This window comes from Paraburkholderia fungorum, assembly GCF_003610895.1.
Taxonomy (GTDB): domain Bacteria; phylum Pseudomonadota; class Gammaproteobacteria; order Burkholderiales; family Burkholderiaceae; genus Paraburkholderia; species Paraburkholderia fungorum_B.
In genome coordinates, this window is record NZ_MCAS01000021.1 from 57672 (window position 1) to 115342 (window position 57671).

48 protein-coding genes and 2 tRNA genes (2 of these 50 cut by a window edge) are annotated in these 57671 nt (G+C 62.4%); 18 read left to right on the top strand and 32 right to left on the bottom strand.

Going from position 1 to position 57671, the window contains the following annotated elements; genetic code table 11:
* On the bottom strand, positions 1-452 hold the beginning of the coding sequence (locus BCY88_RS20145; protein WP_183081408.1) for an ATP-binding protein. It extends 2032 nt beyond the left edge of the window; the window shows 452 of its 2484 coding nt (coding positions 1-452); the start codon lies at positions 450-452; the stop codon falls past the left edge of the window.
* 397 nt (positions 453-849) lie between these two features.
* Positions 850-1878 carry a helix-turn-helix transcriptional regulator gene (locus BCY88_RS20150; protein ID WP_183081409.1) on the bottom strand — a complete coding sequence of 343 codons (1029 nt, stop codon included), beginning with the start codon at positions 1876-1878 and terminating at the stop codon, positions 850-852.
* 406 nt (positions 1879-2284) lie between these two features.
* Between BCY88_RS20150 and BCY88_RS20155 the strand changes: the two genes are divergently transcribed.
* Positions 2285-4120, top strand: a complete 1836-nt coding sequence (locus tag BCY88_RS20155) for an ATP-binding response regulator (protein WP_120345969.1) — start codon at positions 2285-2287, stop codon at positions 4118-4120.
* A gap of 4 nt (positions 4121-4124) precedes the next feature.
* Here BCY88_RS20155 and BCY88_RS20160 read toward each other — a convergent pair whose 3' ends face one another.
* From BCY88_RS20160 to BCY88_RS20240, 16 genes are all read right to left on the bottom strand, one after another.
* Complete coding sequence (locus BCY88_RS20160; protein ID WP_120345970.1) at positions 4125-4775, bottom strand: response regulator; 651 nt, start codon at positions 4773-4775, stop codon at positions 4125-4127.
* 121 nt (positions 4776-4896) lie between these two features.
* A tRNA-Pro gene (locus BCY88_RS20165) sits at positions 4897-4973 on the bottom strand.
* Between the two features lie 63 nt (positions 4974-5036).
* Positions 5037-5444 carry a MerR family transcriptional regulator gene (locus tag BCY88_RS20170; protein ID WP_120345971.1) on the bottom strand — a complete coding sequence of 136 codons (408 nt, stop codon included), beginning with the start codon at positions 5442-5444 and terminating at the stop codon, positions 5037-5039.
* Positions 5445-5490: 46 nt separating this feature from the next.
* The gene (locus BCY88_RS20175; RefSeq protein WP_028200202.1) at positions 5491-5901 is read right to left on the bottom strand and encodes an integration host factor subunit alpha; all 411 of its coding nucleotides are present in this window, start codon (positions 5899-5901) and stop codon (positions 5491-5493) included.
* Between the two features lie 69 nt (positions 5902-5970).
* A complete protein-coding gene (gene pheT, locus BCY88_RS20180; protein ID WP_120345972.1) occupies positions 5971-8406 on the bottom strand; it encodes a phenylalanine--tRNA ligase subunit beta in 2436 nt (811 codons plus the stop codon).
* A 142-nt stretch (positions 8407-8548) separates the two neighbouring features.
* On the bottom strand, positions 8549-9562 hold the full coding sequence (gene pheS, locus BCY88_RS20185; RefSeq protein ID WP_028200200.1) for a phenylalanine--tRNA ligase subunit alpha: 1014 nt from the start codon (positions 9560-9562) through the stop codon (positions 8549-8551).
* Positions 9563-9719: 157 nt separating this feature from the next.
* Positions 9720-10079, bottom strand: coding sequence for a 50S ribosomal protein L20 (gene rplT, locus BCY88_RS20190; protein WP_006052502.1), 360 nt, complete (start codon positions 10077-10079; stop codon positions 9720-9722).
* Between the two features lie 29 nt (positions 10080-10108).
* A complete protein-coding gene (rpmI, locus tag BCY88_RS20195) occupies positions 10109-10306 on the bottom strand; it encodes a 50S ribosomal protein L35 (RefSeq protein ID WP_028200199.1) in 198 nt (65 codons plus the stop codon).
* A gap of 247 nt (positions 10307-10553) precedes the next feature.
* Positions 10554-11078, bottom strand: coding sequence for a translation initiation factor IF-3 (gene infC, locus BCY88_RS20200; RefSeq protein ID WP_084585254.1), 525 nt, complete (start codon positions 11076-11078; stop codon positions 10554-10556).
* A gap of 49 nt (positions 11079-11127) precedes the next feature.
* The gene (gene thrS / locus BCY88_RS20205; RefSeq protein ID WP_120345973.1) at positions 11128-13035 is read right to left on the bottom strand and encodes a threonine--tRNA ligase; all 1908 of its coding nucleotides are present in this window, start codon (positions 13033-13035) and stop codon (positions 11128-11130) included.
* Between the two features lie 252 nt (positions 13036-13287).
* Positions 13288-13364: transfer RNA gene (locus tag BCY88_RS20215), tRNA-Val, on the bottom strand.
* Between the two features lie 130 nt (positions 13365-13494).
* Positions 13495-15738, bottom strand: a complete 2244-nt coding sequence (locus tag BCY88_RS20220; RefSeq protein ID WP_120345974.1) for a RelA/SpoT family protein — start codon at positions 15736-15738, stop codon at positions 13495-13497.
* A gap of 73 nt (positions 15739-15811) precedes the next feature.
* Complete coding sequence (locus tag BCY88_RS20225; RefSeq protein WP_120345975.1) at positions 15812-16165, bottom strand: RidA family protein; 354 nt, start codon at positions 16163-16165, stop codon at positions 15812-15814.
* 91 nt (positions 16166-16256) lie between these two features.
* Positions 16257-17168 carry an alpha/beta fold hydrolase gene (locus BCY88_RS20230; protein WP_120345976.1) on the bottom strand — a complete coding sequence of 304 codons (912 nt, stop codon included), beginning with the start codon at positions 17166-17168 and terminating at the stop codon, positions 16257-16259.
* Between the two features lie 278 nt (positions 17169-17446).
* Positions 17447-18088, bottom strand: a complete 642-nt coding sequence (locus BCY88_RS20235) for a CoA transferase subunit B (RefSeq protein ID WP_120345977.1) — start codon at positions 18086-18088, stop codon at positions 17447-17449.
* Between the two features lie 2 nt (positions 18089-18090).
* Positions 18091-18795, bottom strand: a complete 705-nt coding sequence (locus tag BCY88_RS20240; protein ID WP_120345978.1) for a CoA transferase subunit A — start codon at positions 18793-18795, stop codon at positions 18091-18093.
* Between the two features lie 249 nt (positions 18796-19044).
* On the opposite strand from BCY88_RS20240, the gene BCY88_RS20245 reads away from it, so the two are divergent.
* Positions 19045-19590 carry a LuxR C-terminal-related transcriptional regulator gene (locus BCY88_RS20245; RefSeq protein ID WP_120345979.1) on the top strand — a complete coding sequence of 182 codons (546 nt, stop codon included), beginning with the start codon at positions 19045-19047 and terminating at the stop codon, positions 19588-19590.
* A 21-nt stretch (positions 19591-19611) separates the two neighbouring features.
* Here the strand turns inward: BCY88_RS20245 and BCY88_RS20250 are convergent, their stop codons facing one another.
* Positions 19612-20043 (bottom strand): acyl-CoA thioesterase, encoded by a 432-nt coding sequence (locus BCY88_RS20250; protein WP_120345980.1) that lies wholly within the window; start codon positions 20041-20043, stop codon positions 19612-19614.
* 105 nt (positions 20044-20148) lie between these two features.
* Entirely contained in the window at positions 20149-20925 is a 777-nt protein-coding gene (locus BCY88_RS20255; RefSeq protein ID WP_030101420.1) for an SDR family oxidoreductase, read from the bottom strand.
* Between the two features lie 191 nt (positions 20926-21116).
* Between BCY88_RS20255 and BCY88_RS20260 the strand changes: the two genes are divergently transcribed.
* A complete protein-coding gene (locus tag BCY88_RS20260) occupies positions 21117-22790 on the top strand; it encodes an electron transfer flavoprotein-ubiquinone oxidoreductase (protein WP_120345981.1) in 1674 nt (557 codons plus the stop codon).
* A gap of 134 nt (positions 22791-22924) precedes the next feature.
* On the opposite strand, the gene BCY88_RS20265 is transcribed toward BCY88_RS20260, so the two are convergent.
* From BCY88_RS20265 to BCY88_RS20280, 4 genes are all read right to left on the bottom strand, one after another.
* Positions 22925-24400 carry a glycosyltransferase family 9 protein gene (locus BCY88_RS20265; RefSeq protein ID WP_120345982.1) on the bottom strand — a complete coding sequence of 492 codons (1476 nt, stop codon included), beginning with the start codon at positions 24398-24400 and terminating at the stop codon, positions 22925-22927.
* A 47-nt stretch (positions 24401-24447) separates the two neighbouring features.
* Positions 24448-25548 (bottom strand): chorismate synthase, encoded by a 1101-nt coding sequence (aroC, locus tag BCY88_RS20270; protein ID WP_120345983.1) that lies wholly within the window; start codon positions 25546-25548, stop codon positions 24448-24450.
* 83 nt (positions 25549-25631) lie between these two features.
* The gene (locus BCY88_RS20275) at positions 25632-27569 is read right to left on the bottom strand and encodes an MFS transporter (protein WP_120345984.1); all 1938 of its coding nucleotides are present in this window, start codon (positions 27567-27569) and stop codon (positions 25632-25634) included.
* A 175-nt stretch (positions 27570-27744) separates the two neighbouring features.
* The gene (locus BCY88_RS20280; RefSeq protein ID WP_120345985.1) at positions 27745-28206 is read right to left on the bottom strand and encodes a CBS domain-containing protein; all 462 of its coding nucleotides are present in this window, start codon (positions 28204-28206) and stop codon (positions 27745-27747) included.
* A 239-nt stretch (positions 28207-28445) separates the two neighbouring features.
* On the opposite strand from BCY88_RS20280, the gene BCY88_RS20285 reads away from it, so the two are divergent.
* The 3 genes from BCY88_RS20285 to BCY88_RS20295 all read left to right on the top strand — a co-directional run bounded on the left by BCY88_RS20285 (position 28446) and on the right by BCY88_RS20295 (position 31231).
* Positions 28446-29873 (top strand): O-acetylhomoserine aminocarboxypropyltransferase, encoded by a 1428-nt coding sequence (locus BCY88_RS20285; protein WP_120345986.1) that lies wholly within the window; start codon positions 28446-28448, stop codon positions 29871-29873.
* The gene (locus BCY88_RS20290; protein ID WP_120345987.1) at positions 29870-30712 is read left to right on the top strand and encodes an alpha/beta fold hydrolase; all 843 of its coding nucleotides are present in this window, start codon (positions 29870-29872) and stop codon (positions 30710-30712) included. Before BCY88_RS20285 ends, BCY88_RS20290 begins: the two co-directional genes overlap by 4 nt.
* Positions 30713-30910: 198 nt before the next feature.
* Positions 30911-31231 carry an Mpo1-like protein gene (locus BCY88_RS20295; RefSeq protein WP_028200181.1) on the top strand — a complete coding sequence of 107 codons (321 nt, stop codon included), beginning with the start codon at positions 30911-30913 and terminating at the stop codon, positions 31229-31231.
* 64 nt (positions 31232-31295) lie between these two features.
* Here the strand turns inward: BCY88_RS20295 and BCY88_RS20300 are convergent, their stop codons facing one another.
* Positions 31296-32609 carry a YihY family inner membrane protein gene (locus BCY88_RS20300; RefSeq protein WP_183081410.1) on the bottom strand — a complete coding sequence of 438 codons (1314 nt, stop codon included), beginning with the start codon at positions 32607-32609 and terminating at the stop codon, positions 31296-31298.
* 128 nt (positions 32610-32737) lie between these two features.
* Between BCY88_RS20300 and wrbA the strand changes: the two genes are divergently transcribed.
* The 5 genes from wrbA (at position 32738) to BCY88_RS20325 (ending at position 37088) form a co-directional block, all read left to right on the top strand.
* On the top strand, positions 32738-33340 hold the full coding sequence (gene wrbA / locus BCY88_RS20305) for an NAD(P)H:quinone oxidoreductase (RefSeq protein WP_120345988.1): 603 nt from the start codon (positions 32738-32740) through the stop codon (positions 33338-33340).
* 122 nt (positions 33341-33462) lie between these two features.
* Complete coding sequence (locus tag BCY88_RS20310; protein ID WP_259461460.1) at positions 33463-33903, top strand: DUF2069 domain-containing protein; 441 nt, start codon at positions 33463-33465, stop codon at positions 33901-33903.
* A 62-nt stretch (positions 33904-33965) separates the two neighbouring features.
* Positions 33966-35384, top strand: a complete 1419-nt coding sequence (locus BCY88_RS20315; RefSeq protein WP_120345989.1) for an FAD-binding oxidoreductase — start codon at positions 33966-33968, stop codon at positions 35382-35384.
* Between the two features lie 51 nt (positions 35385-35435).
* Positions 35436-36242: a metallophosphoesterase gene (locus BCY88_RS20320; protein ID WP_120345990.1), complete on the top strand. Its 807-nt coding sequence runs from the start codon at positions 35436-35438 to the stop codon at positions 36240-36242.
* Positions 36243-36368: 126 nt separating this feature from the next.
* Positions 36369-37088 carry an SOS response-associated peptidase gene (locus BCY88_RS20325; RefSeq protein ID WP_120345991.1) on the top strand — a complete coding sequence of 240 codons (720 nt, stop codon included), beginning with the start codon at positions 36369-36371 and terminating at the stop codon, positions 37086-37088.
* A gap of 36 nt (positions 37089-37124) precedes the next feature.
* Here the strand turns inward: BCY88_RS20325 and BCY88_RS39885 are convergent, their stop codons facing one another.
* Complete coding sequence (locus tag BCY88_RS39885) at positions 37125-37283, bottom strand: hypothetical protein (protein WP_167346788.1); 159 nt, start codon at positions 37281-37283, stop codon at positions 37125-37127.
* 241 nt (positions 37284-37524) lie between these two features.
* On the bottom strand, positions 37525-38463 hold the full coding sequence (locus BCY88_RS20330; protein ID WP_120345992.1) for a LysR family transcriptional regulator: 939 nt from the start codon (positions 38461-38463) through the stop codon (positions 37525-37527).
* 221 nt (positions 38464-38684) lie between these two features.
* On the opposite strand from BCY88_RS20330, the gene BCY88_RS20335 reads away from it, so the two are divergent.
* Genes BCY88_RS20335 through BCY88_RS20350 form a run of 4 tightly spaced genes read left to right on the top strand, consistent with a single transcriptional unit; the run spans position 38685 to position 43689 of the window.
* Positions 38685-40403, top strand: a complete 1719-nt coding sequence (locus BCY88_RS20335; protein WP_147408534.1) for an efflux transporter outer membrane subunit — start codon at positions 38685-38687, stop codon at positions 40401-40403.
* Positions 40404-40414: 11 nt separating this feature from the next.
* Positions 40415-42625 (top strand): FUSC family protein, encoded by a 2211-nt coding sequence (locus tag BCY88_RS20340; RefSeq protein WP_120345993.1) that lies wholly within the window; start codon positions 40415-40417, stop codon positions 42623-42625.
* Positions 42615-42815: a DUF1656 domain-containing protein gene (locus BCY88_RS20345; RefSeq protein ID WP_120345994.1), complete on the top strand. Its 201-nt coding sequence runs from the start codon at positions 42615-42617 to the stop codon at positions 42813-42815. Before BCY88_RS20340 ends, BCY88_RS20345 begins: the two co-directional genes overlap by 11 nt.
* A gap of 13 nt (positions 42816-42828) precedes the next feature.
* Positions 42829-43689 carry an efflux RND transporter periplasmic adaptor subunit gene (locus BCY88_RS20350; RefSeq protein ID WP_120345995.1) on the top strand — a complete coding sequence of 287 codons (861 nt, stop codon included), beginning with the start codon at positions 42829-42831 and terminating at the stop codon, positions 43687-43689.
* A 539-nt stretch (positions 43690-44228) separates the two neighbouring features.
* On the opposite strand, the gene BCY88_RS20360 is transcribed toward BCY88_RS20350, so the two are convergent.
* On the bottom strand, positions 44229-45908 hold the full coding sequence (locus BCY88_RS20360; protein ID WP_120345996.1) for a methyl-accepting chemotaxis protein: 1680 nt from the start codon (positions 45906-45908) through the stop codon (positions 44229-44231).
* Positions 45909-46432: 524 nt separating this feature from the next.
* Here BCY88_RS20360 and BCY88_RS20365 point away from each other — a divergent pair.
* Positions 46433-47698 carry an MFS transporter gene (locus BCY88_RS20365; protein WP_120345997.1) on the top strand — a complete coding sequence of 422 codons (1266 nt, stop codon included), beginning with the start codon at positions 46433-46435 and terminating at the stop codon, positions 47696-47698.
* A gap of 198 nt (positions 47699-47896) precedes the next feature.
* Positions 47897-49801, top strand: coding sequence for a propionate--CoA ligase (locus BCY88_RS20370; protein WP_120345998.1), 1905 nt, complete (start codon positions 47897-47899; stop codon positions 49799-49801).
* Positions 49802-49915: 114 nt separating this feature from the next.
* Here BCY88_RS20370 and BCY88_RS20375 read toward each other — a convergent pair whose 3' ends face one another.
* Together BCY88_RS20375 and BCY88_RS20380 are read right to left on the bottom strand one after the other, a co-directional pair.
* Entirely contained in the window at positions 49916-50722 is an 807-nt protein-coding gene (locus BCY88_RS20375) for a 5'-methylthioadenosine/adenosylhomocysteine nucleosidase (protein ID WP_120345999.1), read from the bottom strand.
* Positions 50719-53070 (bottom strand): UvrD-helicase domain-containing protein, encoded by a 2352-nt coding sequence (locus BCY88_RS20380; RefSeq protein ID WP_120346000.1) that lies wholly within the window; start codon positions 53068-53070, stop codon positions 50719-50721. The genes BCY88_RS20375 and BCY88_RS20380 overlap by 4 nt, the downstream gene beginning before the upstream one ends.
* A 1259-nt stretch (positions 53071-54329) precedes the next feature.
* Between BCY88_RS20380 and BCY88_RS20385 the strand changes: the two genes are divergently transcribed.
* Positions 54330-54557: a sulfurtransferase TusA family protein gene (locus BCY88_RS20385; RefSeq protein WP_025600552.1), complete on the top strand. Its 228-nt coding sequence runs from the start codon at positions 54330-54332 to the stop codon at positions 54555-54557.
* Between the two features lie 119 nt (positions 54558-54676).
* On the opposite strand, the gene galU is transcribed toward BCY88_RS20385, so the two are convergent.
* Positions 54677-55558 (bottom strand): UTP--glucose-1-phosphate uridylyltransferase GalU, encoded by an 882-nt coding sequence (galU, locus tag BCY88_RS20390; protein ID WP_120346001.1) that lies wholly within the window; start codon positions 55556-55558, stop codon positions 54677-54679.
* 68 nt (positions 55559-55626) lie between these two features.
* Positions 55627-57671, bottom strand: partial view of a valine--tRNA ligase gene (locus tag BCY88_RS20395; RefSeq protein WP_120346002.1) — the 3' portion only. The gene runs 835 nt beyond the window's last position; the window shows 2045 of its 2880 coding nt (coding positions 836-2880); its start codon lies off the right edge, out of view; the stop codon is at positions 55627-55629.

The window sequence follows — 57671 nt, forward strand, 5'->3', positions numbered from 1 at the left end:
GCGCCCGCCGCGGTCTCGACCAGCCGGTCGTCGGGCGGCAACTCGCCAATCGCCACAGACAAGGCGTGGACGTCGACCCACGGAAGCGCGTCCGGCCGCAAGCACAGCAGATCACGATGGATCTCGAAGCACTCTTCGCCGAGCGCGGCTTTCACGTCGAACAGAATGCGTTTGAGCTTGCGCCGCCCGCTCCCGGGCTCTTCGCCGGGCCAAAGCAATTCGGCCAGCCAGTCGCGCGAATGCGCCGCCCCCGGTTGCGACACGAGCCACGCGAGCAGCGCACGCGACTTGTGATACTTCAGTGGGAGTACGGTATCGCCCCGCTCGATACGCATCGGTCCAAGTAACGCGATGCGATTTGCATGTGGCACAGCAAGTTCGTTGCCGTCTGCGCGATAACGCTGAAGCAGCGGCAACACCGCCGCCTGTCCTGCCGGATTTGATTCGATCACGAGCATGTCGTGTCCGCCCCCGCCGTGCGACGCCTCTCAGGTGCATCGCCGGACTGGATGCCTGCTCCAGTTAATTGTGAATGAACTCACCCTGAGTCATCGACCCGGGTTAGTGGTCTTTACTGTCATCAAGTACCGGCGGAGGATCGAATCCCAATTGGGACGGTCCACTTCGTATCCCCGTGGTCACTGAGTTTTCTGGCGCCGCCTGCTGCGACCCTCATGCCTGGTCGCGGCAAGGACTTTTAACAAATAATATTCATCGTACTAATACAAAGCCGGTGCTTGATTTGTATGCCGTGCCGACCTATGAAACCATCGCTACAGCCACCCCGGCCACGCCCAGAAAGGCGGTGCCACATCTCGCGATAAATTCACGCTGGCGGGCCGGCTGCGTTCACCGGCTCATCTCGGTGCGCGTGCCGCCGCTCAGCACGCCCAGATCGCGCGCCGCCTTTGCCGCCTCGCTGATATGACGAATCCGCAGTTTCTCGACGATCTCCGGATAGACCCTTCGGTGTACCTGGTTTGCGGAAAGCTTGAGCGCCTGTGCGATCGGCGCCGCCGCCATGCCGCGGCTCAACATCCGCAGGACTTCGATATCGCGCGCCGAGAGCTTGTATTCGTCGGTAGCGGCACGCGCACGCGCCTCGGCGCGCCACTCCACCAGTTCGGCCGCCAATACCCGCAGCGTGTGACGCCGCCTCAACATCAGATCCTGGCTTCTTGCGTCGCTCATACCCGCGACTAGCAGATACGCGACGAAAGACTCGCCCGCGGTGCGAGCGGGCGAAATCACACCGGTGGAAAAACCTGCCTCGGCAAATGCGTCGAACGTCTGGCGCTGTCCAGCGCTGCGGATCTCGATCTGATCGCCCGGGCACGGCGCGCTGTTCGAACGTGCGTACTCCAGAAACAGGTCATTCATATACCACCGCCGCTGCACGAACTTTTGCAGCAAGGAGAAACAGCCTTCCGACATGAAGTGACACCAGCTGATGCCCTGCTCCCGATTGGAGAGCTGATACGACGCGAAGATGTACTTCGCCGGCGCTTGTCCGCGCGAGGCAAGCACCGTCGATACGCGATGCGCGAGCCTGGGTTCGCTGCGCGTCGCGCGGATCGAGTCGAGGTTGCTCAACCCCATCTGCGAGGTCCTGCCAGTTGTTTCGGTGCGCTCGCGCAGCAACCGTTCGTAACGCTCGAACGCGCGCTGGTAAGCGACTCTCAGCGCGTCGCGATGAGGATCGCTTGCAACGGCCTCCCGCAAGTCATCTGTGCTGCGGATCCGTGTCGAAATGGTGATGCACATGCCATCGGGTTGCACGAGTTGCCGTTCGATCAGTTGTCCATCGGGGCTCGCCATCAACGATAGCCGCAGCCGCTCTTTCGCCGCCCAGGCGGTCTCAACGAACTCCAGGTCCACGGTACAAGATCCCCTTTCGCCGTGCCAGAAGACGCGGGAAGTCCAGCGTTGCCTGAAAATCATGTGCCCGCAGCCGTGGGGAAAATGCGGGGGTGTTGCTTTGCTGCAAGCAGCACATGGACGCGCGACATGCTTGTTGCCACCTTGGGTCACCCGTACGTTCGTTTCTTTCGTCGGTCGTCGAACGATGCGGTCTGCCGTGACCTTAGTGCAAAGCGCGGCGATAGAACATACCTGGAAATGAGTATCCCGACGCCGCTTCAGAAGCCGTTCGATATCCGGCCCGCGAATCTTACGAAGATTGCAAGCAATGCGCATCAGACTAAAGTCCCATGCCGGCGATAAAAATCTGTGGGAGACTCCCGGTGCGAACCGGTCGTGACTTAACGCCAAAGGCACTAGAACAATGAACCCTCAAGCGGCGCCGATAGCCGGGACCTCTTCCCCTTATGCCGATCAGATCTTTGCAGCGCAGATGGCTGCGCTGCGCCGCAACTTCCCCGTCGCGCTCGCGGGCTCGTTGCTCACGGTCGGCCTGATCGTCGTTGTATTGCACGGCAATTTCCCGCTGTACGAACTGCTGAGCTGGCTCGCCGCGAACGCGCTGGTCACGCTCACGCGTGCGGTGCTCGTAGCGCGGTACGCACGCGCGAGCCGGCAGATGGCGTCACTGCGGCGCTGGGAACGCTCGATACGATGGTGCACGGCGCTCGCCGGCGCGCTCTGGGGTCTGCCTTATGCGTACTGGCTGTTTCATGCGCCTTTCGAACATCAGATGTTCCTGATCATCGGCCTGCTCACGCTCGGCACCGGCGCGATTTACGCGTATTGCATTCATCTGCCGCTGCTCTATGCGTTCGAAGTGCCTTATTTCATACCGTCGTTCGCCGCGCTTTCGTTGTTGCCCGGAACGATCGCTCACGCGCTCGGCCTCGCCGGCGTGCTGTACCTGGCGGTCACGTTCGCCTTTGCTCATCGCATGTACCGCACGCAACTCGATTCGCTGCGCATCCGCTTCGAGAACACCGACCTGCTGCAGCGTCTGGCCGTCGAGAAAGAAGCGGCGGAGCGCAGCAATCTGGCCAAGTCGCAATTTCTCGCTTCGGCGAGTCACGACCTGCGTCAGCCAGTTCACGCGCTGAGTCTGTATGTCGGAGTCCTACGCGAACAGCAGTTAAATGCAAAGAGCCGTCAGCTGGTCGATCACATTGGCCGCGCGACCGCGGCGATGGGTAGTCTGTTCGACGGCTTGTTGAACATCTCGCGGCTCGATGCGGGCGTCATCAAGCCGCGGCGCCGCCATTTCCCAATCGACTCGCTGCTCGATCAGATTCAACGCGAGTACGCGCCGCAAGCGGCGGCACGCCGGCTTATCCTGCGTGTGCGTTGCGCCGGCGCGCCTGTCGTCTATTCCGATCCTGTGTTGCTCGACCGCATTCTGCGTAACCTGGTCGACAACGCGATCCGGCACACACGGCAAGGCGGTGTGCTGATCGCGTGCCGTCAGCGCGGCGCGAAGTTGCGCGTGGAAGTGTGGGATACCGGTGTGGGCATTGCGCCCGAGGAACATGGGAGCATCTTTCTCGAGTTCCGCCAACTGAGTAATCCTGAACGGGACCGCAACAAGGGCCTAGGGCTTGGCCTGGCCATCGTGCGTCGCACCGCCGACCTGCTCGGTCATCCGCTTGAATTGCGCTCGCGGCCCGGAAGCGGCAGTGTGTTCGCAATCACGTTGCCGCTCGGCGAAACAGAGTCTGAGGCCGGGTCCGACGGGCCGTTTTCGTCCGCCGCCGATGCGGATCCGGACACAGATGACGACGCCGATAAGCAACGCTCCCAGGGACACCTTATCTTCATTGTCGAAGACGACGCGGACAATCTGCACGGCCTGCAACTGCTGCTGGAAACGTGGGGCTATCGGGTGATGGTCGGCAGCTGCGGCGAAGAGATCTTGCAAGCGGCGCTCGACGCCGCCGAGAAGCCAGCGCTGATCCTATGCGACTTCCGGCTGCGTGATCACGAGACCGGCATCGAAGTCATAGATCGTCTGCACGAGGAGTACGCAGACGACACGATCCCGGCAATGTTGATTAGCGGCGACACCGATCCCTCCCGGCTGATCGAAGCGTCCGCGCACGCGTGGCCGCTGTTGCACAAACCGGTCGACTCGGTTCATCTGCGCCAGGTAATCGCGCAACTGCTCGCGCCCGCTACGCGCGAGCGGGACGGCAACACCGCCTAGCGTGTCAGTTCGGCTTGCCGAATAGCCCGGCACGGCGCGCGATCAGCACCGCTTGCGTGCGATTGATTACGCCGAGTCCGGCGAGGATCGCCGTCATGTGCGCTTTGACGGTTTTCTCGCTCGTACCCAGCCGCGCTGAGATTTCGCTGTTACGCAGGCCGTCGCAGACGAGTCGCAACACTTCGATCTGCCGCGGCGTCAATGCGCCGAGCAAGGCTGCGTCGTCGGATTGAGCGGGGCGGCGCCCGGTTGTATCGATGGCCGCGTAGGCGTGCGGCACGATCTGTTTGCCTGCGATCACGCCGTGGAGCGCTTCCAGCAATGCTTTGCTCGAAGCAGATTTGTGAATGAAGCCGTGGGCGCCGGCGGACAAAGCGGTGTGCACGTCGTCAGGGTCTTCCGAAGCGGACAGCACCAGAATGTGAAGGCCCGGACGCGCTTGCCGAAGACGCCTCAGCAAGGCACTGCCGCCCACGTCCGGCAAGTAGTAGTCCATCATCACAACGCCGATCTCGGTGTGCGCGTCGAGCGCGGCAATGGCCTCGCTGCCGTTGGAAACCGCATGTACGATGAAATCGGGCGCAGCCTGCGTGAGCGCGAGAACGAGCCCTTCGCGAAACATTGCGTGATCGTCGATCAACAGAATTGCTCGCATCGGATCTTCGGTCTCCGTGGATGGACCTGGCAGCGGTCGTGCAGAAAACTGGACAGGGTAAAACAAAAGCAGGAAAACGAAAAAGGCCTTACAAGCAATGCTTGTAAGGCCTTGATTTCTTTGGTCGGGGCGAGAGGATTTGAACCTCCGACCACCTGCACCCCATGCAGGTACGCTACCAGGCTGCGCTACGCCCCGAACAGCTAAAAATTATAACAGACACTTCAGGCGATTAGAACTGCCCCACGCTAACAAAGCCAACTAGTGACTCAACAAATCGATCACGTTCAGCAACTCCTTGCGCAACCGCTCCACGTCGACCGTGCCCGTTGCTGCGGCCGGTGCGGCTACGCCCTCGCCTTCCTCGACCGCCTCTGCCGGTGCACCGTGGGCGCCGCCGCCATGCGAATCCAGCCGATTGCGCGCACCGTTGATCGTGAAGCCCTGCTCGTATAGCAACTCACGAATCCGCCGGATCAGCAGCACCTCATGATGCTGGTAGTACCGGCGATTGCCGCGCCGTTTGACCGGCCTCAACTGCGTGAACTCCTGCTCCCAGTAGCGCAGCACATGCGGTTTCACCCCGCATAGTTCGCTGACCTCACCAATTGTGAAGTAGCGCTTCGCCGGAATCGGAGGCAAGACGACTTTTTCGATCGTCGCTGTCATCGTCAGTTAGCCGTCGTGGTGGGTTGCGCAGGGACGCGCCAATCGATCAGCGCGTGAAGCTCGCTTCAGCGCCGTTCTCGACCAGCGCTTTCAGCTTTTGACTTGCATGGAACGTCACAACGCGGCGCGCGGCGATCGGAATCGCCTCGCCGGTCTTCGGGTTTCTGCCGGGACGCTGGGGTTTGTCGCGCAACTGAAAGTTGCCGAACCCCGACAGCTTCACGCTATCGCCACTCTCCAGCGCGTCGCGGATCACCTCGAAGAACGCTTCGACCATGTCTTTCGCTTCCCGCTTGTTGAGCCCGACATTGTCGAACAGCAACTCGGCAAGTTCAGCCTTGGTAAGCGTCGGCGTTTCGGTGGAAACGGCCGCGGGTGATGTCGGAATATCGCGAATCATGGCGCTACGCTGCGCCGTAAGAAGGGCTTCGAAATCACTCGAGTTCATTTCATTCATATCTATCAAATGGCGCGCCAAGCAGAAACGGAAATTGCGGAAAAATGCCGTGCAAATGTTAACTGCGGGTTATCCACGCAACCGTGCGCCATATACTCGAGCCAGACGTTCCACCAGAGTTTGAATGGCCAGATCGACCGTTTCATCCTGAAGGGTCCCGCCAGTATCTTGCAAGGTCACACGGAACGCAAGGCTTTTCTCATGAGCCGCCAGGCCACCGGAAGTGTTTGATTTTGGACGGAATTCGTCAAATAGCGCAACCTTCTGGACAGCCTTGCAGGCCGCTTCGGACTGAGCCTTCTGGAGCTCGTCCAGCAGCGCCTGCACCTCGATTTTCTGATCGACGACCACTGCAATATCGCGCCGCACCGGCGGGAATTTAGACACGTCCGCCGGAGTCGGCAATACGCGCTGCATTAACGCTTCCGCTTCGATTTCAAACAGAATCGGCGCATGCGGTAAATCATACTTTTGCATCCAGCGCGGATGCAATTCGCCAATCCAGCCCACTGCGCGGCCATTCAGTTCAATACGCGCGCTGCGGCCCGGGTGCAATGCCGGATGCTCCGCTTTCACGAAATGCGCCACGGCCGGCGCGAGCACGGCTTCCAGATCGCCCTTCACGTCGAAATAGTCGACTGCGCGCGTTTGCGCGCCCCATTGCTCTTCGAGCGCGGGACCGTAGGCGAGGCCGCCGATCATCTTGGGCTGCGCGAAACCTTCGATGGTCAACTCGCCTGCCTTGATCGCCGGGTCGTGCAGGAACACGCGGCCGGCTTCGAACACGCGTACGCGATCGGCCGCGCGACGGTTCAGGTTCGTGCGCAGCACATTGATCAGGCTGCCGAACAGCGTCGTGCGCATCACCGACAACTGGCTTGCAATCGGATTGAGCAGACGCACGGGCTTGTCGTTGCCGGCGAAATCCAGCTCCCACTCGGCGTCGACGAAACTGAAGTTGACCGTTTCCGCGTAGTCGCGCGCGGCGAGCGCGTGGCGGATCACGTGGATCGAGCGCTGCGTTTCGTTGGTCGGCAGCATTTCGCTGGTCGCGACCGGCGGACGCGCGGGGATCCTCTCGAAGCCGTAGATACGGGCGACTTCTTCGATCAGGTCTTCTTCGATTTCGATATCGAAGCGGTACGACGGCGGCATCACCGAGAAGGTGTCGCCGTCACGCTCGAACGTGAGGCCGAGGCGCGTGAAGATCTGCGCGATTTCGTCAGCATCGATCTTGATGCCGATGATGCGGTTCGCGCGCGACACACGCATCTTCACCGGTTCACGCTTGGGCACATTGACGATCTGATCGTCCACCGGACCGGCTTCGCCGCCGCAGATATCGAGGATCAGCTGCGTGATGCGTTCGATGTGCTCGACGGTGGTCGCATAGTCGACGCCGCGTTCGAAACGATGACCCGCGTCGGTCGAGAAGTTGTACTTGCGCGAACGGCCGCGAATGCTATCCGGCCACCAGAACGCGGCTTCGAGATAGATGTTGGTGGTGTCGAGCGTAACGGCCGTGCTGTCGCCGCCCATGATGCCGGCGAGGCTTTCGATATGCTGTTCATCGGCGATCACGCCGACGGTTTCATCGAGTTCGACGGTGTTGCCGTTCAGCAGCTTGAGCGTCTCGCCCTTGCGGCCCCAACGCACGTCCATGCCGCCGTGGATCTTGTCCAGATCGAACACGTGCGACGGACGGCCGAGTTCGAGCATCACAAAGTTCGAGATGTCGACGAGTGCGGAAATGCTGCGCTGCCCCGAACGCTCGAGACGCTGCACCATCCATTGCGGCGACTTCGCGCGCGCATTCACGCCACGAATCACGCGGCCCGAAAAACGGCCGCACAGGTCGGGCGCCGAGATTTTGACGGGCAATGTTTCGTTGAGCTTCACTTCGACCGGCTTGATCTCGAGCGGGCGCAGCGGCGCGCCGGTGATGGCCGACGTCTCGCGCGCCACGCCGAACACCGACAGGCAGTCCGCCTTGTTCGGCGTCAGCTTGATTTCGAAAACCGTGTCGTCGAGATTGAGCGTTGCGCGGATGTCCTGGCCGATCGGCGTATCGTCCGGCAGGATCATCAGGCCGCTATGGTCTTCCGAGAGCTTCAGCTCGCGCGCCGAGCACAGCATGCCCTGACTTTCTACGCCACGCAGCTTCGAGAGCTTGATCGCGAAGGGTGTGCCGCCCTCTTCGGCAGGCGGCAGTTGCGCGCCGACCAGCGCCACCGGCACCTTGATGCCCGGCGCGACATTCGGCGCACCGCACACGATGTTCAGCGTCGCGCCCGTGCCGGCGTCGACCTGACATACGTTGAGCTTATCCGCGTCCGGGTGCTTGACGACTTCCAGCACCTGGCCGACGACGATCTTCGAGGTCGGCGGCGCGGCCGGCCGCAGGTCTTCGACTTCGAGACCCGCCATCGTCAACGCGTGCGACAGCTCATCAGTCGTCAGTTGCGGATCGACAAAGGTTCTCAGCCAGGATTCCGGGAATTGCATGGTTCTGTGTACGTTCTGATCAGGTTAGGTCCACGTCCGGCAGGCGGCCCGTTCATTCAATGGGCACTGCCGGGGACGCTGCTGGCGGCACGCACTGCGTGCGGTGCCGCGCTCTATGCTAGTCGCGTTCGGACGCGCCGGTTTACGCGAATTGACGCAGGAAACGCAGGTCGTTTTCGAAGAACAGACGCAGGTCTTGCACGCCATAACGCAACATGGTGAGCCGCTCGAGGCCGCTGCCGAAAGCAAACCCGATGTAGCGCTCAGGGTCGAGGCCCATGTTGCGGATCACCGTGGGGTGAACCTGGCCGGAACCCGAAATTTCGAGCCACTTGCCGGCGTTCTTACCCGTTTCGAACAGCATGTCGATTTCAGCCGACGGTTCGGTAAACGGAAAGTACGACGGACGGAAGCGCACCTGAATATCGTCGCGCTCGAAGAATTTCTTAAGGAAGTCAGAGTAGACGCCCTTCAGGTCCGCGAAGCTGATGTTCTCGTCGATCCACAGGCCTTCAACCTGGTTGAACATCGGCGAGTGAGTGGCATCGCTGTCCACACGATACGTGCGGCCGGGCACGATCACCTTGATCGGCGGCGTGTTGGTACGCGCGTAACGCACCTGCATCGGGCTGGTGTGGGTGCGCAGCAGCAGTTGGCGGCCGTCGGCATCTTTGCCGTCGACGTAGAAGGTGTCCTGCATCGAACGCGCCGGATGGTTTTCAGGGCTGTTCAACGAGGTGAAGTTGTACCAGTCGGTTTCGATTTCGGGGCCGTCGGCCACGTCGAATCCGATCGTACGGAAAATCTGTTCGACGCGCTCCCATGTGCGCATCACCGGGTGCAGGCTGCCCGCACCGGTGCCGCGGCCAGGCAGCGTAACGTCGATGGCTTCAGCGGCGAGGCGCTGATTCAGCAACGCGTCGGCCAGAGCCTGACGGCGGGCCGTCAATGCGGCTTCCACTTGTTGCTTGACGAGGTTGATCCGTGCGCCTTCGGTCTTGCGCGTTTCGGGATCGAGCTTGCCAAGGCCCTTCAATAGCTCGGTCAACGCACCCGATTTGCCGAGAAAGCGCGCTTTCTCGTTTTCGAGGGTGGTGACGTCGGAGGCTTCTGCGAAGGCTTTTTGCGCGTCGGCGACAATCTGGTCCAGATCCATTGATCCCATCATTTCAACGTCAGTGTTCAATCGTTGCAAAACTGGTTCTACCAACAAAAACGGGGCTCGGTGAGGAGCCCCGTTTTTGTTGCAGCGTCACCGAGACTACCGGATGTTCGCTGCAACGAACCACGCAGTTTAATTGCCCAAAGCGCAATCAGGCTGCAACGGCGGCTTTCACCTGCTGAACGATCGCAGCAAAAGCAGCCTTGTCGAACACAGCCATGTCGGCCAGCACCTTGCGGTCGAGTTCGATCGAAGCCTTCTTCAGGCCGTTGATGAACACGCTGTACGTCATGTCGTGCTGACGCACCGCCGCGTTGATACGCGTGATCCACAATGCACGGAACACACGCTTCTTGTTGCGGCGATCGCGGTAGGCGTACTGGCCTGCGCGCATGACCGCCTGCTTGGCGATGCGATAGACGTTATTGCGACGGCCGCGGTAACCCTTGGCCAGCTTGATGATCTTCTTGTGACGGGCCCGTGCGGTAACCCCACGTTTTACTCGAGGCATATCTTGCTCCTATGAGTGTCGGTTAAGGGTTAAGCGAACGGCAACATTGCGCGCACGGAGTTCATATCTGCTTCATGAACTGCCGTCGAGCCGCGCAAATGGCGTTTGTTCTTGGTGGTCTTCTTGGTAAGAATGTGGCGCTTGAAGGCTTGACCGCGCTTGACGGTACCGCCCGGACGCACCACGAAGCGCTTTGCAGCACTCTTCTTGGTCTTCATCTTCGGCATGACAACTCCATTATTAGATGGATATGGGTGTGCGGTCGGCCAGATGGCCATTACCCGCCCTTCGAAACCCATTCCACTTGGTATGCAGACCACCGATACCGCCGGCAGCCGCTTTTCAGGACACAGCGCCCACTTGCGTAGGCACCGATCCGAAACCTGCTGATACCGCGCCGGACACCCGGCACAGCACCGTTCATTCTTTCACAACCGGAGCGCGCGCCACACGGCGCGCCGCCGCTCCAATCGCTTACTTCTTTTTCTTCGGCGCGAGCACCATGATCATCTGGCGCCCTTCCATCTTCGGCATCTGCTCGACCTGACCGACTTCGTCGAGGTCCGTACGCAGACGCTCGAGCATGCGCATACCGATTTCCTGGTGAGCCATTTCGCGGCCACGGAAACGCAACGTGATTTTCGTCTTGTCGCCGTCTTCGAGGAAGCGGATGAGGTTGCGCAGCTTGACGTTGTAATCGCCGTCATCGGTACCCGGGCGGAATTTGACTTCCTTGACCTGGACAACCTTCTGCTTGAGCTTGGCCTCGTGCTGCTTCTTCGCTTCCGAGTACTTGAACTTGCCGTAATCCATCAAACGGCAGACCGGCGGGACCGCTTGCGGAGCGATTTCGACCAGATCCACATCTTGCTGTTCCGACATGCGGAACGCATCAGCGAGTTTCACGATGCCGAGCGGTTCGTTCTCGACTCCGACCAGACGCACCTCGGGTGCTGTAATCTCACCGTTGATGCGGTGCGCAGACTTATCAGTAGCGATGTTACGTTTCCTCTAAAAATTAAAAAAACGAGCCGGGCTGCCAAGTGGCTCAGTTGAACGACTGCACGTCCTGACGCAGACGCTCAATGAAGGTATCGAGAGGCATCACGCCCAGATCGACACCACCACGGGCACGCACGGCTACCGTTTGGGCTTCACGCTCTTTGTCGCCGACCACGAGCAGGTACGGCACCTTTTCTAGCGTGTGCTCGCGTATTTTATAGCTAATCTTCTCGTTGCGCAAATCGGCCTCTACTCTAACCCCTTGTTTTTGCAACGATTGGGCTAGAGACTGCGCATATTCGGCCTGACTTTCCGCGATATTCATCACCACAACCTGCATCGGCGCAAGCCATGACGGCATTGCACCAGCATGGTGCTCGATCAGAATGCCGAGAAAACGTTCCATTGATCCGACGATTGCCCGGTGCAGCATGATCGGGCGGCGGCGGCTATTGTCTTCGGCGACGTATTCAGCGCCGAGGCGCTCCGGCAGCACCATATCGAGCTGCAACGTGCCGCATTGCCACGAGCGGCCAAGCGCGTCCTTGATGTGGTACTCGACCTTCGGGCCGTAGAACGCGCCCTCGCCCGGCAACTCTTCCCACGTCACGCCGCAGGCCGTCAGCGCCTCGCGCAGGCCCTGCTCCGCACGATCCCACGTCTCGTCCGTGCCGGCGCGCGCATCCGGGCGCAGCGACAGCTTGATCTCGACACGGTCGAAGCCGAAGTCCTTGTAGACGCTCATTGCCAGCGTGTTGAACGCGATCGACTCGCTGATGAACTGGTCTTCGGTACAGAAAATGTGGGCGTCGTCCTGCACGAAACCGCGCACGCGCATCAGGCCATGCAGCGCGCCCGACGATTCATTGCGGTGGCATGAGCCGAATTCCGCGTATCGCAGCGGCAGATCGCGATACGAACGCAGACCGTGGTTGAACACCTGCACATGACCCGGGCAATTCATCGGCTTGATCGCGTAGTCGCGCTTTTCCGACTCGGTCGTGAACATGTTTTCACGATAGTTCTGCCAGTGACCCGATGCCTCCCAGAGCGAGCGGTCCATGATCATCGGCGTCTTGATTTCGAGGTAGCCGGCGTCATTCACGCGGCGGCGCATGTACTGCTCGACCTGCTGCCACAGCGTCCAGCCACGCGGATGCCAGAACACCATGCCCGGCGACTCGTCCTGCATATGGAACAGATCGAGTTGCTTGCCGAGCTTGCGGTGATCGCGCTTTTCCGCCTCTTCCAGCATGTGCAGATACGCGTCCTGGTCTTCCTTCTTCGTCCAGGCCGTGCCGTAGATACGCTGCAACTGCTCGTTCTTCGAGTCGCCGCGCCAGTAAGCACCGGCCAGCTTCATCAGCTTGAAGACCTTCAGCTTGCCGGTGGACGGCACGTGCGGGCCCCGGCACAGATCGGTGAAGCCACCGTGCGAGTAGAGCTTGATTTCGTCGGTAGCCGGAATCGATTCGATGATTTCGGCCTTGTACTTTTCGCCAATACTCTTGAAGTAGTCCACCGCTTCGTCGCGCGATACCACGCGACGCGAGACCGGCTCGTCTTTCTTCGCGAGTTCCTGCATGCGCTTTTCGATCTTCTCGAGATCTTCAGGCGTGAACGGGCGGCTGTAGGAAAAGTCGTAGTAAAAGCCGTTGTCGATAACCGGGCCGATCGTGACCTGCGCTTCCGGGAACAGGCTCTTCACTGCGTACGCGAGCAAGTGCGCCGTGGAATGGCGAATGATATCGAGGCCGTCTGCGTCTTTCTCGGTGACGATGGCAAGCGCCACGTCGTGATCGATCAGCGTGGAAGTGTCGACGAGTTCACCGTCAATCTTGCCGCCGAGCGCGGCCTTCGCGAGGCCGGGGCCGATGGACGCGGCCACTTCGGCGACGGTCACCGGATGCTCGTACTGTCGAACAGAACCGTCAGGCAGACGTATCGAAACCATTGTGTTCTCCGTGGTGCCGACCGGCGGCGGCATATACAACCAGGTCAAAAAAGCCAAAAAAAATGCGGCCCCGCTTTCGAGGGGCCGCATTCACATTTTCTGCAAACTACATTGGCGAAAGTGGTCCTCGACTAGCGTCGCTCCGAAGTGGTTTCGGTCAACGTTCGCGGTGCCATAACCGTATTTGCCTTTTGCGCCGAAGCGCCTACTGCAGTTTGCGAAACCCCGGTAAAACCGGAATTTCTCTTTCGTTGGTAGGCTCGATTGGACTCGAACCAACGACCCCCACCATGTCAAGGTGGTGCTCTAACCAGCTGAGCTACGAGCCTGAAGAAACGAGATTATATGGAGCGCCACACTGCTTGGCAAGTACTTTTATGCATCGACTTTAAATTTCTACTCACACGCTCCGGCGCATCCAATGGACGCCTGCCGCCAACCCGCCGGCGCGCCCAAATCTCAATTCTTGCGTGAAGCGCGCATCACGCCGGTCACTTCGCCGAGCAGCGCGCACGCACGTTGAATCTGCGCCGCGCTCGATACCTCGACGGTGAATTGCATGAATGCAGCGTTACGGCGCGATTGTGTTTTCACGCCGATTACGTTCATTTTCTCGCGCGCGAAAACTTCGGAAATATCGCGCAGCAAGCCTTGCCGATCCGTCGCCTCGATGCTGAGGTCGACAGGATAGACCGATTGCCCGCGGCCGCTCATGACATCGGCCGACCATGCGGTTTGCAACACGCGCTCCGGCGCGCGATCGGCCATGCGCAGGAAGGTCGGGCAATCGCTGCGGTGAACCGACATGCCCTTGCCGCGCGTAACGAAGCCGCTGATCTCGTCAGGCGGTGCGGGACGGCAACAGCGTGCGAGCTGCGTGAGCAGCGCGTCGACGCCGACCACCAGCACACCCGTGGACGCCCCACGGGCAACGCTCGCACCGCTACTGCGTTTCTCGAACTGTTCCGGCGCCTCGACGACAGGCTCCGGCGGCGGCGCGTCGTGCAGCGCCTGCTCGACGAGCCGCAGACTGAATTCTTCCTTGCCGACCACCGAGAACAGATCGTCGGTGGTTTTGAAGCCGAGCTTGGCGGCGAGCTGATCGAGATTGACCGAGGTCTTGCCCTCGCGTTGCAGGGTCTTTTCGACCATCGCACGGCCGCTTGCGATGTGCTCCTGCACTTCGACCGCGTTGAACCACGCGCGCACTTTCTGACGCGCCCGATGGCTCTGCAGATATCCGAGTTGCGGGTTGAGCCAGTCACGCGACGGGCCGCCCTCTTTCACCGCGACGATCTCGACCGTCTGACCGTTCTGCAACTGCGTGTTGAGCGGCACCATGGCACCGTCGACACGCGCGCCGCGGCAGCGATGACCCAGTTCGCTATGCAGGTGATACGCGAAGTCCACCGGTGTCGCACCGTGCGGCAACGGAATCACGCGCGCTTGCGGTGTCAGCACGTAGATGTGGTCGTCGTCGAGCGTGGCCTGACGCAGTTGCTCCCATGGCTGCGCGGCGCGCTTCTCGCCGTGTTCGCCTTCTGACACTTCGTCTTTCCACGCGAGCAACTGCCGCAACCAGGCGATCTTCTCGTCGTACTTCTCATTGGCGCTGAACTGGCCGCCATAACCGCGGGCGCCCGCTTCCTTGTAGCGCCAGTGTGCCGCCACACCGTACTCGGCGAACTGATGCATTTCCTGCGTGCGGATCTGCACTTCGAACGCGCGGCCGTCGTCGCCGATCACCACCGTGTGCAGCGATTTATAGCCATTCGGCTTCGGCCGCGAAATGTAGTCGTCGAACTCTTTCGGCACGGGCTGCCACAGGTTGTGCACGATGCCGAGCACCGTGTAGCAATCCTTGATGTCCGGCACAATCACGCGAAACGCGCGCACATCGTACAGTTCGGCAAAGTCCAGCTCCTTGCCGCGCATCTTGCGCCAGATGCTGTAGATATGTTTGGGCCGGCCACTGACTTCGGCCTCTACGTTCGCCGCGGCCAACTCCTGCTGCAGCCGCTCGATCGCCTGCGCAACATAACTCTCGCGCTCGACGCGCTTTTCGTCGAGCAGCCTGGCGATGCGCTTGTAGGTGACCGGTTCTTCGAAACGGAACGCGAGATCCTCGAGTTCCCATTTCAGTTGCCAGATACCCAGACGATTGGCGAGCGGCGCGTAAATATCGAGCGTCTCACGCGCGACGTCAGGCGACGGCGTGAGTTTCGCCGCCGCGTAATAGCGCAGCGATTGCACACGCGACGCAAGCCGTATCAACACGACGCGGATGTCCTGCGCGAACGCGAGCAGCATCTTGCGCAGCGCCTCGACCTGCGTGCGGCGCGCGGCCTGCGCATCGCGCCCGGCTTCCGGCATCGCATTTTGCGCGGCGCGCAAGCTCACCGTACCGAGGCGCAACAACTTGCGCACGTCGCCAACCAGCTGCGCGACTTCTTCCCCGAAGTTATCGGCGATCACGCGCTCCGGGTCCTGCAGATGCGGCGTCAGCGCGAACAGGGCCGCCGCCAGCACAGCAGGCGGATCGACGTTCAGCGTGCGCATGATCGACGCCGTACCTGCCGCGTGATCCGCCAGCAACTCGCCCGAGGAAAGCCGCACCTCGCCCGCATGTTCGCGCACGAACGCCATCGCTTCGTCGAAGGAAGGGATGGGAGTAGGCGTGCTCGTAACGATTTCGGTAGTCATGGTGCGACGGCCCACCGGGCCAGACAGATCAACGGAATTTCAACAACCACTGCGAGCCGGAGCTCGCCCCGGCTCAATCGCGCTGAGCCGCGACCACGACGATTTCGACGAGGCACTTCGGATTCGCGAGCTTCGCTTCCACGGTAGCGCGCGGCGGCGTGGCGCCTTGAGCGACCCACTCGTCCCACACTGCGTTCATGCCGGCGAAATGCACCATGTCCGAGATATAGATCTGCACGGACAACAAGTGCGACTTGTCGCTGTTCACTTCAGCCAGCAGACGGTCGATGTGGCCGAGCACTTCGCGCGTCTGGCCCGTGATGTCCTGATCCGCGTCTTCGGCGATCTGGCCTGCGAGGTACACGGTGCCGTTGTAGACGGCGGTTTCCGAGAGGCGCTTGCCGACGTGATGACGAATGACTGCCATGAAGAATCCTGAGTTTGGTTGAAAGTAGATCGAAGATGCGTTGCGCATTGCGCCCGATCAGAAGCGAAAGGACGCCACACGCAACCCTATATTATGACGCGTCAGGGGCGGGCCCGATGAAGAACTGCCTCGCGAGGTCGATCTGATCGGCCGAGAGAAACGCCGGCGCATGACCGACGCCCGCGATTTCCGCACTCGAGACGGCACGCCCGGTTTCGACCATCTTCGCAACGGTCTCGCGAGAAAGCAGATCCGATTGTTCGCCACGCACCACCAGCACTGGCCCCTGAAATGCCGCCAGCGAATGCCACAGCGCGGCCTCGCCGAGTTTGGTGGCCTCTTCGGTTATCGCCGCAAACGGCTGCGCAATCCGCGGGTCATAGCGCAGCAACCACGCGCCGTCCTGCTCGTGCAACAGCGGCGTATTGATCTCACGCCATTCGTCCGGCGTAAGCGGACCAAAGGACTGCGCGAGCAACGCGGCGTAGTCGATGCCCTGCTGGAGCGACTCGAAACGCGCGGGCTTACCGAGGTAATCGCCGATGCGCTGCACGGCCACCGGTTCCAGATGCGGACCGACGTCGTTCAACAGCATCTTGCGGATTGGCGTTTCCGGCAGGCCGGCCAGCGCAAGCCCGATGAGACCGCCCATCGAGGTCCCGAACCAGTCGACCGTTTCGACGTTCAGGCGCGCAATCAACGTGACCATGTCGGCGACGTACTGCGGCACCGCATAGAAGTTGGGGTTCGCGAGCCAGGAAGACAAGCCCCGTCCCACTACATCCGGACACACCACGCGGTAAGTGCCGGCAAATTCCGCCGCGAGACGGTCGAAATCGCGCCCCGAACGCGTCAAGCCGTGCACGCACAGCAGCACGCGCGGATTGGCCGGGTCACCCCACTCGGTATAGGCAACACGATGCAAGCCACTGGCGCTCGCGCACTGCACATAACGTTGGCGCGGCGTGGGCCGCGCGACGGCGGACGCGGAGATTTCGGTCATCTGGGTTCCTTGCAAAAGCGCTGCGGATTTGGCTTGGGCACAGCAGGGATCAACAAGCGTCCAATCTTCCAAAGATTGTAAACCGCTTTGCCGCACGGCAAGGATCGGCCAAACGTCATAGGACGACCCGGGACTTACACAGGCATGGAGCGCAGACATGGGGCACACACCAGGCACCAAAACAAAGCGGGCGAGACTCACGTCTCGCCCGCTTCGGGTCCTGCCTCGCCGCCACGTGCCGGTCATGGAGACCGAAACCGCCGGCGGTTCACGAAACCTCAGCTCACCGCGCTGACATCCAGCGGCGCGCCCGTCTTCGCCTTGATTTCCTCGATGCTGACGCCCGGCGCCAGTTCGGTCACTTTCAGGCCGTCTTCCGTCACTTCGATCACGCCAAGATCGGTGATGATCTGATCGACCACACCCACGCCCGTCAACGGCAACGTGCATTCTTCGAGGATCTTGTGCTGGTCGCCCTTCGCGACGTGTTCCATCAGCACGACCACGCGCTTGACGCCCGCGACCAGATCCATCGCGCCGCCCATGCCCTTGATCATCTTGCCGGGGATCATCCAGTTGGCCAGATCGCCCTTCTTGCTGATCTGCATCGCACCCAGAATCGCGAGATTAATGTGCCCGCCGCGAATCATCGCGAACGAATCCGCCGACGAGAAAATCGACGAGCCCGGCAGCGTGGTCACCGTCTGCTTGCCTGCATTGATCAGATCGGCATCCACTTCTTCTTCGGTCGGCGACGGGCCGATGCCGAGCAAGCCGTTTTCCGACTGCAGCCACACTTCGACGCCCGCCGGCACATGGTTCGCCACCAGCGTCGGCAAGCCGATGCCGAGGTTCACATAGAAACCGTCCTGCAATTCCTTCGCCGCGCGTGCGGCCATTTCGTCACGAGTCCATGCCATGATCAGCCTCCTTTCGCGCGGACGACGCGTTGTTCAATGCGTTTTTCCGGATGCGCATTGAGCACAATGCGCTGCACGAAAATACCCGGCGTGTGGATCGCGTCCGGATCGAGTTCGCCCACCTCAACGATTTCCTCGACTTCCGCGACGGTGATCTTGCCCGCCATCGCGCACATCGGGTTGAAGTTGCGCGCGGTGCGGCGATAGATCAGGTTGCCCGATTTGTCGGCCTTCCATGCCTTGACCAAGGCGACGTCGGCCGTCAGCGAATGTTCGAGCACGTAGTGGTTTTCGCCGAACTGGCGGGTTTCCTTGCCTTCGGCGATCAGCGTGCCGTAGCCGGTGTTCGTGAAGAAGGCCGGAATGCCCGAGCCGCCCGCGCGCAGCTTCTCGGCGAGCGTGCCTTGCGGCGTGAATTCCAGTTCGAGTTCGCCGGCCAGATACTGGCGCTCGAACTCCTTGTTCTCGCCCACGTACGACGAAATCATCTTCTTGACCTGGCGCGTTTCGAGCAACAGACCGAGGCCGAAACCGTCGACGCCCGCATTGTTGCTGATGCAGGTGATGCCCTGCACCTTCGAATCACGCAGCGCCGCGATCAGCGCTTCGGGAATGCCGCACAGCCCGAAACCGCCGACGGCAAACGTCTGCCCGTCCTTGACGATGTCTTTCAGCGCCTCTTCGGCGCCTGGATAGACCTTGTTCATCAGTATGTCCCTTCCTTTATGGAAACCCGAAACCGGAATTCGGATCGTTGCGACTTCGATATGACGCAGAGCGGGCAAGCGCCCGACACGTCATTCTAGTCATCCGCAGCCGGTCCTGCGCTCAGCTTGCCATACCTCGAGCAATGCCGGCCGCAGGCGCTTCGCCGCGTTGTCGTGTGTCCGAAAGAGTACGCTGGGCGCGCCATACGGCACAATACGCAAAAATACATAAGTACTTGCCGCCCGCCCATGCCCGCACTGGATTACCAAACCGCATTCCACCTTGCCCCGATCGGGCTCGTGCTGTCGCGCGAACGGATCATCGAAGACTGCAATAACGAGCTGGCGTCCATCTTCGGCTATGCGCGCGAGGCGCTGCTCGGTCAGTCGTTCCAGGTGCTGTACCCGTCGACAGACGAATTCGAGCGGATCGGCGCACGGATTACGCCCATCATGACCGCGCAAGGCAGCTATGCGGACGACCGGATCATGAAGCGGGCCAACGGAGAATTGTTCTGGTGCCACGTGACAGGCCGCGCGCAGCAACGCGCGGACGCGCATGCCGCCGGCGTGTGGACATTCGAGGATTTGAGCGCGACGCGGCGCGTGGCGGTCGAATTGACGCCGCGCGAGCGGGAAATCGCCGCGCAACTGGTAACGGGTAAAACCAGCAAGCAGATTGGGCGAGTGCTGGATATCAGTCCACGCACGGTCGATGTCTACCGCGCGCGGCTGATGCGTAAATACGATACGGGCAACGCGACCGAGCTATTGCAGCGTTTGCTCGGTCATTGAGGGGCAATCGGGACGCTTGAATCAGGCAACCTTCACCAGCGCCGCGCGCTCGATGGTTTCGCGCAGCGTATCCGGAACCGGCACCGACTTGCCGGCCGCATAGTCGATCCACACGCAGCGCGCGGCGCCACGTGCATAGACGGTGTCCGGGTCGTCGGCGCGCACGAGTTCGAAACCCGTGTCAAAGCTGCTGCGCCCTGGCGTCGCTACGGACATCCGGCCAATCACGTCGCCGGGATAGTGCAACTGCTTGAGAAACTCCATCGACGCGTTGACGATGACCGGCCCCTGCCCGTCGACGTTGCTGCCAATCAGCCCCTGTTGTTCGAACCAGGAAATCCGCACCTGCTCCATGTAACGGAAATAGACCGTGTTGTTCACATGGCCGAATGCGTCCATGTCACCCCAGCGGATCGGCATCGACATCTCAAAAACTGCGTGAAAATCGCTCATCGTACTTCTTTAACGGTTGAAACGAGGGTGAAACCGGCCAGCGAGCCGGCGAAAACATGACAAACGGGTAGATGCAGGCCGTCGTTTGGCGGACAGCCCCTGGGCTCAGGCGAGCCCGAAGCCATCGTCGGCGGCAATCACCGAGCCGTTGATGAACTGCGATTCGTCGGCGGCCAGCAGCAGCAACAGCCCGTCCAGATCCTCCGGCTTGCCCACGCGATGGCGCGGCAGCATCGACACCAGCTTCTGCCCCTGCTCGGTCGACCAGTGATGATGGTTGATCTCGGTGTCGATATAACCCGGGCAGATCGCGTTGACATTGATGCCGTGCTTGCCCCACTCCAGCGCCATGGCCTTCGTCATATGGACGACGGCGGCCTTGCTCATCGAGTACAGGCCGATCTGCGGCAGCACCCGCAGGCCCGCCATCGAGGCGATATTGATGATCCGGTATGAGGGCTTCTGCGCGCTGTTGCCGCGCATGATCATGCGTTTGGCGACTTCCTGGGCGACGAAGAAAGCGCCGCGCGTGTTCGTATCGAACACATATTCGAAGTCGGCCGGCGTGACTTCCGAAAGCTTCTGCGTAGTCGACACACCTGAGTTGTTCACCAGAATATCGATCGTGCCCGCCTCGGTTTCCGCGTGGGCAACGGCCGACTTGATGCTCTGATAATCTGTGACGTCGAGCGAAACAACATGCGCCGCGCCGCCGGCGGCCTCGATCTCGGCGCGCAATTCCTTCAGACGCTCGGTGCGGCGGCTCGCCAGCACGACCTTCGCGCCGGCCTGCGACAATACCTGAGCAAAGCGCTTCCCCAACCCGCTGGAGGCGCCGGTAATCAGCGCGACTTTGCCTTCCAGATTGATCGAACGGCCCATTGTCGTTCCCTTGTTCGGTTGTTGTTACAGACGCGGTTGACCGATGCGGCAAGACCGTCACTGCGGGTCATACCGTATCACAGAAATAGAACGATCGTGCTAATCTCTGCTCATCGGGTTGCAGTGGCGCAGACCATCGCCCACAATACGATCCCGAAAAAAGCATTCTAACGGTAAGAAGAGGAGCATCAATGACCCCCGCAAGTCTCATTGAGCAATACGGTCCACGCGAGTCGATGGAATACGACGTCGTGATCGTCGGCGGCGGCCCGGCTGGCCTGTCCGCAGCGATCCGCCTGAAGCAGCTGGCGGCTGAGAAAGGCGTCGAAATTGGCGTGTGCGTACTGGAAAAAGGCTCGGAGATCGGGGCTCATATCCTGTCGGGCGCAGTGATGGATCCGCGCGCGATCACCGAACTGATCCCCGACTGGAAGGAAAAAGGCGCGCCGCTGACGGTGGACGTGACCGAAGACAAATTCCTGTTCCTGACCGAAACCGGTTCGAAGAGCGTGCCGACCTGGGCGCTGCCGGACAACTTCAAGAACCACGGCAATTACGTGATCAGCCTCGCGAATGTCACGCGCTGGCTGGGTCAGCAGGCCGAGGCGCTGGGCGTCGAGATTTTCCCGGGCTTTCCGGCGGCCGAGATTCTGTATAACGACGACGGCTCGGTCAAAGGCGTCGCCACCGGCAATCTGGGCATCGGCAAGGATGGTGAACCGACCGAGAATTTCCAGCTCGGCATGGAGCTGCACGCGAAGTACACGCTCTTCTGCGAAGGCGCGCGTGGGCACCTCGGCCGTCAACTGAACGACAAATTCAAGCTGCGCGAAGGCGTCGATCCGCAGGTCTACGGTATCGGCATCAAGGAACTGTGGGAAATCGATCCGGCGAAGCACAAGCCCGGTCTGGTGATGCACACCGCCGGCTGGCCACTCGAAAACGACACGTACGGCGGCTCATTCCTCTATCACATGGACAACAACCAGGTGGTGGTGGGTTTCGTGGTTGGCCTCGGCTACACGAATCCGTATCTGTCGCCGTTCGAGGAATTCCAGCGCTACAAGACGCATCCGGCGATCCGGGCGATTCTGGAAGGCGGCAAGCGCGTCTCGTACGGCGCACGGGCGATTACGGCCGGCGGTCTGCTGTCGCTGCCGAAGCTGGTGTTCCCGGGTGGCGCGCTGGTCGGCGACGATGCGGGCTTCCTGAACGCATCGCGGATCAAGGGCTCGCACGCGGCGATCAAGACCGGCATGCTGGCCGCCGACGCCGCTTTTGAAGCCGTGCAGGCAGGCCGCACCAGCGATGAGCTGACGGCCTATCCGGAAAGCTTCAAGACGTCGTGGCTGCACACGGAGCTGCATCGCGCGCGCAACTTCAAGCAGTGGATGAGCAAGGGCCTGTACCTCGGCACGCTGATGGTGGGCCTTGAGCAGAAGGTGCTGGGCGGCAATGTGCCGTGGACGCTGCATCATCAGCATTCCGATCACGAGATGCTGAAACCCGCGTCGCAGTGCAAGCCGATTGTGTATCCGAAGCCCGATGGCAAGCTGACGTTCGACCGGCTCTCTTCGGTGTTCATTTCGAACACCAACCATGAAGAGAATCAGCCGGCTCACCTGACGCTGAAAGATCCTTCGGTGCCCGTGAATGTGAACTGGCAGACCTATGCCGGTCCTGAGTCACGCTACTGCCCGGCAGCGGTGTATGAGTTCGTGAAGAACGACGACGGCAGCGAGCGGCTCGTGATCAATGCGCAGAACTGCGTGCATTGCAAGACCTGCGATATCAAGGACCCGACCCAGAACATCGTGTGGGTCACGCCTGAAGGCGGCGGTGGTCCGAATTATCCGAATATGTGATTCGGTGCTGGTTTGCCGTGCGCGGAGCGTGTTGGTCAGTCCGCGCACGGCTTGCAGTCAAACGCTTCGTGCGCACAAAGACGAAGCGGCATTCACTGCAAACAGACTGTCGACGTTGCCGCAAAGCAGAGCACTCAAACGCCCCGCATCACTTCAATCCGCTCCCGCACCTTGGCCAGCACCGGCGCCCACGCGCCGATCTCAGGCTGCCTGAAAAGCTCAATCGAATCGTACCAACCCGTAGTGCGCGATTCATCGCCCCAAAACCATGCCGACACGTGATCGATCATCAAACACGTCGGCACGCCGAGCGCTCCCGCCAGATGCGCGGGCCCGCTATCGATCGTGACGACCAGATCCAGATTCACCAGCAACGCAGCGACGTCGTCGAATCCGGACTGAAAATGATGCGTCAAATCGGCAACTTCGAGACCTCGAGCGCGCCATTGCGCGACCGTCTCGCTGCGCCCAGGCGATAGCGCAAACCAGCTCACGCCGGGCACGCCCAACAGGGGGGCGAGTTGCTCGACGGGCACTGAGCGCCGCCTGTCGCGGATATGGTCGGGGTTGCCGTTCCACACCAGCCCGACTTTGAGGTTGCCTGGCTTGCCGGCCGTATGCGCATGAACCCGCTCGCGCCACGCCTGCACGCGCACGGGCTCAGCGCTCAGGTACGGCGCACCCCACCCTTGAGCATCGAAGACGCCAAGCCGCAGCGGCAAACTCATCAATCCGCAATGGAAATCAGGCCGTGTTTCAAGGCTCGTTTCGAGCGGCAAATCGGTTGGCAGCATGCGTTCGATCAGATGCCGCAAGGGTCCGTCGTGACCGAAAATCACGCGGCCGCCTTCGCGGCGCGCGCGCTCGGCCAGCGGCGGAAGAAAGCGCGCCGCCCAAAGACAGTCGCCGTTGCCTTGCTCGCCATACACGATCAGCGTTTTGCCTTCCAGCGACTCGCCCTGCCAATGCACGCTGATGGAAGCCAGCGCATGCTGGGCACTATTCGAATCGTCGCCGAATGCCATGCGGGATTCGTAATGCGCCCAACCGTCGGCGAAACGCCCCGTGCGGATTTCGAGCTCAGACAGATCGAATAGCGCATGCGCGTTATTGGGCGACAACACCAGCACTTGCCTGAGCAGGTCTTCCGCTTCGTGGAAACGCGCCTGTTCCTTGATGCACAACGCGAGCTTGTGAAGCGCCACGGGATTACCAGGTGCGACGCGAACCGCTTCGCGCAGCAGCCGCTCGGCCGTATCGAACTCATTGCGTTGTTGTACGGCGGCGGCGCGCCAGATCAGCGCATTCGCATCTTCGGCGTTCCGTTCAAGAAGCAGCGCGGCGGCGGAGTCGACGAGTGCCCAGTCGCGCACGACGAATGCCGTCTGCGCAATCGTGTGAAGCAGTGTGGGTTCGCAGGAGGGATCGAGCTGAAAGGCGCGCACGAGTGCGGCAAGCGCTTCGCGCTGGGCGGCCTTGTCGCGTTCGGCGTGCTGTAAAAGCGTTCGCCCGAACACAAGGCAATCGGCCGCGCCGGCATGCCGCGCGGCCGCCCGGGCACGCAGAGTCGCGAGTGGACTATCTGTGGGCCGCGTGTTCGTGCCGGTCATTGAGACGAGGTTGCGCGCGCAGTACGGAAACGCTCGAAGCGCGCCCTTTACGGCGCGCTAGCCGCGATCTTCGGTGTGCTGACGGCGACATCGCCGCATTGCGCGCGGTGGCGCAGCGCGTGGTCGATCAGCACCAGCGCGAGCATGGATTCGGCGATCGGCGTGGCGCGGATGCCGACGCACGGGTCATGACGCCCAAACGTTTCGACGATAGCCGGCTGCCCGGCCTTGTCGATCGAACGGCGCGGCGTGCGGATGCTCGAAGTCGGCTTGATCGCGATGGACACCGTAATGTCCTGCCCGGTCGAAATACCGCCGAGCACGCCGCCCGCATGATTGCCGACAAAGCCCTCCGGCGTCAGTTCGTCGCCATGCACCGAGCCGCGTTGCGCGACGCTCGCGAAGCCCGCGCCGATCTCGACACCCTTCACCGCATTGATGCCCATCATGGCGTGCGCGATGTCCGCATCGAGACGGTCGAATAGCGGTTCGCCAAGGCCGACCGGCACGCCGGAAGCCACGACGTTGATACGCGCGCCGATCGAATCGCCGTCTTTACGCAATGCGTCCATGTAGCTTTCGAGCTCCGGCACGATCTGCGCGTTCGGCACGAAGAACGGGTTCTCGCGCACGTGGGCCCAGTCGACAAACGGCACGTCGATCTCGCCGAGCGCCGCCATGTAACCCCGGATTTCGGTACCGAATTTCTCGCGCAGCCATTTCTTCGCTACCGCGCCGGCCGCCACGGTAGGTGCGGTCAGACGGGCCGAGGAACGGCCGCCGCCGCGATAGTCGCGAATGCCGTATTTCTGCCAGTAGGTGTAGTCGGCGTGACCGGGACGGAAGGTGTCCGCGATATTGCCGTAATCCTTGCTGCGCTGGTCCGTGTTGCGAATCAGCAGCGCAATGGGCGCGCCGGTGGTCTGGCCTTCGAACACGCCCGATAGGATCTCGACCTTGTCTTCTTCCTGACGCTGCGTGACGTGCCGCGACGTGCCCGGCTTGCGGCGGTCGAGTTCGAGCTGGATGTCAGCTTCGCCAAGCGCCATGCCCGGTGGGCAGCCATCGATCACGCAGCCGATAGCGGGGCCGTGCGATTCGCCGAAGGTCGTGACTGTGAAAAGCGTACCGAGCGTGTTGCCGGACATGGGCGTCGTCCAAAGAAATGCGGGGAAAGCACTATTATGCCAGCCTTGATGCCGCCCCGGCCGCCCCGGCAGGCCACGCCGCGCTACTTCCGCGCCCCGCGCAACTCGGTGACAATCTGCTGCAGCACCTCAGGCGACGCCTCAGCCGGGTCGATCGGCTCCCCTACCGCCAGCGTCAGCCGGCTCATGACGCCCTTCTGGATCGGCCGCGGCCAGCGCGCGTCGTTGGCGCGCGAGAACACGCTGCCCCACAGTCCACGCAGCGCCATTGGTATCACCGGCGCCGGCGTGCGGCGGATGATCTCAGTCACGCCGTGGCGGAACGGGTTCATCTCGCCGGTCTTCGTCAGCTTGCCTTCCGGGAAGATGCAGACCAGATCGCCCTCGGCAAGCGCCTCGGCGCAGCGCTCGTAGGCGCGCGCGAGCAGCGCCGGATCCTGATGGGCGGGCGCGATCGGAATCGCCTTCGCGTGGCGGAACACCCAGCCGGCGAACGGCGACTTGAAGATCTGATGGTCCATCACGAAGCGGATCGGCCGCGGGCTCTCGGCCATGATGACGATCGCATCGACGAAACTCACGTGGTTGCACACCAGAACGGCCGCGCCCTCTTCCGGAATCCGTTCGGCATGAACCAGACGGATCCGGTAGAACGTGTGCACCAGCACCCAGGCGATAAAGCGCAGCAAAAACTCGGGCACGAGCGAATAAATATACGTCGCGACGACAATATTCAGCAGCGCGGTGACGAGGAAAATCGCCGGAATGCTGAAACCCGCCGCGGTCAGCCCCATCGCCATCAAGGCCGAAACGATCATGAACAGCGAGTTCAGAATATTGTTTGCCGCGATGATGCGCGCGCGGTGGCTCGGCTGGCTGCGGCTCTGGATCAGCGCATAGAGCGGCACGCTATAGAAGCCGCCGAACATGGCCAGCAAAAACAGATCGGCCAGCACGCGCCAATGGGCGGGCCGCACGAGGAATTCGCCGACGCTCAGCAAATGCCCGGCCACCGGCAGCGCATGGCTCGCGAAGAACAGATCGATCGCGAACACGCTCATGCCGATCGAGCCAAGCGGCACGAGGCCGATTTCGATGCGCCGCTTGGAGAGCTTTTCGCACAGCAGCGAGCCGATGCCGATGCCGATCGAGAACGTGCCGAGCAGGACGGTTACGACATCCGGATCGGCGGACAACACGTTTTTCGCAAAGCTGAAAAACGAGGACAGAAAGGTGGCGCCCACGAACCACAGCCAGGAAATCCCCAGCAGGCTCAGAAACACCGTGCGGTTCTCGCGCGCGAGCTTCAGGTTGCGCCACGTCTCGCTGACCGGATTCCAGTTGATGCGCAGATCGGGCTGCGGCGCCGCCGTGACAGGCACAAAGTTCGACACCAGCCGCCCCACCAGCGCAATCGCGACACACGCGCAGGCCAGCACCACGGCGCCATGCTCGACGAAACCCGCGCCCACGCCGCCGATGATCGTGCCGACCAGGATCGCGACGAAGGTGCCCATCTCGACCATGCCGTTACCACCGACCAGTTCCGACTTCGACAGATGCTGCGGCAGGTACGAATACTTGACCGGCCCGAACACGGTCGAATGGACGCCCATCAGAAACGTGCACAGATACAGCAGCGGCGCGCTATGCAGCCAGAAACCCGCGCCCCCGATCAGCATCACGACGATTTCGAAGGTTTTGACGAAACGCGTGAGCATTGCCTTGTCGTACTTGTCTGCGATCTGACCGGAGGTCGCCGACAGCAGCACGAACGGCAGGATGAAAATCGCTGAAATCAGGAACGCGGCCGTTTTCGGATCGACACCCGAAAAGCGTGCCGCCTGATAGGTGACGAGCGACGTGAAGCCGATCTTGAACACGTTGTCGTTCATCGCGCCGAGGAACTGGGTCCAGAAAAACGGCGCGAAACGGCGCTGGCCGAGCAGGCGGAACTGCGACTCATGCGCCTCGTGAGGGCGCGCGGCACGGCGGGCAGCAGGTATTGGGCGATCGCTCATGGAGGTCGGGAACCGGCAAGAAACGGGCTAAAGGAGCAACACGGTGGAAAAGCCGGGAAAAAACCAGGAAAAGACCGGACACAAAAAAAGCGCACGTTTTCGCGCGCGCCTTGACCGCATTTTCACACTCACGGCAACGGCGCGAGCGCCGCGGTGAGTCACCAGCCACCGGGCATTAACGCGCCGGCTGCTGTTCCTGCTGTTCTTCCGGCCAGTCGCGGATATAGGCCTTGAGCATGCGATTTTCAAAGCCCTGCTCTTCGACCACCGCCTTCGCGACGTCGTAGAACGAAATCACGCCCATCAACGTGCGGCTTTCCAGCACCGGCAAATAGCGCACGTGATGCTCGAGCATCATGCGGCGAACCTCGTTGACGTCCGTTTCAGGCGTGCAGGTGAGCGGATGGTCGTCCATCAGCTTGCGGATCGTGGAGGTACCGAGGCTGCCGTGATGCTTGCTCAAGGTCAGAATGACTTCGCGAAAGGTCAGCATGCCGACGAGGTCGCCGTATTCCATCACGACCAGCGAGCCGATGTCGTGCTCGGCCATGGTATTGACTGCGTCGTGCAGCGTGGTATCCGGCGTAACCGTGAAAAGGGTGTTGCCTTTGACTTTAAGAATGTCGCTGACTCGCATGATCTGTCTCCGTGATACCCGCTAAGCTGATAGTGCCTGAATGACTTTCGATCCTAGCGGAAAGGCCCATAAAAGGAAAGCGGCCCGCCCATCAAGGCGCGACGGGGGTTTGCCGGTTCTGTGCGGCACCGTCCAAACAGCATGTATCGGGAAAACCGCGCTTGAAGCGATTCATGCCGATGATAGGATGGCCGCCACTTTCACCTTTCGCGGGGCCGTCCGTGGCCTCGCCGCCCAGGATGTCCGCCAACCGTTTCGATACGCTTGCGCTGCACGCCGGCGCAGCGCCCGACCCGACCACCGGCGCGCGCGCCACGCCGATTTACCAGACTACCTCGTTTTCGTTCCGCGACTCTGACCACGCCGCGGCGCTCTTCAACATGGAACGCGCCGGCCACGTCTATTCGCGCATCTCGAACCCCACCGTGGCCGTGTTCGAGGAACGCGTCGCCGCGCTGGAAAACGGCGCGGGCGCAATCGGCACGGCTAGTGGCCAGGCCGCGCTGCATCTGGCGATCGCCACGCTGATGGGCGCCGGCTCCCATATCGTCGCCTCCAGCGCGCTGTACGGCGGCTCGCACAACCTGCTGCACTACACGCTGCGGCGTTTCGGCATCGAGACGACTTTCGTCAAACCCGGCGATCTCGACGCCTGGCGCGCCGCGCTGCGCCCGAACACGCGCCTGCTGTTCGGCGAAACGCTCGGCAACCCGGGGCTCGACGTGCTCGATATCGCCTCCGTGGCGCAACTCGCTCACGAGCACCGCGTCCCGCTGCTGGTCGATTCGACCTTTACCACGCCCTATCTGCTCAAGCCATTCGAGCATGGCGCCGACTTCGTCTATCACTCCGCGACCAAATTCCTCGGCGGCCACGGCACGACGATCGGCGGCGTGCTGGTGGACGGCGGCACTTTCGACTTCGACGCGTCCGGCCGTTTCCCCGAATTTACCGAACCGTACGAGGGCTTCCACGGCATGGTGTTCGCCGAGGAAAGCACCGTCGCGCCGTTCCTCCTGCGCGCGCGCCGCGAGGGCTTGCGCGACTTCGGCGCATGCCTGCATCCGCAGGCCGCGTGGCAACTGCTGCAAGGCATCGAAACGCTGCCGCTACGCATGGAGCGGCACGTCGCGAATACGCGCAAGGTGGTCGAGTTCCTGTGCGCCCATCCGGCCGTCGAAGCCGTGGCTTACCCGGAGCTGCTGTCGCATCCGGACCATGCGCTCGCGAAGCGTCTGCTGCCGCGCGGCGCGGGTGCCGTGTTCAGCTTCAATCTGCGCGGCGATCGCGCCGCCGGACGCAGCTTCATCGAAGCGCTTTCGCTGTTCTCGCATCTCGCGAACGTCGGCGACGCGCGCTCGCTCGTCATCCATCCCGCCTCGACGACGCACTTTCGCATGGATGCCGCCGCGCTCGCCGCAGCCGGCATCGCGGAAGGCACGATCCGCCTGTCGATCGGTCTTGAAGACCCCGACGACCTGATCGACGACCTCAAGCGCGCACTGAAAGCCGCACAAAAATCGGCTGGGAGCGGGTCTGGAAGTGGGCCAACCGGTCCGTCCGGTACGGCAAAAACCGATCCGGCCAATTCATCCACAACTTCCTCCCCAGGCACCCAATCCGCGGCACCTGCCAACCCGGCCACGCCCCGCCCGGAGTCCGCATGATCCTCACCGTTCAAGGCAAACCTGCCTACGCATACACCGGCGGCAAACCATTCGACTCCAGCTTGCCAACCGCCGTATTCATCCACGGCGCCGAGCATGACCATAGCGTGTGGGCATTGCAAACGCGTTACTTCGCGCATCATGGCTTCAGCGTGCTGGCGGTCGATCTGCCCGGCCACTGCCGCAGCGCGGGCCCGGCGCTCGCCAGCGTGCCCGCGATGGCCGACTGGCTGGTCGCCCTGCTCGACGCCGCCGGTGTGCAGCGCGCGTTCGTGGCCGGACACAGCATGGGCTCGCTGATCGCACTCGACTTCGCCGGCCGTTATCCGGCGCGCACAACGCATCTGGCGCTGCTTGCCACCGCCGTGCCGATGGCCGTCTCCGACGCCTTGCTCGAAGCCGCCTTGCATCGCGAGCCCGATGCAATCGGCATGGTCAATCAATGGTCACACTCGACATTCGCCGCCAAGCCGTCGTGCCCAGGCCCTGGCTTCTGGCTGCACGGCATGAATCAGCGGCTGATGGAACGCGTCTCCAAGAGCGGCGAGCCGCAGTTGTTCCACACCGACTTCACCGCATGCAATAGCTATGCGGACGGCCTCGCACGCGCCGCCGAGGTACGCTGTCCGACCCGGCTGATCGCGGGCCGGCGCGATGCAATGACGCCGCCGCGCGCGGCCAAAGCGCTCGCCGACGCGCTCGCCCGAGCCGGCGTACCGGTCGACACGGTCATGCTCGAAGCCGGCCATGCCTTGATGACCGAGCAGCCCGATGCCACGCTCGACGCGTTGTTCAGTTTTGCTTCGAAGTCCTCGAAGCCGTTGCAGGCCGCTCAATAGCCGTCACGAGCCGTCACGATAAGCGCGAAGGTAGACGCGCGCCATCGGCCGAATGGCCAGGTTGCACGCATGGCCCGATAGCCGCACAATGGGTCAGGCCTGTCCTGTTTCGAGCGCGCGCCGGGCATCTCTGCGCGCGGCGAACCAACCTGGAGCGACGGGCACGGAATCGAGTAGCGTCGACATTCGGAGGCCGTGATGGCTCAAACCGCGCACACCGATCACTTCGCAAGTTTCGCGGAGTTCTACCCGTACTATCTGAGCGAGCATCGCAACACGGTGTCGCGGCGGCTGCATTTCGTGGGTTCGCTCGGCGTGATCGGCTGCCTCGCCATGGCGCTCGCCACCGGCAACTGGCTCTGGCTGCCGGCTGCGGTCATCTGCGGATATGGCTTTGCATGGGTCGGGCATTTCTTCTTCGAGAAAAACCGGCCGGCCACCTTCCGGCATCCGCTTTATAGCCTGATGGGCGATTGGGTGATGTTCAAAGACATCTGCGTGGGGAAGATTTCGCTTTAGATGGTCAGCGCTTCAGGCTGCCGGCTCATGCAGCCTGCTTATGTAGCACACTTATGCAACACGCTCATGCAGCCTGATGCGGCATTGAAGAAGCACCCTGTTCGCTTTCCTGGGCGCGCGCTGCCCGCGCAGCGGCACGCGCCGCCAGCAGCGTAGCGAGCGTCACTTTCAGCTTGTCGTTTTCCAGCGCCGCCAGAAGCATCTGCCCATCCACACGCGTGGAGTTCAGCTCAAGCTGATATTCGAGCTCGGCGCGGTCGATCACGAACAGGTCGAACAGACGCTCAACCGTGATCTGCGCCGGATTTGCCAGCAACAGGAAATGCGGCCGCGTGCCGTCTTCCTGCAAGCGCGCAATCCAGTCGATTTCCTCGAGCTTTTCCAGCAGATTGATCGTGGTGTCCATCTCACGGCGAAGCATGCGTGACAGCTCCGGCACCGTGTAGCCGCGCTTGCCCGCATCGCGCGCTTCCGAGAGCCGCGCGAGCAGTTCGAGCGAATCGAACAGATTGCTGCCCTCGAACCTCGGCCGGTGAAACTGGCCAATACGGATCGCCGGCAATGCCGATGCGATCATCGCGCCCGCCAGCGCGATGAACCAGCATAGATACATCCACAGCAGGAATAGCGGCACGGCGGCAAATGCACCGTACACCGCGGTGTAGGTCGGAATCCTGCGCACGTAGTAGCCAAAGCCGCGCTTGGCGAGTTCGAAGGCGATCGCGGCAGCAACCCCGCCGATCACCGCGTCGCGCCACTCCACCCGGCAGTTCGGCAGAAACACGTAAAGCATCGTGAAAGCGAGTGCCGTCAACGGTAACGCGGCGCTCGTCAGCGCCCAGTCGATCACGGACGGAATATGCTGCGTGCCCGTGAACGCCATGGAACGCGTGAACAGATAGGACGAAATCGACAGGCTCACCCCGATCAGAATCGGCCCCAGCGTGATGATTGCCCAGTAGACCAGAATGCGCTGCGCGAACGGCCGCGCCTTGCGCACCCGCCAGATCACGTTGAAAGCGGATTCCACCGTCATCATCGTCATGACGGCGGTGACGAACAGAAAAATCATGCCGATGGTCGTCAGGCCCTTGGCCTTCGACGCGAACTGGTTCAGGTAATTGAAAATCTGACTGTTGAGCTGAGCAGGCATCAGATGGTCGGCGAGGAAAATCTGCAGCGACATCTGAAACGAGCTGAAAATCGGAAACGCGGTGAACAGCGCGAACGCGACCGTGGCGAGAGGCACGAGCGCGAGCATGGTGGTGAACGTGAGGCTGCCGGCCACCTGCGGAATGCGATCTTCGCCGCTGCGCTTCGCGGCAAACTGCGCAAGCCGTTTGAGCTTGTCGAGATCGAAACGCACCCTGGACAGCAAACCCACCTTCTTACCTCCCGGCTTTATCAAACGGTGTTTCAGGACCGTGCCCGAGGCCTGGCCGAATGGCTATGGATGGCCTGTACAGCGGACCCAGCCCCTATAATACCCGTTCACCGATGAGGCCTATGAAAGACATTCTCGTGCTCTATTACAGCCGTCACGGCGCTACGCGCGAGCTTGCGCTGGCGATCGCGCATGGCGTCGACAGCGTCCCCGGCATGCAGGCGCGCGTGCGCACCGTACCGGCGGTTTCCACGGTCTGCGAGGCGACCCAGCCGGACATTCCCGCTGAAGGACCGCCCTACGTCGAACTGCGCGATCTCGAAGAATGCGCCGGTCTCGCGCTCGGTTCGCCCACCCGCTTCGGCAACATGGCCGCGTCGCTGAAATACTTTCTCGACGGCACCACGCCGCAGTGGCTTTCGGGTGCGCTGTCCGGCAAACCCGCTTGCGTGTTCACCTCCACCGGCAGCCTGCACGGCGGCCAGGAGTCCACGCTGCTCTCCATGATGCTGCCGCTTTTGCATCATGGCATGCTGATCGTCGGCATTCCGTACACCGAGAGTACGCTCTCCACCACGCAAACCGGCGGCAGCCCCTATGGCGCGTCGCATTTCGCACGCGCCGGCACGGCCGAACAAGGCATCTCCGCCGACGAGAAAACGCTGGCGATTGCGCTCGGCGCGCGCGTTGCCCGCACGGCGGCATCCATGAGCGAACGGCCGTGAACGCGCCGGATGCGCCGGGCGCCGCGAACGATTCGAACGATGCGAACTCCGCGATGCCCGTGAGCAGCCGCAACGCGCAATCCGCCGGTTCGTCCCCGGCGGATTGCGCAAGGAACACGCCCATGCGCCCAGCCACCATGCCCGTGCCGCAAAAACGCGCCGCCGCTTTCGGCGCCACCGCCACCCTGCTCGCGCTGATCGTCTTGTCCGTCGCCTGGGAATGGTGGCTCGCGCCCCTGCGTCCCGGCGGCTCGGCACTCGTGCTCAAAGCCGTACCGCTCCTGCTCGCCCTGCCCGGCGTATGGCGGCACCGGCTTTACACGTTGCAATGGGCGTCGATGTTGATTCTGCTGTATTTCGCCGAAGGCATTGTGCGCGGCTGGAGCGACCACGGCCTGAGCGCCCGCCTCGGCTGGCTCGAAACCGCCCTCTCGCTGGCTTTCTTTGTCTGCACACTCGCGTATGTCGCGCCGTTCAAGCGCGCTGCAAAACGGGCAGCGCGGCAAACCGCAATGGCAAACGCACCGCAGAACGCTGAACAGGCCGGGGACAGCACGCGATGAGAACAGCACGTCTCGCGTCACCGCCCGCGTAACCGATCCGCCGAACACCCTGACCGACCAATATGACCCAAGCCGCTTTCCTCACTGCCTGCCGCGACGCCATCGGCGCGTCCCAGGTGCTGACCGATCCGCACGACACCGCCCCCTACCTCACCGACTGGCGCCGCCGTTACACCGGCGCGGCCTGCGCGGTGCTCTGTCCGGCCACCCCTGACGAAGTCGCCGCGCTCGTCAAACTCGCCGTCGAGCATCGCATCGCGCTGGTGCCGCAAGGCGGCAACACCGGTCTGGCCGGTGGCGCCACGCCGGATGCAAGCGGCGCGCAAGCGGTCATCAGTCTGCGGCGCCTGAACCGTGTGCGCGACATCGATCCGCACAACAACACGATCACCGTCGAAGCGGGCGTCATTCTCGCCGAGGTGCAGAAGCACGCCGACGAGGCCGGCCGCCTGTTCCCCCTCAGCCTCGCGGCCGAGGGCAGTTGCACGATCGGCGGCAATCTCGCCACCAATGCCGGCGGCACCGGCGTACTGCGCTACGGCAACACGCGCGAACTCTGTCTCGGCCTCGAAGTCGTCACGCCGCAAGGCGAACTCTGGGACGGCCTGCGCGGACTGCGCAAGGACAACACCGGCTACGACCTGCGCGATCTGTTCATCGGCGCGGAAGGCACGCTTGGCATCATCACCGCCGCCGTGCTCAAGCTGCATCCGCAACCGGCCGCGCGCGTCACGGCGCTCGCCGCGCTCGCGTCGCCGCATGCGGCGCTCGATTTCCTGTCGCTCACGCAACGTGTCGCGGGGCCGCTTCTGACCGGCTTCGAATTGATGTCGGATTTCTGCCTGCGGCTGGTGGGCCGGCATTTCGAACAGATGCGCTATCCGTTTGCCGAAGCGCATGCTCAGGTCGTACTGCTGGAACTGTCGGACAGCGAGAACGAGGCGCACGCACGCGCCCTGTTCGAGCGCCTGATGGAAACCGCGCTCGAAGAAGGTCTGGTCGAAGACGCGGTGGTCGCGGAAAACCTCGCGCAGTCGCGGGCATTCTGGAATCTGCGCGAACACATCCCGCTCGCCCAGGCTGAGGAAGGCCTGAACATCAAGCACGATATCGCCGTGCCGATTTCGCGCATTGGCCATTTCATCGAGGAAACCGACGCGGCAATCGCGCAGGCCGTGCCCGGTGTGCGAATGGTCACGTTCGGCCATCTCGGCGACGGCAACCTGCACTACAACGTCCAAGCGCCCGAAGGCGTGGACGCGAAGGCGTTCCTCAAGACGTGGCAAGGTCCGATCAATCAGCTCGTCTACGACAGCGTGCATCGGCATCGTGGCAGCATCAGCGCGGAACACGGCCTCGGCCAGCTGAAGATCGACGAGGCAATGCACTACAAACAGGACGTCGAGGTGCAATTGATGCGCGCCGTCAAACATGCGCTCGATCCGTTGAACCTGATGAACCCGGGCAAGGTGCTACGCTAGGGTTTAAAGGCCGCGCCGTTTTGTGCGAGGCCCATTGCAGGAGTCGTCGTCGTGAAGATTCGAGTGCTGTCCGATCTGCATCTGGAAAACGATGAGCCCGAGCTGATCCCGCATGCGCAGGCGGATCTGATCGTGCTGGCCGGCGACATCCATAATCACGCGGCCGGCCCGCGCTGGGCCGCGCAAACCTTCGACGGCGCCGTGCCGGTGGTCTACGTGCCCGGCAATCACGAGTACTACGACGGTGAATTCGGCGCGCTCGAAAGCGCCCTCTACGACGCCGCCGCGCAAGTCGACAACGTGCATGTGCTGAACAATGCCGCGCTGGTCGACCCGCAAGGCCGCTGGCGCGTGCTCGGCACGACCTTGTGGACCGACTTCACGTTATACGGCGCGGATCCTGACACGCTTGCCGACTGCATCGAGTCATCGCGCCGGGTGATGCTCGACTTCCGCGGCCTGATCCAGATGAACTGGCCGCACGACACCCACGACTCGCCGCGCGACTTCACCCCGGAGGACTCCCTCGCGTTGCACGCGAAGGCGCGCGCCTGGCTCGAAAGCGAACTGGCGAAGCCGTTCGGGGGCAAGACGATCGTCGTTACGCATCACGCACCGCATCGGCTGAGTCTGGCCGAACGTTATGCAGAGGATCGCTCGTCGGCCGGATTCGTCAATCATTTGCCGCAGCTGGTGCGCTCCCCCGTCGCACTGTGGATTCATGGACACACGCATACACCGTTCGACTACACCGTGAACGGCACGCGCGTGGTGTGCAATCCGCGCGGCTATCTGGACCGGCGCACCCGTCAGCTGGAGAATCCGCAATTCGCGTGGGACAAGGTCGTCGAGATATAGCGCCGGCTTGGGGCCGATCGGGGTAGCGCGGCCACGCGCCACGCACTACGCTGGGGGTGTCGTCGGATCCGGGTTCGGGTTCGAGCCGGTCAAACCCGCCAGACCGGTGATCTCCGGAGGTCGCTCATGTGTGGTCGAATCAGCCAGTACCGCGATCCGCATCTGTACACCCAGCAGCTTGGCCTCGCCGACCCGCTGATGCTGTTCGACGCCGCCGATCGGCGTCCCGGCTACAACCTCGCGCCAGGCACCCATCCGCTCACGATTTACCCGGACCAAACGCTGCGCGCGATTCACTGGGGTTATTGCCCGGCTTGGGCACGCGAGCAGCATCTGCCGCAGACGATCAACGCGCGCGCCGAAACCGCGCCGCACACGCGCTACTTCAAGGATTTGTGGAAAACCGGTCGGGTATTGGTGCCCGCGGACGGCTGGTTCGAATGGCGCATGGAAACGGCGCCAGGAACATCAAACGGGGATCACGCGGGAGACGCCGACGCAACGGTGCGCCAACCCTATTTCGTGCATCTGAAAAGCGACGCACCGATGTACCTCGCGGCCCTATCCAGCGTACACGGCACGGAACTTCAGACGGAGGGTATGGGACTGGTGATCGTGACGGCTACGGCCGACGCGGGTCTTGTCGACGTACACGGCCAACGCCCGCTGGCATTCGCGCCGGAAGCGGCGCGCCGCTGGCTCGACCCGGCGCTGCAATCCGACGAACTCGAGCAACTCGTGCGCAGCGCCTGCCTGCCCGCCGCACGGTTTCGCTGGCACCGCGTGAGCCTCGAGGTGGACCGCACGCTCAACGACGAGCCAGGCCTGATCGAGGCGCTGCTTTGACCACGCGGTGCGCGGACCGAAACAGACCGAATAGCTTCAACGATCGCGCCGTTGCCCTTGCGAATCAGGACGCTCGACCTTGACCGGCACCAGTTGCGGCTGCTGGTCGCGCAGGCGGCGCAGCAGATCGCGCGATGCGGCGATTCCAATCAGTCCCAGCATGACGGCCACGCCGATCATCAGATGCGTATCCATGAATTCCTCGTCCTAATTGTTGCGGATGTTGCGATTTGCCAAACGGCGGCTAATACGATGGCTAATTGAGCGCGTCCAGCTGAATGCGGCAGCGCGTGAAACCACACGTTAGCAAATCGACCGCGGCGCAGAAGTAAGGAAATGTTGCGGCGCGGCACTTATGTAACAGGCTATCACGCCGCTAAGGCCTGCAACCGTCAAGCATCGTCAACCGCCCGAGTGGTGCCGCTTCAGTGCCGCTTCAGCTGCGCGCGAACTGGCGCAACTCTTCCTGATCCACGGCCAGCGTGGCGGGCAGTTCGTCGCGCAGAAATTCGACCCAGGTGCGAATTTTCGCGTCCAGATACTGCCGGGACGGATACAGCGCATACAGATTCATTTCCTGCGAGGTGTATTCCGGCAGCAACCACACCAGTTCGCCGCTGCGCAAACCGCTGATGGCCGAGTAGATCGGAATCAGTCCGATACCCATGCCACTGGAGGCCGCGACCGCCATTGCCTCGGCGACATTCACCTGGAAGGTGGCCGCGCCCAGAGCGATCGTTTCCTCGCCGTTCGGGCCGTCAAAAGTCCATTTGTCGATCGGAAACACGGGCGTGACCAGTTGCAGGCACGTGTGCTGTGCGAGGTCGGCGGGCGTTTGCGGCACGCCGTGCCGCTCCAGATAAGCCGGCGACGCGCACGCAATGCTGAACGCACTGCCTAGCCGCTGCGACACCAGCCCCGAATCGGGCAAGCCGGTTGCCAGTGTCAGCGACACGTCGAAACCTTCGTCGAGCAGATCGGGCATGCGCTGCGCGAGCGTCAGTTCGATATGCACGTCCGGATAGCGCTCCTGATAGCGGCCCACGGCCGGCACCACGTAGTGCTGGCCGAAGCTGGTCATGGCGTGGACCTTGAGCTTGCCGGAGGGGCGCGCGTGGGCGTCGCTCGCCTCCGCTTCCGCCTGATCCACGTAGGCGAGAATCTGCTCGCAGCGCTGCAGATAGCGCTCGCCCGCCTCGGTCAGGGCAATACGGCGCGTGGTGCGGTTCAACAGACGCGTGCGCAAATGCGCTTCCAGATCGGAAACCGCGCGCGACGCGTACGCCGTCGTCGTGTTCAGGTGCTGCGCGGCACCCGTAAAACTGCCCGCTTCGACGACGCGGACAAATACGCGCATGTTTTGAAGCGTATCCATACTTTTCCTGTCGATCCGGAGTTAGCGCTTCAGCACTTACTCCGATCCCATGCAACATAGTTGCAAGATAGTTGCTCGTGTTCGGCAGCGATTGTTACACGATTCGCAAAGGCGATTGTCTCATATTCCGTAAAAATGCCTTGCATCTTTACCGGTTATTCCCCAATCAATCAAAAAATATAATGACGCACATGCTTCTATAGCCAATTTTGGAGGAAATCGTGCAGTCTCCGGTACAGAAAGGGATCGCCGCAGCCGCGGTTCTTACGATCCTATTAACAATCGCCGGCTGTGCAAGTACCGGAGGCATCGCCCCGCAAGACCACGGAATCGAGCCCGCCTCGCTCGACGCAGGCAACGCCATCCGGGCCGCCAACGCGGACGCCCAGTGGCCGGCCGCCGACTGGTGGCGCGCCTATAACGATCCGCAGCTCAATCAGTGGGTCGAAGCCGCACAGGTGGGCAATCCGAGTGTCGCGGTCGCTCAGGCGCGCGTGCGCGAAGCCGTGTCGATGGCGGGCGTCGCCCGTTCGGCGCTCTCTCCGCAGGTCAACGGCAGCCTGTCGATCCAGCGTCAGAAATGGGCCGACAACCTCTATTACGGCCCGGGGCCGCTCGCGGGCGAGCAGTCGTGGAACAACACCGGCACGCTGGGCCTGTCGTACAACCTGGACCTGTGGGGCAAGGACAAGAACGCCGCCGAGCGCGCGCTCGACGCCGCCCATGCGAGCGCAGCGGATTTCCGTGCCGCCCAGCTCGAACTGGAAGGCAACGTGGTGCGCACCTACATCGAACTGTCGATGAACTATGCACTACTCGACATTGCCAGATCGACGCTGCAGCAACAGCAGCAGATCGTCGATCTTGCGAACCGGCGTCTGAAAGGCGGCATCGGTACGCAGCTCGAAGTGAGCCAGGCCGAAACGCCGATGCCGGAGTACGAGCGCCAGATCGACGCGATCGAGGAGAAGATCGCCCTCGGCCGCAATCAGTTGGCCGCGCTGGCCGGCAAGGGCCCTGGCGCCGGCGACGCGATCCAGCGTCCGACACTCTCGCTCGACACCGCTCCCGCCGCCCTGCCGAGCGCCCTGCCCGCGGATCTGATCGGCCATCGGCCGGACGTGGTGGCGGCACGCTGGACGGTCGCGGCGCAAGCGCGCGGCATCGACGTCGCCAAGGCCAGCTTCTATCCGGACATCAACCTGCTGGCGTCGATCGGCGGATATGCGGCAATGGGGCCGCTGTTCCAGTTCCTGAAAGACCCGTCGCATAGCTGGAGCGCGGGTCCGGCGCTGTCGCTGCCGATCTTCGACGGCGGGCGGCTGCGCTCGCAACTCGGCGCTGCGTCGGCTGGGTACGACGAGGCGGTCGACCGCTATAACCAATCGATTGTCGGTGCGCTGAAAGATATCTCCGATCAGGTGATCCGGATCCGTTCGCTCGCCACCCAGGCGCAAGACGCCGACCGCTCGGTCGCGGCGGCCCGCAAGAATTACGACCTTGCACGCGAAGGTTATCGGCGTGGTTTGACCGACTATCTGAACGTGCTGGTCGCGCAAAGCCAGTTGCTGCGCGCGCAGGAAGGCGTCGCGAAGATTCAGGCGGAGCGGCTGAATGCGCATGCGTCGCTGGTCACGGCGCTCGGCGGCGGACTCGACGAACCGGCCAACGCACCGCAAGCCAACGAAACCTTGCCGGCGCATGGAAAAGGCAAAGCAGCGTCCGATTCGAACACTGAGGCCAGGCCTTCGGACGCGCCGACGCAAACCCGCTCGACGAGCGCCACGGATAACACCGCTGCCGCCACGGTATCGGTGCGAAGCCCTACCGCCTCGGCGGCAAAGGCATCGCGCGGGGCTGCCAAACGGGTGAGCGGAGCCGGCATAAGCGCCGCGGCCAGCGTATCTGGCCCGTCCACCAACGTGCCCGCGGCTGAGTAAGGAAGCCGGCCATGTCAGCCTCCCCCTCTCCCGCCTCGCGCCCGACTTCGTTTGCCGCGCTCTACTCGGCTGCCGCCGACTGGGCGCGCACCGACGGCCTCACCTGGGTCTATCTGTTCAAAGCGCTCGCCGCCTGCTTTCTCGCACTCGGCATTGCGATGAAACTCGACCTGCCGCAACCGCGCACCGCCATGACCACCGTGTTCATCGTGATGCAGCCGCAAAGCGGGATGGTGTTCGCCAAAAGCTTCTACCGGATCTGCGGCACGCTGGTCGGCCTCGTCGTGATGCTGGCGTTGATCGGTCTGTTCGCACAGCAACCGGAATTGTTCATCGTCACGACCGCAATCTGGGTCGGCATCTGCACGGCGGGCGCCGCGCGCAATCGCAATTTCAAATCGTACGGCTTCGTGCTGGCCGGTTATACCGCCGCGCTGATCGGCATCCCCGCCTCGCAGCATCCGGACGGTGCGTTTCTAAGCGCGCTTACGCGGGTGGCCGAAGTGGTGGTCGGTATTCTCTGCGCGGGCGCGGTCAGTGGTCTCGTGTTTCCGCAATTCACCGGTTTGCAGATGCGTGGTACCGTGCGTGCGCGTTTCTCGGCGTTCGTCGAGTATGTGTCGGCCTCGCTGGCCGGCCGCAACGACCGCGCACAAATCGAGGCGACCAACGCGGGCTTCGTCGCCGACATCGTCGGTTTCGAAGCGGCGCGCAGCGTCGCCGTGTTCGAAGGCCCCGATTCGCGGATGCGCGGCGGCCGCCTCGCGCGTCTGAACAGCGAGTTCATGACCGCTTCGACACGCTTTCACGCGCTGCATCAACTGATGAACCGGCTGCGCGATGCGAATACGAGCGGGGCGGCCGTCGCCGTTGACGCGCTGGAGCCGTACTTCAAGGAAATCGCCCCCTTGCTCGCGAAGTCCGGCGAACCGGTGTTGAGCGCCGGCGACGCGGCCCACGCCGCCGCGCAACTCGACGCGTACAAGGCAGAACTGCCCAGGCGCGTACGCGCGACCCGCGCCGCGCTGGAAACGCAGCCGGACGCGCCGCTGCTCGACTTCGACACAGGCGCCGAACTGCTGTACCGCTTCATCGACGATCTGCACGCGTACGCGGCCACTTATGCGTCGCTTGCCGTCGACACGCATGAGCGCGAGCGCTGGATCGAGCGTTACGAGCCGAAGACGAACGCGATCGCCGCGAGCGTCGCCGGCCTGCGCGCGGCGATCGTCATGATCGTGCTCGGCGCATTCTGGATCGCCACCGCCTGGCCGAGCGGCTCGACCTTGACGCTGGATGCCGCAGCGGTGTGCGCGCTGGCGTCGTCGTCGCCGAATCCGAAACGCACCGCGTTCCAGATGGCCGGCGGCACGCTGGTCGCCTCGGTGATGGGCATGATCGCGGTGTACGGCGTGTATCCGCACATCGACGGTTTTCCGCTGCTGTGTGCCGCGCTCACGCCGTTTTTGCTGCTCGGCGTGTTCATGACGACACGCCCGGCGCTGGCCGGCTACGGCGTCGGCTACTGCATCTTCTTCTGCTTCCTCGCCGGCCCCGACAACCTGATTCATTACGACCCGAGCGGCACCATCAACGACGCGATTGCGCTGGTGCTGTCGATGCTGGTGTGCGCGGTTGCCTTTGCCGTGCTGCTGCCGCCTTCGACGCCCTGGCTGCGCAACCGCCTGCTGGTGGACCTGCGCCGCCAGGTCACGCTGGCGAGCCGGGCGGGCATGCGCCGGGTGCGTTCGCGCTTCGAGAGCGGCGCGCGCGATCTGATGTTCCAGATCAATGCCCTCGCGCAGAACGAACCCGAGCTCAAGCGCGACACCTTGCGCTGGCTCTTTTCGGTACTCGAAGTAGGCAACGCAATGATCGATCTGCGCCGCGAAGTGGCGGCGCTGCCCGCCGACGCGCGCTACGCGAAGTCGATGCCGTGGCGCGTCAACCTGCGTGCGATGCGCGATGCGCTGACCGCGCTGTTCGAGCGGCCGCGCGCGGACCGCTTCGACCGTGCGCTGTCCGCCACCGTCGACGCCATCGCCGCCGTTCAACTGATGCTGGCCACTTTCACGCCGCCGCGTGAGGAGCGGCATCAGCTGCAACGCATTCTGAGTCAACTGCATTTCATTCGTACCGCGCTGCTCGATCCGCAATCGCCGCTTGAACCGCTGGTGAGCGGTCGTGCCCACGCGTCAGAAGGAGTTCGTCATGCCACGTGATATCGCCGTTTTCGACGCCTACGTGCCGGCCATTGTGCTGCTGTTCATCGCGGGCGCCGCGCTTACGTGGGTGTTGGACCGCGCGATTGCCTATACGGGCCTGTATCGCGTGGTATGGCACCCGTCCTTGTTCCGGGCCAGCTTGCTCGTGTGTGTGTGCGGCGTGCTGGGTCTCGCCGTTTATCGTTGATCAGAGTCGAAACATGACCATCCGAAATATTGTTGGCTTCGTCGCGACAGCCATTATTTTTATCGTCGCGATTTTGATTGGGCGCGTGTTGTGGGTTCACTACATGGATGAACCGTGGACACGTGATGGGCGCGTGCGCGCAGAGATCGTCAATGTGGCGCCTGATGTTTCAGGCGCGGTTGTCGATTTGCCGGTTAAGGACAATCAACTGGTGAAGAAGGGGGATCTGTTGATGCAGATTGATCCTTCGCATTATCAGATTGCTGTTGAGCAGGCAGAGGCTGCTGTTGCTGCGCGCAAGGCGGAGTTGCAGATGAAGCGGGATGATGCGCAGCGGCGGGCGGATATGGATGCTTTGGTTGTGTCCAAAGAGAGCCGTGAGAATGCGACTCATACTGCGTCTGCTGCCGAGGCTTCTTATCAGCAGGCTTTGGCTGCGCTTGATGCTGCGAAGTTGAATCTTGAGCGCACTCGGGTTGTGTCGCCGGTTGACGGGTATGTCACTAATCTGAATGTCTTTCGCGGCGACTATGCGACTGCTGGGGCTGCCAAGCTCGCGATCGTCGATAGTCACTCGTTCTGGGTTTATGGGTATTTTGAGGAGACCAAGCTGCCTCATGTGCGGGTCGGCGATAAAGCCGAAGTTCGGCTGATGAGCGGCGGTACCCTGCAGGGGCATGTCGAGAGCATCTCTCGTGGGATCTATGATCGTGATAATCCCGAAAGCCGGGAGCTGCTGGCTGATGTGAATCCGACTTTTAACTGGGTTCGGTTGGCGCAGCGCGTGCCTGTGCGGGTTAGGATTGATTCTGTACCCGACGGGGTTGTGCTTGCTGCTGGGATTACTTGTACTGTTGTTGTTCGGCCTGGGTGAGTTTTGTGTTTGCCTTCGTGGCGTTTGTTGGGGTGTTTTCTTGGTCTGGCTTCTTTGGACTTTTCTTGGTCTGGCTCTTGGGCCTTTCCTTGAATTGATAGTGGTCTATTAGCGTTGCCCCTGTGCGGGGCGGCACCTACTTTTCTTGGTCTGGCTCTTGGGCCTTTCCTTGAATTGATAGTGGTCTATTAGCGTTGCCCCTGTGCGGGGCGGCACTCACTTCTCTTTGCCGGCCGCAAAGAGAAGTAAGCAAGAGAAAGCGGCTCAAACCGCTAACTCTTAAGTGGGTCCCCCGCGCAGTTACGGTAGTGGTGCATCTGGAATCTGTGCTCTCGCACATTCCGCACCAGTGACAAAGCAGTCATTCTTCCGGCGGCGCTACCGCGCGCCGAACGGCCCTTCCCCCGACTCCACGTTGTCCCACGTTCGCGAAGCTTATGGTGCCGTTTGCCGTTTGCCGTTTGCCGTTTGCCGTTTGCCGTTTGCCGTTTGCCGTTTGCCGTTTGCCGTTTGCCGTTTGCCGTTTGCCGTTTGCCGTTTTATAGCCTGAACTTGCCGACCATCTGCTTCAGGCCGCGCGCCTGATCGTCCAATGATCTGGCGGCCGCCGTTGCCTGTTCCACCAGGGCGGCGTTCTGCTGGGTGCCTGAATCCATCTGTGTCACCGCGAGGTTGATCTCCTCAATCCCCGCGCTCTGCTCCGATGACGCCGCCGAAATCTCGCCCATGATGTCAGTCACGCGCTTCACCGCCTTGACCACCTCATCCATCGTCTGTCCAGCATCCTGTGCCAACGTCGAACCATTACTCACCCGCTCTACCGACGTGCTGATCAATCCCTTGATCTCCTTGGCAGCGGCCGCGCTGCGCTGGGCCAGATTGCGCACCTCGGCTGCCACCACAGAAAATCCTCGCCCCTCTTCGCCAGCTCGGGCGGCTTCCACCGCCGCGTTCAACGCGAGAATGTTGGTCTGGAAGGCAATGCCCTCGATCACGCCAATAATGTCGCCAATGCTGCGTGCGCTGTCGTTGATCTCGTTCATCGTCGCCACCACGCGGCTCACCACGGCGCCGCCCTTCTCGGCAATTTCCGATGCGTTGTTCGCCAACGTGCTCGCCTGCTTGGCGTTGTCAGCGTTCTGTCTGACCGTGGAGGTCAACTGCTCCATGCTGCTCGCCGTCCGCTCGAGCGCCATCGCCTGCTGCTCAGTGCGCTGCGACAAGTCGAGATTGCCCATCGAAATTTCGCCCGATGCGGTCGCGATCGCGTCGGCGCTCGACGCAATGTCCGAGACCGTCGTCGCAAGACCGCTTTGCATGTCGTGCAGCGCGTACAGCATGCTCGACTTGTCCTTGCGGCCGAGCGCGATCTGATTCGACAGGTCGCCCGCGGCAATCCGGCTCGCAATTTCCTTGGCGTAGCCCGGCTCGCCGCCGAGCTGGCCAGCAAGGCGTCGCACCACCCACTCGCTAATGCCGAACGCCAGCACGATCAGCCCGATCGTCATCACCGCAATCATCACAAACGACGAATGGAAGATAAAACCCGATGCCTCGATAGTCGCCTTCGCGGCCGTGCCGCGCTGTGTAACGAGTTCGTCGACGAGTTTTTCAAGCTTGCCAGTCTCGACCAGCAGCGATACGTCCTGTGTCCCGACCTGCCAGTTCATCTGCGAAAGATCGAGCGGCTGCGCCTTCACCAGCTTCACGAAATCACGCAGGTGACCGCTCCATACCGCAACGGCCGCAGCAAATTTCTTCTGCTGATCGACCGCCTTCGCGTCGGATGTGTCGACGTACTGTTGCAGCGTGCCGAGTTCCACGGTAAGACCGCTCAACCCCTTGTCGATGTCGCCGCCGAGATCGTCGCGCTCCTTCGCAGTGGTCGCGGTGAGCAGCATCTTTTGCGCGCGGCTTGCGCGCAGCATGTGGCCGCGCGCCTCTTCGGCTGCGCGGCTCGCCACGTGGCCCTGGTCGTAAATCGATTGCGCCGAGGCATTCAGCCGGCTGATCTGGGTCAGGGAAAACACCCCAATCGCGAGCGTACCGATCAGCAGAACGGCAAACGCAAGCCGCAGCGTCGCCTTTACCGACAAGCCCTTCAGCCCCACGGCACGGGAGCGGCTGCTCTCGCCGCGCGATGGTGACGGCTTGCCCGCCGCTTCCCCTTCCGGTACGAACCCCGCGCCCGTCTGGCCACCCAGCGAAACTGCTTTCATATTCCTCGTCCCCGCGTATCGAACTGCCGGAAAGGTCGGTTCCGGCATTAATGCTTATCTCTCCGGGTCTACGGCATAAACGTCAGCGATCTTTAACGCCGCCGCTCGCGTCATGCCGACCGTCGCGCCCGGTCCTCGACGCATCGCTTTGTAAGCTTCGCGCCCGCGACCGTTTTATACATGGCCAAAAATCCCCGAACCGCATTTATCAAACGGCTTGCCAGGCACGCGTGGCAATGGCAACACACTCGCCGCCAGCACCGCGGCAGTGCACCAAACGCCCAATTTCCGCGCTGGTGCGACCTCCAGACAGGCCCACACGTGTCCGATTCGCGACAAAACTTGTCCTTACATTTCGCCGAAGCCACATTAAACTTCGACAAATAGGTGACAACGCCGGGTACCGCGTCGAAATGCCGCACAGCTCGCGTACCCATCGGACAGACCGGCGAACCTGCAGTACGACGGCGCGTCCGCAGCCTGAAATCATGACCTTTCACCCTTTCTCCTCTCTCATCTAGCGTATGGAAACGAGCCTCGATAAAAGCGCCCTCGCCGGCGCCTCAGCCTCTCCCGCCAGTCCTGCCAACCCCGGCGCCGCGCAGCCCACCGCCAAAATCCAGCGCACGGTCTACTCCGTGCTGGGCGCGATCAGCTTTTCGCACCTGCTCAACGACATGATCCAGTCGTTGATTCTGGCCATCTACCCGATGCTGAAAGACAACTTTTCGCTGTCGTTCGGGCAGATCGGGCTGATTACGCTGACCTATCAGATCACCGCGTCGCTGCTGCAACCGCTGGTCGGCAGCTATACCGACAAGCATCCGAAACCGTATTCGCTGCCGGTCGGCATGGGCTTCACGCTCGCCGGCCTGCTCCTGATGTCGGTCGCGCCGAGTTTCGGCGTGCTGCTGGTCGCGGCGGCGCTGGTGGGTTGCGGCTCGTCGGTGTTCCATCCGGAATCGTCGCGCGTGGCGCGCCTCGCGTCTGGCGGCCGGCACGGTCTGGCACAGTCGCTGTTCCAGGTGGGCGGCAATGCGGGTTCGTCGCTCGGGCCGCTGCTCGCTGCATTGATCGTGATTCCGCATGGCCAGCGCAGCATCGCGTGGTTTTCGGTAGCGGCGCTGGTGGCGATCGTCGTGCTCACGCAGATCGGCCGCTGGTACAAGCAGCATCCCGCTGTGAAAAAAACGCGCAGCCAGACCGGTCACGCGACCCTGTCGCGCAACCAGGTCATGTTCGCGATGGCTGTGCTGATGCTGCTGGTGTTCTCCAAGTACTTTTACCTCGCCAGCATCAACAGCTATTTCACGTTCTATCTGATCGACAAGTTCCATCTGCCAGTGCAGGCCGCGCAGGTCCATCTGTTCGTGTTCCTCGCGGCGGTTGCGGCGGGCACGGTGATCGGTGGTCCGATCGGCGACCGGATCGGCCGCAAGTATGTGATCTGGGTGTCGATCCTGGGCGTGGCACCGTTCACGCTGCTGCTGCCGTACGCCAACCTGTTCTGGACCGGCGTGCTGACGGTGATCATCGGTATCGTGCTGGCGTCGGCGTTCTCGGCGATCCTCGTCTATGCGCAGGAATTGATCCCCGGCAAGGTGGGGATGGTCGCGGGCCTCTTCTTCGGTTTCGCGTTCGGCATGGGCGGCGTCGGCGCTGCCGTGCTCGGCCAGTTGGCCGACGCTACCAGCATCACGTATGTGTATAAGGTCTGCTCGTTCCTGCCGCTGATCGGCATGCTGACGGTGTTCCTGCCGAATGTCGAAGGCAAGCGCGCGAAAGCCTGATGGTGTGACCTGTCTGGAAGTGAATGGAAAAAGGCGCCGCGGCGCCTTTTTTCTTGTCCCCGCTCATGGTGAACCCGCGTTGTCCGCCCAGCCACGCGTGCACTATGCTTGTGCGGATGTACGTGCCGCTCTCTCGCCACGCCCGCGCGCCGTACGATTCGCCATCCAATCACTCACGCAGCAGAAGGATCGCCGCCGATGACCAGCTACCGCGACTTCCACCGCCGTTCGATTGAGCAGCCCGAGGCATTCTGGCGTGACGAGGCGCAGCGGATTCATTGGCAAACGCCGTTCGATACCGTGCTCGACCGCTCGAATCCGCCGTTCGCGCGCTGGTTCGTCGGCGGCCGCACGAATCTGTGCCATAACGCGGTGGACCGGCATCTGGCCGAACGCGCGCAGCAGAATGCGCTAGTGTACGTGTCGACGGAAACCGGCATCGAGCGGCGCTACACCTACGCCGAGCTGCACGCGGAGATCAACCGCATGGCCGCGGTGATGCGCTCGCTCGGCGTGAAGCGCGGCGACGTCGTGCTGCTCTATCTGCCGATGATTCCCGAAGCGCTGTTCGCGATGCTCGCATGCGCGCGGCTCGGCGCGATTCACTCGGTGGTGTTCGGCGGCTTCGCGGCCCCCAACCTGGCGGCGCGTATCGACGACGCGAAACCGGTGCTGATCGTGACCGCCGACGCCGGCGCGCGCGGCGGCAAGGTGATCGACTACACGCCGCTGATGGACGAGGCGCTGGCGCGCGCGGCCCACAAGACGCCGCACGTGCTGCTGATCGACCGCCAGCTCGCGCCGGAGCGCCTGAACGCGAGCTACCTCGTCGCCTACGAGCCGCTGCGCGAACAGTTTTTCGATGCGCATGTGCCGTGCGAATGGCTCGAATCGAACGAACCGTCGTACGTGCTGTACACCTCGGGCACCACCGGCAAACCGAAGGGCGTGCAGCGCGACGTCGGCGGCTATGCGGTGGCGTTGGCGGCTTCGATGGAACACATCTTTCAGGGCAAGCCCGGCGACACGATGTTCACCGCGTCGGACGTGGGCTGGGTGGTCGGCCACAGCTACATCGTCTATGCGCCGTTGATTGCGGGCCTCACCACCGTGATGTACGAAGGCACGCCGATTCGGCCGGACGGCGGTATCTGGTGGCGCCTTGTCGAACAGCACAAGATCAACCTGATGTTCACCGCGCCGACCGCGCTGCGCGTGCTGAAAAAGCAGGATCCGGCGCTGCTGAAAAAGTCCGATCTGTCGAGCCTGCGCACGCTGTTCCTCGCCGGCGAACCGCTCGACGAACCGACCGCCGCATGGATCGCCGGCGCGCTCGGCAAGCCCGTGATCGACAACTACTGGCAGACCGAAACCGGCTGGCCGATGCTGGCCATTCCGCGCGGCGTCGAGGTGCTGCCCACCAAGCTCGGCTCGCCGGGCGTGCCGTCGGCCGGCTTCAATCTGACCTTGCGCAACGAACTGACCGGCGAGTCCTGCCCGCCCGGCGAAAAAGGCGTGCTCGCGCTCGGCTATCCGCTGCCGCCGGGTTGCATGTCCACGGTGTGGGGCGACGACAAGCGCTTTATCAGCACGTACTGGTCGAGCGTGCCGAACCAGCAGGTCTACTCGACCTTCGACTGGGGCATCCAGGACGAAGACGGCTACGTGACGATCCTCGGGCGCACCGACGACGTAATCAATGTGGCCGGCCATCGGCTCGGCACGCGCGAAATCGAGGAAGCGTTATCGAGCCACGCGGCGGTCGCGGAAGTGGCGGTGGTCGGCGTAACCGACGCGCTGAAGGGTCAGGCGGCCATGGCCTTCGTCGTGCTGCGCGACGCGCAGGCGTATGCGGACGACAAGGCGCGGGCCAAACTGGAGGCTCAACTCAGCGCGACGGTCGACCGCCAGCTCGGCGCGATTGCGCGGCCGGCGCGCGTGGTGGTGGTGCCGATGCTGCCGAAGACGCGCTCCGGCAAGCTATTGCGCCGCGCGATTGCAGCGCTCGCGGAAGGACGCGAACCGGGCGATTTACCGACGATCGAAGATCCGTCGGCTTTGCAGCAGGTGCGTGAGGCGCTGGGGGACTCGACGAAGCACTAGCGGGCGGCAAGCCCGATCGTGCAGTGAACGGGCGGCACCCTGGTGCGCCGCCGGTTTGTTTGGGTGTGCTGCTGCCGGCTGATCGACACGCTGCGTGCCCAGCCGGCGAGCCTGTCACACGAGGCGGCGTGCCTCCAGAAACCGCGTCAGAATCGCATTCGAATACGTCCCGGCAATCTCCGTGAGAAACGACACGAACGACTCCGGCGCGTGATCGTCGGCGGTGTCGGAAATGGTGCGCACCACCGCGCATGGCACGCCGTACTCGTAACAGACCTGCGCGATCGCCGCGCCTTCCATCTCGACTGCGAGCGCATCCGGCAGCGCGTCGCGCAATGCCTTGACGCCCGTCGCACTCGCCACGAACTGGTCTCCGCTGATAATCAGGCCGCGATGAACACGCGGCTCGCGCGTGCCAAAGCGCGCTGCAGCAGCAGCCCCCTCTTCGGCGACAAAACGCTCGCATGCCGCGGCCAGTTGATCAGCGAGCGCCTCATCGGCGGCGAAACGCGACACGCCGAGCAGCGGCACTTCGAAGCGCGGAAACAAGGGCGACGCGTCGAGATCGTGCTGCATCAGCGCGTTGGCGACAACGATATCGCCGACCCGCACCTCGGTCCCCACGCCACCCGCGACACCGGTAAACACGATCGCTTCGACATCGAATGCATGGATCAGGGCACTGACGGTGGCCGCCGCCGCGACCTTGCCGACGCGCGCCAGTGTCACGACGCAAGGCACGCCGTGCACGGTGCCAAGGTGGTAGTCACGCTGACCGTGGGTGATCGTGCGTACGCCGGATCCGGCGCGCATCGCTTCGATCAGATCGCCGAGCTCTTGCGGCAAAGCCGCCAGAATGCCGAGCGGGCGATGCGAGACCGGTGCGCCGCTGCGAGTTGGGTCGATCATGGGCGCGCTCATTCAACCGCCTGCAATTTGGCGACTGCCAGCGCCAGCCACTTCTCGCCGTGCCGCTTGAATTTGACCTGGGCCTTGGCGTCCGTGCCACCGCCTTCCAGCGCGGTGATCGTGCCTTCCCCAAACTTGGTGTGGAACACCTGCTGGCCGACGCGAAAGCCCGTTTCAGCCGCGCGCTGTTCGTTCGCAAAAGCCGGCAGCGGCGCCGGGGTCGACGACGACGGGCCCGTGTAACCCGGCCGCGCGAACCAGTCGCGGCCATAGCCGGCGTTATCCGAACGGCCGCCCCAGCGTGCGCCCGCCTCGACCTTCGGCGTGAGCCACTTGAGGGTTTCCTGCGGCAGTTCGTCAAAGAAGCGCGAGCGGATGTTGTAGCGCGTCTGGCCGTGCAGCATCCGGCTCTGCGCAAACGACAGATACAAACGCTCCTTTGCCCGCGTGATCGCCACGTACATCAGACGGCGCTCTTCCTCCAACCCGTCCGATTCCATCGCGCTGTTCTCATGCGGGAACAGCCCTTCCTCCAGACCCGTGATGAACACCGCCGTGAACTCGAGGCCCTTGGCGGCGTGCACCGTCATCAACTGCACCGCTTCCTGACCGGCTTGCGCCTGGTTGTCGCCGGCTTCCAGCGATGCATGCGAGAGGAATCCGGCCAGCGGCGTCATCGTGTCCGGGTTTTGCGCCGGATCGGCGATATCGGGCGCGTCCAGCACGACCGTATTCGGATCGTCGGTGGCGACGGCCAACTCGGGCGCCGCCGTCGCGCCGGGGCGCAGCGGAATCGAGCGCGCCGGCGTATCCATGCCGTAGCCTTCTTCGCTGACGAAAGCAGCGGCCGCGTTGACCAGTTCCTGCAAGTTCTCCAGCCGGTCCTGGCCCTCGCGTTCGTTCTGATAGAACTCCGTGAGACCGCTGGTGCGGACCACGTATTCGACCGTTTCCGGCAGGCTCATCTGCTGCGTTTCCGCACGCATCCTGCCGATCAGATTCGCGAAACTCGCGAGACTCGACCCTGCCTTACCCGCGACATACGGAATCGCCGCGGCCATCGAGCAGTTGTACAGACGCGCCGCGTCGGCAAGTTGCTCGATCGAGCGCGCGCCGATGCCGCGCGTGGGGAAATTGACGACGCGGGCAAACGCGGTGTCGTCGTTCGGATTGTCGATCAGGCGCAGATAGGCGAGCGCGTGCTTGACTTCCTGGCGCTCGAAAAAGCGCAGACCGCCGTACACCTTGTACGCGATGCCAGCATTGACCAGCGTATGTTCGATCGTGCGTGACTGTGCGTTGCTGCGATACAGGATGGCGACTTCGCTGCGCGAGGTGCCAGTGCTGATCAGCGCCTTGATTTCCTCGACGATCCAGCCGGCTTCCTGCGTGTCGGTGGCGGATTCGTAGACGCGCACCGGCTCGCCGTGACCCGCGTCGGTACGCAGATTCTTGCCCAGACGCCGCGAGTTATTGGCGATCAGCTGATTGGCCGCGTCGAGAATATGACCGTGCGAGCGGTAGTTTTGCTCCAGCTTGATCATGTGCCGAACGTTGAACTCGTGTTCGAAGTCACGCATGTTGCCGACGTTCGCGCCGCGAAAGGCATAGATCGACTGGTCGTCGTCGCCGACCGCGAAGATCGAGTTGGTCTGCCCGGCCAGCATTTTCAGCCAGGCGTATTGCAGCTTGTTGGTGTCCTGAAACTCGTCGACGAGAATGTGCCTGAAGCGTGCCTGATAGTGGGCACGCAGCGGCGGATTGTGCGCGAGCAGTTCAAAGCAGCGCAGCAGCAGTTCCGGGAAGTCGACCACGCCTTCGCGCTGGCACTGCTGGTCGTAGGCTTCGTAGAGCTCGACGAATTTGCGGTTGAAGTTGTCGGTGGCGTCGACGTCTTTCGGCCGCAGGCCTTGCTCTTTGGAATTGTTGATGAAGTACTGGAGATTTTTCGCCGGGTACTTTTCGTCGTCGATGTTAAGGCCCTTCATCAGACGCTTGATCGCGGAGAGCTGGTCCGCGGTATCGAGGATCTGGAAGGTGGCGGGCAGGCCCGCGTCGCGATGATGCGCGCGCAGCATGCGGTTGCACAGACCGTGGAAGGTGCCGATCCACATGCCTCGCGTGTCGATCGGCAAGAGGGCCGACAGACGCGACATCATTTCGCGGGCGGCCTTATTGGTGAAGGTCACCGCCAGGATGGTGGCGGGCGACGCCAGACCATGCTGGATGAGCCACGCGATCCGCGTGATGAGGACGCGGGTTTTGCCGCTGCCCGCGCCGGCAAGGATGAGCGCTGGCTCGTTGGGGAGCGTGACGGCGGCGTGTTGTTCGGGGTTTAGATTGGCTAGCAGATCGGGCATTTTTTGGGAGGACGGCAAGTGCGTCCGACATTATATGCCCCTCCGGGGCTGGGGTTTTTTTGGGGTTTTTTGCCTGTGCGGCGCTTGTTCGTCTGGTTGCCTGCGGCGGTGGTCTTTCCTCTGGGTGCCTGCGGCGGTGGCCTTTCCTTGCTGTGTTAGTGGTCTATTAGTGTTGCCCCTGTGCGGGGCGGCACTTACTTCTTTGGCCTTTCCTTGCTTTGTTAGTGGTCTATTGGCGTTGCCCCTGTGCGGGGCGGCACTTACTTTCTTTGCCGCCGCAAAGAAAGATAAGCAAAGAAAGCGGCTCACCCCGCTAATTCTTAAGCGGGTCCCCCGCGCAGCCACGGTAGTGGTGCATCTGGAATCCGTGCTCTCGCACATTCGGCTTTAGTGACACAGGGCTCATCCGCTCCCACTCCGCACTGCGTGCGTCGCGGATGGGTCTGCATGGGAAACCAGGGGCTTCGCTTCGCGTCGCGGGGGCCATCNAAACCAGGGGCTTCGCTTCGCGTCGCGGGGGCCATCGGCTTCGCCTCGGCGAGATGCTCCCGCACTCATTGGCGCCCCCACTTGAAATGAAATGGCGATGCACTGCGTACGTTGCAGCGCGCGCAATTGCGCCAGCCGCGGCGATGCAACGACTAGCCAGGGAACTGGGTAAGCCGTGGGAGCAAACGTTTGAAATGGTGATGCGTTGCGTTCATCACGCGGCCGCAGTCGTTCCAGCGGCTGCGATGCAACGACGAGTCAGGGACCGAGACAAACCGCAAGAGAAAACGCGTGGCGGGTGGTTTCATGAAGGACCGTTCGGCGCGCGCAGCGCCGCTGGAAGTATGACGCCCTTGTCACCGGAGCGAAGTGTGCGAGAGCACGGATTCCAGATGCACCACTACCGCGGCTGTGCGGGGAACCCGCTTATGAGCTGGCGGGGTGAGCCGCTTTCTTTGCTTATCTTTCTTTGCGGCGGCAAAGAAAGTAAGTGCCGCCCCGCACAGGGGCAACACTAATAGACCACTAACACAGCAAGGAAAGGCCAACGCCACAAAAACACAACCAAAACAGACCACTAACACAGCAAGAAAAGGCCAACACCATAAAACCACAGCCAAAAACAGACCACCAGGAAAACAACCAAAGCCCAAAAAAGCCAGAACAAGGAAAAACCCCGCCCCCGGCGGCCCCCCCTCATCTGCTGTAAAATTTGACGCTTAAGCGTCGCTCACCGACGCCCCTCACCCCGAAGGTCATCGTCGATGCAAATTCAGGTTCACAAGGAAGTCGATGCGCGCGGCCTGATGTGCCCGCTGCCCATTTTGCGCGCCAAAAAGGCGCTCGCCGACATGGAAAGCGGCCAGATTCTAAAGGTATTAGCGACCGATCCGGGCTCGCAACGCGATTTCGCCGCCTTCGCCAAGCAAACCGGCAACGAAATCGTCGAAAGCTCCGCGCACGACAAGGTCTTCACCTTTTTGATGAAACGCCGCTAAAGCACAAACAAAAAGGCGCTGTGCCCGCAAATGCGGGACACAGCGCCTTTTTTACATCTGACTGACGTCTATCGCGAGAGGCTAACAGCGCAAAGGCTTCCGCGCAGCGGTTCTGCCGCTCAGCCTTCCAGCACCGGCGAACGGGTCCGCAAATATTCTTCGAAGTCGGCTGCCACTTCCGGGTGACGCAGAGCGAACTCGACCGTCGCCTTCAGATAACCCAGCTTGCTGCCGCAGTCGAAACGCGTGCCGTGGTACTTGTACGCCAGCACCTGCTCATCGGCGAGCAGCGACTGAATCGCGTCCGTCAGCTGCAATTCGCCGCCCGCGCCCGGCTTCAGCGCGCGCAGATGTTCGAAGATCCGCGGCTTCAGCACGTAACGGCCCACCACGCCGAGATTCGACGGCGCCACGCTCGGGTCCGGCTTTTCGATGATGCCCGACATCTTGATGATCGAGTCTTCCCACTCCTTGCCGTCGACGATACCGTACGACTTCGTCTCCGCCGGCGGGATCTCTTCGACGCCGATCACCGAGCTGTGATAGTGGTCGAACACCTCGATCATCTGCGTCATCACAGGCGGCGTGCCGTACAGCAAGTCGTCCGCAAGAATGACGGCGAACGGGTTGTCGCCCACCAGTTTTTCGGCGCACATCACCGCGTGACCAAGGCCGAGCGCTTCCGGCTGGCGCACGTAGAAGCAGTCCACATGGCTTGGCTTGATGCTGCGCACCAGTTCCAGCAGCTTGGCCTTGCCACGCGCCTCGAGCTCCGCCTCGATTTCGTATGACTTATCGAAATGATCCTCGATCGCGCGCTTGCTGCGGCCCGTGACAAAGATCATTTCGGTGATGCCGGCCGCCATTGCCTCTTCCACCGCGTATTGAATCAGCGGCTTGTCGACGATCGGCAGCATCTCCTTCGGGCTTGCCTTCGTGGCAGGGAGGAACCGGGTGCCAAGACCTGCTACCGGAAATACCGCCTTTGTAACTTTTAGCATGTGATTACCCTGAATCCTCTGGTTTAGCTTTGCTCCACGCCCGCCCACGGGCAGGCGCGGAGCGTCGATCAGGCCGGCAAACGGGCCAATTGCGCTTTCAGCTTGCCGATAGTGGTTTCGAATTCTGCCAGCCTTTTCTGCTCCTGCTCAACGACTGCCGGTGGCGCCTTCGCAACAAAGCTTTCATTTTGCAATTTAGCATTGCATTTGGTGACTTCTGTGGCAAGCCGCGCGATTTCCTTTGACAGACGCTCGCGCTCCACGGCGACATCGATTTCCACCTTCAACACCAGCTTGTCATTCCCAACGATAGCAATTGGCGCGCCATCCGCTTGCGCGTCCAGGCTTGCCTCGTCGGCAATGATCTGCACTTCCGACAAACGGGCCAATGCCTGAGCGTACGGCGCGAAGGTGCGCAGGCGCTCGGCGTTGCCAGTTGCGAGCAACGGCACCTTGACCGCCGGCGACAGATTCATCTCGCCGCGCAGATTCCGGCATGCATCGATCACTGCTTTCAGGTCGGCTGCCCATTGCTCCGCGTCTTCGTCGAGCTTCGACGGTTCTGCAATGGGGTAAGGCTGCACCATGATGGACGCTTCGCCCTCCACCTTGCCTTGCGGATAACGATCGGCCAACGGCGCCACTTTCTGCCACAGCGCTTCGGTGATGAACGGAATCACCGGATGCGCGAGGCGCAACACCGTCTCGAGCACACGCAGCAGCGTGCGGCGTGTTGCGCGCTGCTGGTTCGGCTGACCCGTCTGGATCTGAACCTTGGCGAGTTCGAGATACCAGTCACAGTATTCGTCCCATACGAACTTGTATAGGGCGTTGGCCACATTATCAAAACGATAGTCGGCGAAGCCCTTGGCGACTTCCGCTTCCACGCGCTGCAGGCGCGAGACGATCCAGCGGTCCGCCGCCGAGAAATTCAGGTGGCCGTCCGGGCCGCATTCGCCGCATTGCTCGGGCTTGCCGAAACCGCAATCGTGGCCTTCGCAATTCATCAGCACAAAACGGGTGGCGTTCCACAGCTTGTTGCAGAAGTTGCGATAGCCCTCGCAGCGCGCCAGGTCGAAGTTGACGTTGCGCCCGAGCGTGGCCATCGACGCCATCGTGAAGCGCAGCGCGTCCGTGCCGAACGCCGGAATGCCGTCCGGGAATTCCTTGCGGGTTTTCTTTTCGATCGACGCGGCCTGCTTCGGATTCATCAGGCCGGTGGTGCGCTTGGCGACCAGCGCGTCGAGGTCGATGCCGTCGACGATATCGATCGGGTCGAGCGTATTGCCCTTGCTCTTCGACATCTTCTGGCCTTCGGCGTCGCGCACCAGACCGTGCACGTAGACCGTGTCGAACGGCACCTTGCCGGTGAAGTGCGTGGTCATCATGACCATGCGCGCGACCCAGAAGAAGATGATGTCAAAGCCGGTGACCAGCACCGACGAAGGCATGAAGTGCTTCAGTTCGGGCGTTTCAGCCGGCCAGCCGAGCGACGAGAACGGCACCAGCGCCGACGAGAACCACGTGTCGAGCACGTCGTCGTCGCGCTTGAGCGAGCCCGTGTAACCCGCAGCGGCCGCCTTCTCGCGCGCGCCTTCTTCGGTATTGGCGACGAAGATTTCGCCGTTTTCGCCGTACCACGCCGGGATTTGATGACCCCACCAGAGTTGGCGCGAGATACACCAGTCCTGGATGTTTTCGAGCCACTGGTAATAAGTGGTGCTCCAGTTTTCCGGCACGAACTTGATTTCGCCGCTGCGAACCACGTCCAGCGCGGTTTGCGCGATCGACTTGCCCGGATTGAAGGTGCCTTCCGGCGCCGGCTTGCTCATCGCGACGAACCATTGGTCGGTCAGCATCGGCTCGATCACGACGCCCGTGCGGTCGCCGCGCGGCACCATCAGCTTGTGCGGCTTGACCGATTCGAGCGCGCCGAGCGCTTCGAGATCGGCCACGACCTGCTTGCGGGCTTCGAAGCGATCCAGAGCGCGGTATTTTTCCGGCGCGTTGTCGTTGATCTTCGCGTCGAGCGTGAGGATTTCGATCATCGGCAGCTTGTGGCGCAGGCCGACCTGATAATCGTTGAAATCGTGCGCAGGCGTAACTTTGACCA

Excerpts from the sequence above, each read along its gene's own strand:
- BCY88_RS20155 (WP_120345969.1), top strand. The coding sequence starts at position 2,285 with ATGAACCCTCAAGCGGCGCCGATAGCCGGGACCTCTTCCCCTTATGCC.
- BCY88_RS20160 (WP_120345970.1), bottom strand. The coding sequence starts at position 4,775 with ATGCGAGCAATTCTGTTGATCGACGATCACGCAATGTTTCGCGAAGGG.
- BCY88_RS20170 (WP_120345971.1), bottom strand. The coding sequence starts at position 5,444 with ATGACAGCGACGATCGAAAAAGTCGTCTTGCCTCCGATTCCGGCGAAG.
- BCY88_RS20175 (WP_028200202.1), bottom strand. The coding sequence starts at position 5,901 with ATGAATGAAATGAACTCGAGTGATTTCGAAGCCCTTCTTACGGCGCAG.
- pheT (WP_120345972.1), bottom strand. The coding sequence starts at position 8,406 with ATGCAATTCCCGGAATCCTGGCTGAGAACCTTTGTCGATCCGCAACTG.
- pheS (WP_028200200.1), bottom strand. The coding sequence starts at position 9,562 with ATGGATCTGGACCAGATTGTCGCCGACGCGCAAAAAGCCTTCGCAGAA.
- rplT (WP_006052502.1), bottom strand. The coding sequence starts at position 10,079 with ATGCCTCGAGTAAAACGTGGGGTTACCGCACGGGCCCGTCACAAGAAG.
- rpmI (WP_028200199.1), bottom strand. The coding sequence starts at position 10,306 with ATGCCGAAGATGAAGACCAAGAAGAGTGCTGCAAAGCGCTTCGTGGTG.
- thrS (WP_120345973.1), bottom strand. The coding sequence starts at position 13,035 with ATGGTTTCGATACGTCTGCCTGACGGTTCTGTTCGACAGTACGAGCAT.
- BCY88_RS20220 (WP_120345974.1), bottom strand. The coding sequence starts at position 15,738 with ATGACTACCGAAATCGTTACGAGCACGCCTACTCCCATCCCTTCCTTC.
- BCY88_RS20225 (WP_120345975.1), bottom strand. The coding sequence starts at position 16,165 with ATGGCAGTCATTCGTCATCACGTCGGCAAGCGCCTCTCGGAAACCGCC.
- BCY88_RS20230 (WP_120345976.1), bottom strand. The coding sequence starts at position 17,168 with ATGACCGAAATCTCCGCGTCCGCCGTCGCGCGGCCCACGCCGCGCCAA.
- BCY88_RS20235 (WP_120345977.1), bottom strand. The coding sequence starts at position 18,088 with ATGGCATGGACTCGTGACGAAATGGCCGCACGCGCGGCGAAGGAATTG.
- BCY88_RS20240 (WP_120345978.1), bottom strand. The coding sequence starts at position 18,795 with ATGAACAAGGTCTATCCAGGCGCCGAAGAGGCGCTGAAAGACATCGTC.
- BCY88_RS20245 (WP_120345979.1), top strand. The coding sequence starts at position 19,045 with ATGCCCGCACTGGATTACCAAACCGCATTCCACCTTGCCCCGATCGGG.
- BCY88_RS20250 (WP_120345980.1), bottom strand. The coding sequence starts at position 20,043 with ATGAGCGATTTTCACGCAGTTTTTGAGATGTCGATGCCGATCCGCTGG.
- BCY88_RS20255 (WP_030101420.1), bottom strand. The coding sequence starts at position 20,925 with ATGGGCCGTTCGATCAATCTGGAAGGCAAAGTCGCGCTGATTACCGGC.
- BCY88_RS20260 (WP_120345981.1), top strand. The coding sequence starts at position 21,117 with ATGACCCCCGCAAGTCTCATTGAGCAATACGGTCCACGCGAGTCGATG.
- BCY88_RS20265 (WP_120345982.1), bottom strand. The coding sequence starts at position 24,400 with ATGACCGGCACGAACACGCGGCCCACAGATAGTCCACTCGCGACTCTG.
- aroC (WP_120345983.1), bottom strand. The coding sequence starts at position 25,548 with ATGTCCGGCAACACGCTCGGTACGCTTTTCACAGTCACGACCTTCGGC.
- BCY88_RS20275 (WP_120345984.1), bottom strand. The coding sequence starts at position 27,569 with ATGAGCGATCGCCCAATACCTGCTGCCCGCCGTGCCGCGCGCCCTCAC.
- BCY88_RS20280 (WP_120345985.1), bottom strand. The coding sequence starts at position 28,206 with ATGCGAGTCAGCGACATTCTTAAAGTCAAAGGCAACACCCTTTTCACG.
- BCY88_RS20285 (WP_120345986.1), top strand. The coding sequence starts at position 28,446 with ATGTCCGCCAACCGTTTCGATACGCTTGCGCTGCACGCCGGCGCAGCG.
- BCY88_RS20290 (WP_120345987.1), top strand. The coding sequence starts at position 29,870 with ATGATCCTCACCGTTCAAGGCAAACCTGCCTACGCATACACCGGCGGC.
- BCY88_RS20295 (WP_028200181.1), top strand. The coding sequence starts at position 30,911 with ATGGCTCAAACCGCGCACACCGATCACTTCGCAAGTTTCGCGGAGTTC.
- wrbA (WP_120345988.1), top strand. The coding sequence starts at position 32,738 with ATGAAAGACATTCTCGTGCTCTATTACAGCCGTCACGGCGCTACGCGC.
- BCY88_RS20310 (WP_259461460.1), top strand. The coding sequence starts at position 33,463 with ATGCGCCCAGCCACCATGCCCGTGCCGCAAAAACGCGCCGCCGCTTTC.
- BCY88_RS20315 (WP_120345989.1), top strand. The coding sequence starts at position 33,966 with ATGACCCAAGCCGCTTTCCTCACTGCCTGCCGCGACGCCATCGGCGCG.
- BCY88_RS20325 (WP_120345991.1), top strand. The coding sequence starts at position 36,369 with ATGTGTGGTCGAATCAGCCAGTACCGCGATCCGCATCTGTACACCCAG.
- BCY88_RS39885 (WP_167346788.1), bottom strand. The coding sequence starts at position 37,283 with ATGGATACGCATCTGATGATCGGCGTGGCCGTCATGCTGGGACTGATT.
- BCY88_RS20330 (WP_120345992.1), bottom strand. The coding sequence starts at position 38,463 with ATGGATACGCTTCAAAACATGCGCGTATTTGTCCGCGTCGTCGAAGCG.
- BCY88_RS20340 (WP_120345993.1), top strand. The coding sequence starts at position 40,415 with ATGTCAGCCTCCCCCTCTCCCGCCTCGCGCCCGACTTCGTTTGCCGCG.
- BCY88_RS20345 (WP_120345994.1), top strand. The coding sequence starts at position 42,615 with ATGCCACGTGATATCGCCGTTTTCGACGCCTACGTGCCGGCCATTGTG.
- BCY88_RS20350 (WP_120345995.1), top strand. The coding sequence starts at position 42,829 with ATGACCATCCGAAATATTGTTGGCTTCGTCGCGACAGCCATTATTTTT.
- BCY88_RS20360 (WP_120345996.1), bottom strand. The coding sequence starts at position 45,908 with ATGAAAGCAGTTTCGCTGGGTGGCCAGACGGGCGCGGGGTTCGTACCG.
- BCY88_RS20365 (WP_120345997.1), top strand. The coding sequence starts at position 46,433 with ATGGAAACGAGCCTCGATAAAAGCGCCCTCGCCGGCGCCTCAGCCTCT.
- BCY88_RS20370 (WP_120345998.1), top strand. The coding sequence starts at position 47,897 with ATGACCAGCTACCGCGACTTCCACCGCCGTTCGATTGAGCAGCCCGAG.
- BCY88_RS20375 (WP_120345999.1), bottom strand. The coding sequence starts at position 50,722 with ATGAGCGCGCCCATGATCGACCCAACTCGCAGCGGCGCACCGGTCTCG.
- BCY88_RS20380 (WP_120346000.1), bottom strand. The coding sequence starts at position 53,070 with ATGCCCGATCTGCTAGCCAATCTAAACCCCGAACAACACGCCGCCGTC.
- galU (WP_120346001.1), bottom strand. The coding sequence starts at position 55,558 with ATGCTAAAAGTTACAAAGGCGGTATTTCCGGTAGCAGGTCTTGGCACC.